Source organism: Arthrobacter sp. LAR12-1-1.1, from assembly GCF_040676555.1.
Lineage (GTDB): Bacteria > Actinomycetota > Actinomycetes > Actinomycetales > Micrococcaceae > Arthrobacter.
Genome location: NZ_JBEGIG010000001.1, coordinates 1 through 56,179, shown reverse-complemented (window position 1 = coordinate 56,179; position 56,179 = coordinate 1). Strand labels below are relative to the sequence as shown.

The following is a 56,179-nucleotide window of genomic DNA, read 5'->3' as shown; positions in this document are numbered from 1 at the left end:
TCGGCCTCCGGCAATGAAGGTAGCGTCTCACAGGCAAGAAAGTCCGCTCCGGCCTCCACCAGCGCTGCGATTCGAGGCCGGTGGAACTCCAAAAACTCGTTTCGGCCGAGGACATAGTCGCCCCGGTATTCCGATCCATCGGCAAGGTACGCGCCGTAGGGCCCGACTGATCCTGCAACCAGCAGGGGTCCCGCATCCGGGTTTTCGGCCAGGTACTCGCGGCGTGCCTCGTCAGCCAGGCGCACACTCAATGCCACCCGTTCCAAGGCCACTTCCTCGCCGATGCCGCGGCGCGCAAATCCCAGGGGTGTGGCTTGATAGCTCGCCGTGATGGCGACAGTGGCTCCGGCGCGGAAGTAATCGTGGTGTACGCGCTTGACCAGTTCCGGTTGTTCCAGAAGGACTTTAGCCGACCACAAAGGGTCTTCCAGATCGCAGCCGTGCGCTTCAAGCTCGGTGGCGAGTGCACCGTCCACGGTCAGGTTCGCTCCGGCGTCGAGCATGCGGGAAAGCATCGTGTTACTGGGCATCGTTCAGGGCTCCAAGCATTTCGGTTTGTTCTTTCCTGCGGGCAGTTGCGGCGCCTCGTGGCCCGGCAATGCAAGGTAGCACAACGTGCAGTGCCAAAAGCGCAGTGCAGCCCCGGGCTTGCAGATGACGGTCAGCAGCCGCTTGCAGCGACCGGTGTTCCGCGGCACAGTGACGCCCAAAGTCCGGCGGATGTGCCGAGTGAACGCGAATGCCTCCTCTAATTTTGTGCGTAATAAGCATTTCTTCATGCTTGTAATGCACATCACTCTATGCCACCATGGCATTCAGACACCATTTGCGAGCTGCCCAGGAAGAGGCTTCCCTTGAAAATTGCAATGAAATCAGTCCGCAAGCTGCGCGTGCATTGGCCCATAGCTTCGGAAACTTTCTCCCGGCTCGCCAGGGGCGACGCAGAAGCATTCAAAGATGAGGCCGGCATCGCGGCCCTGCTCCAGGCCTCGTCGGAGTCCCCTGACTTAGGGGATTTTGGCAACTACAGGCATGTATTCGAATCCGGCCTGGGTTTCGAGGGGTTCACATGCACTGAAGGCGCTAACCCTACGCTGGGGCAGGTGGGCCAGCGGACAATTTCACATACCTTGGTCTTCACGACGTATTTCGATGTGGCGACCCCTGACGCCGCCGTGGAACGCTTCCTGCAGCACATCGTGGATATCCATCCGTGGGAGGTACCGGTCATCGAACTGACAGGGCCAGTCAGCGTCTCCAGCACAGCCCTTCCGGCAGTCTTTGAGAGCGAGGCCGCATCATGATTGAAACCACCACGACCCGGCTTTGGGACGATCTGCAGCCGTTGCTGGCGGGCAGGTCATTCACCGACCTGACGCACGCCTTCCACCCTGGCCAGCCTCATTTCCCGGCATTCCCGGACGAAATCAGGGAGGCGGTGTTCGATCTGGAGAAAGGCGACGGTTTCACGGCTCACCGTTATTCGATCATCGGCCAATGGGGGACGCACGTTGACCCTCCCTCGCATTTCATCCGCGGGGGACGGACCTTGGACCAGATTCCTGTGGAGGATATGGTCCTTCCGCTGGCCATCCTCGACATCACCGCGCGGGTCACCGCAAATACGGACGCCACTCCCACGATGGAGGACGTCCAGGCATGGGAGAGCCGCAACGGTGCCATCGCCCCCGGGGCCTTTGTGGCGTTGCGGACAGGGTGGAGCCATCGCTGGCCCGACGCCGACGCCATGGCGAACAGGGACGATGAGGGTGTCAGCCACACGCCTGGCTGGTCGCAGGAAGTCCTCTCCTTCCTGGTTGAGGAGCGGTCGGTTACTGCCGTCGGCCATGAGCAGACAGACACCGACCCGGGACTGGCTACGTCCCGCCAGGATTTCAGCTTGGAGACCTATGTTTTGGCGCGGAACCGGTGGCAGATCGAGCTGATGGCGAACCTGGACGGGCTTCCAGAAGCCGGCGCCATCCTCATTGCAAGCTGGCCGAAGCCCCTGCACGGCAGCGGTTTTCCAGCCCGGGTCTTCGCCATCCACTAAGACACGTTCTCCAGTGACTAGAATCGGATCCATGTCTAAGACGTCCAGCATGGGCCGGGGAATCATAGCTGTCCTCGCGGTGGGCTCCCGCAACGCAGAAGGCCTGTCTGGCGGAACGGTCGCTGATGTAGCAGCCGATCTGGGCAGGGACCGCAGCCAGGTTTCGCGCAGCCTCCGGACCGCCGTGCAGGAGGGGTTTCTGGCACGCGGAGACCATCGGTCCTACACCCTGAACTGGTCGCTCCTGACAGACGCACAGCTGTTGACAGAGCAACGGCTGCAGACCGACGGCGTAACCGCCTTGGAAGGCTTGGCCGGTGAAACTGACGAAGGATGCTTCCTCGGAGTTATGAGCGGAAACAGTACTGTCACCATCGGTGAGCGTGTTCCGGCAAGTAGCAACATGGTCGGTTCGTGGCTGGGCCGGCCCTACCCGGCGTTTTGTAGTGATGCCGGCCAGGCCTTGCTGTGGGAAGCCTCGGACGCCGAGGTCCGAACCATTTTCTCCGGCGTTCCCTTCGTGCGCCATGGCCCCAATACACCGCTTGACGTCGAGGACTTCCTGTCACGACTGCGCGGGGCGCGGGCACGGGGGTACTCCATTGTCGATGAGGAAGCCGAACCAGGACTTTACTCCCTGGCCGTTCCGATTCGCGACTTTAAGGGCGATGTGGTGGCAGCGCTTCAGGTCGTAGGCGCCAAGACACGTTTGGAGCCGCGGCTGGGGCTATGCGCCACGGCTCTCGTGTCCTGGGGCAAGTGGCTTGAGTCAACGTTGGGTCACGCGTCGCCGCAGAACCGGCTCTAGCTGGCAAGGCCCTTCCGGCCCGCGTCGCCCCGGGGACGGCTCTCAAAGGACCCCAGCCGTTCGGCTGCTGCCGTAAGGGCCTTTGCAATGTCATTGGTGCTGGGTTTGATCTCGGCCCGGCTGCCGAGGACGCTGAGCGCGGCAAGAATTGATCCATCAGCGTTGCGGACGGGAACGGCCAGTTCGTAGATTCCGTGCTCGAATTCTTCCTCCGCGACAATGAAGCCCCGCGCCCTGTCCCGGTCCATCAGTTCGGCGACTTCTTGCGGCGAATGGGCCGCCCCCGGACCGCCTACGCCGATAAAGTTGACTTCCTGGAGAAGGACTTCAACGGCTGGATGCTGGTGGTCCCACAGCAAGGCCCGTCCGGAGCCGGTACACCACACGGGCGTCACCATGCCGGGTTTCACGAAGCTGCCGGGAACCGCATCGTTACTGGAGGCCCGCAGGAGAACGACCCGGAAGCCATCACGGACGGAAACTCTGGATCTAAGGCCGAAAGAAGCCACCAAAGCCTCAAGTTCGGCTCTTGATTCGCGGACCCAGCCGGTATTCAGCGCTGCGGCCAGGCTGAAAAAACTTGGACCGGTTCGGAAGGGACCGCGTTCGACTCGCTCCAGCAGTCCCAACTCACACAATTCCTGCGTCAGCCTTGAGACGCGGCTTTGTTCCATATCCAACTCGGACGCGAGCTGGGAAACGCCGAGAAGCCGCCTGCCCCGCTTCTCCCGGTCTGCGACCAGGCGAACAATTCGAAGTCCTTGGGCCATAGACGACGCTTCCGAGGAAGAATCCATGCTCCGTGCTCCTTCCGCCTGATGATTACGCCTATTCTCACATGTCTTCATTGTTGACCAGGACGCGATTTCCTTGCGCCCACACAGTGTAGAGGTCAGCGAGTATCGCTGAATTCGCTGCTTCCAGTTCTGCGGGAGCGATTTCTGCGCGTCCCTGCCGCCCGAACAACACGACTTCGTCTCCAGGGGAAACTCCCGCCACGTCGGTGACGTCGACAACCATGGAATTCATCGAAACGATGTCGACTATGGCAGCGCGACGGCCGCGGACAAGTACGCTGCCTTGGCTGGCCAGTGCCCTCCGGTAGCCATCTCCGTAACCTGCTGTCACTGACGCCAGCCTGGAGTCCCGGTCCAAGGTATGGGTGAGCCCGTAGCCGACCTTTGTGCCTGCTGCATAGCTATTAATGGACGCAATCCGGGCTTTGAAGGCCAAACACCGTTGGAAGTGCCCGGTTGCAGGTTCCGAATCGCCGTAGAGGACTGCCCGGCACGGACCATGTCCAGCCACGAGCCGCGTACGTGCAGCGCGGCGTAGGAGTTGGCACAGTGGAGCAGCACGTCTTCCCGGCGCGTTCCAGTCAGTTGGAGCAGCGTCAACGCCTGACTGCGGAAACGCAGTAGAGCCGTTTCGATATGGCCGGTATCGTCCTTGGGAAAATGCGTCATGATCCCGGCCAGTAGAAGCCCAGGGTGGCTAACGATCCCTACCGCGGATGCCCGCCCAAGCGTGGATGAGACGTCGAGGCTGTGCCTGCTGATCCCGGAAGCGTTGATATCGAGGTGGATGCGGATGGCCGTCCCGGCCTCGGCAGCGATCTTGTGCATCTCCCAGGCGCTCTGCGGGTCGGCAACAAGTTCTTCGATGTCGTGACGCATGCCAGCCTTGATCTCCTGCGGCGCCGCGGCACGGACACGCAGAATCCGGCCCGCAAAACCGCAGCGGCGTGCAATTGCTGCCTCCTCGTTGCTTCCTACGCCGACGAAGGGAACGCCTAGGCGAACAAGGGAAGGGAGCAAAAGGTCAGCTCCGTGTCCGTAGGCATGGGACTTGACCACTGCGCACAGGAGCGCCCGGTTATCGATCATGGACAGGAGGTTCCGGACGTTTGACTCGAAAGCTGCGGCGTCAATCTCCAGCCAGCTGCCGGCGTCGAGGGCCGAACTGCGCATGCGTTGCATCAGGTCTTGTGAATTCATGGATTATCCGTTGGACAGCTTCTCGGCCGGGGACGAAAGTCCCCGGCCGAGAACCTGGGTCGGGGATAGTTGATGACGGCGTTAGGACAGTTGGTTTGCGCGCGCCTTGCGTCCGTACTTGAAGTAGAAGAAGGCGTAGCAGGCGCCAACAAAACTAACTCCGAAATAGAGGGCTGCTACCTGGTTCGGGTCATAAGCGATGCCGATCAGCGAAATAAGGCAGAGCGAAAAGGCCAGGATCGGCACAAGCGGGAACAGCGGTGCCTTGTAGGGAAGGGCGGCGACATCGCCGCCGTTCCTGACGAAGGACCTCCTGTGGAAGAAGTGCGAGGCGGTGATGGACATCCAGACCCCGACGACGGCGAAACCTGCCACTGAAACAAGAGCCAGGTAGACCGTTTCGGGCGCAACGACGCTGCTGATGAGCGACGCAAGGCCTCCGAGCATGCTGACTGAAAGCGCGACTATGGGGATACCGCCTCGGGTCAGTTTCTTCAGCGCCCGGGGGGCGTGCCCCTCGTCGGCAAGGGAGTAGAGCATCCGTGCGCAGGAGAAGAGGCCGCTGTTTCCAGCGGAGAGGAGTGCGGTGATGATGACGAAGTTCATGATGTCGGCGGCAAAGGGAATGCCTATGGATGAGAAGACAGTCACGAACGGGCTTTCATCCAGGCCGACCTGATCGAACGGGATGGTAGCCGCGATGACAGCGATTGCCCCGACGAAGAAGATCAGCAGGCGGATGACTGTGCTGCGCATCGCCTTGGGGATGCTGGTGGCGGGGTCAGCTGTTTCGCCCGCTGCCACACCGATGAGTTCCGAGCCGGAGAAGGCGTAGAACACTGCAAGTGCAGTGACGAGAACGCCGCTGAAACCGTTGGGGAAGAGACCGCTGGAGGTGTTGAAGTTCTCAAACATGAACGGGTGGCTGCCCGCCTCGCTGAGCGGGTGGATGCCGAACAGCGCCGCGCCACCAAGAACGATGAGGACCACGATGGCACCGACTTTGACGATGGCAAACCAGAACTCGGACTCGCCGAAGAACTTCGAGGAAACTGCATTGAAGCCGAAGAGGACCGAGGCGAAGATGACGCACCAGACCCAGACGTCAACATCCGGGAACCAGCGCTGCATGAGGAGACCGGAGGCAGTGAACTCCGATCCGATGGCCACTGCCCAGCAGAGCCAGTAGAGCCAGGCCGTGGCGAACCCGGTGGCCGGCCCGATCGACCTCGCCGCGTAAATATGGAAGGCGCCTGAGACCGGATAAGCGATGGCAAGCTCGCCGAGGCAGGCCATCACCAGGTACACAACAAAGGCGCCGATCAGATAGGCGATGACCGCCCCGAGCGGTCCGGCTTGGGAAATGGTGTAGCCCGAGCTCAGGAACAGCCCTGAGCCGATCACCCCGCCCATGGCGATCATGACCAGATGGCGTGCCCCCATGGACCGCCGGAGCCCGGAGTCGGTCGACGGGGGAATCGTGGGCTGTGGGTCTAGCTGGACAGGTGATGAGGGTTCCATGGTTTCTCCCAGGTGAGTGGATAGGTCTGATGCGAAAGATGCGCACATCGCCCCGGCATGGGGGACAGGGCGCCTCGGGCTGTGCAGTGGCGGTAGTGATGAAAGTAACACGAAAACGGCGTTTGGGTCATTAAAAACATTTCAACATGCTTATGTTGCACCTAAGTTACCTCGAGGCGCTGCTGTCGAATCGGCAGACAGATGGTCAGTTCGCCCTGTTTTTCGGTCACAATGACATGCACTGACGGACATGGAATGCGGTGAGCATTGGAGGACCGATGTAACTGACTGAAGGAGCACCATGACCACCTATGACATTGCGCTGATCGGCTTCGGCGGCGTCAACAGGACGCTGGCCGAACTGGTCGCAACACGCGGTGACACACTTCGTTCCGAGCTGGGCTTCGGCCTGCGTGTCGTGGCCATCACCGACCTGCGCCTCGGCTCGCTGGTCCAGCCCGAGGGGATCGACCTGGGCATCGCACTCAACTTGGACGGTGGAAGCGAAACCTTCGCCGCCCATGGCGGGTCCGCGGACACCAATAACGAATCAGTTATCCGTGACTGCACCGCCGACATCATCTGCGAGGCCACTTTCACGAATCCCGACGACGGCGAGCCAGCAGTTTCGCACGTACGCTGGGCCCTCGAATCCGGCAAGAGCGTCTGCACGACGAACAAGGGCCCGGTTGCCCTCCGCGGCGCCGAACTGACTGCCCTGGCCGAACAGAACGGCGTGCACTTCGAGTTCGAGGGTGCCGTCATGAGCGGCACTCCCGTCATCCGCCTGGCCAAGAAAATGTTCGCGGGGCTGAAGCTGAACGGGTTCGAAGGCATCCTCAACGGCACCAGCAACTATGTGCTCGGGCGGATGGAATCCGGACTGGACTTCGAAGAGGCCATCAGCGAGGCACAGGAACGCGGCTACGCCGAAGCCAATCCCGCAGCAGACATCGAGGGATACGACGTTCAGCTCAAGGTACTTATCCTCGCCAACGAGCTGCTCGACGCAGGCATCGAACTAAAGGACGTTCAGCGGGAGGGGATTTCGACTGTGACGCCGGAGAATATCCAGAAGGCAACCCGCGAGGGACGCCGCTGGAAGCTCGTGGGTTCAGCGCGGCGGAACCCGGACGGGTCAGTGACCGCAGGCGTCTCCCCCGTAGCGCTCCCCCTCGGCCATGGGCTGGCCGGGGTTTCCGGCGCAACCAATGCCGTGTCCTTCGACACCGACCTTCTGGGCCCGGTAACCGTCTCCGGGCCGGGAGCCGGCCGTGTGGAGACCGCCTATGCCCTGCTCTCCGACATCATCGCAATGCACGCAGCCAGGACGGAAGTAGCCGCAAATGTCTGAATCCACGCTGTGCTCGACGGAAACGGCGCTGCCGCAGTTCCGCGACGTGTTGAGCCCCTACGACGGCAGAGTGGTCGGCGCGGTTTCGCTGACCGAGGCCACCGCCGGCAAAGCCGTGATCGAAACGGCCCGCGTCGGCGCCCGGAAGGCACGGGCACTGTCCCGCAACGCACGCGGGAAGATACTGGACGGCGCCGCAACGGAGATCGAGCAGCGCAACGAGGAGTTCGCGCAAACGATTGTGTCCGAGGCCGGGAAAACGATCCGCCAGGCACGGAAGGAAGTACTGCGCGCGGTCAACACGCTCCGCCTCTCGGCTGCCGAAGCACGCCGGAACGCCGGCGAAGTCATACCCTTTGACTCGTACGAGGGCTCAGAGGACCGCACCGGATGGTACTCCCGCGAACCACTGGGAATCATTGCCGCGATCACTCCTTTCAACGATCCCCTGAACCTGGTGGCACACAAGATCGGCCCGGCAATCGCCGGAGGAAACGCCGTGATTCTCAAACCCTCTGCACTGACTCCCCTATCAGCCCAGCTGCTCACGGACGCCCTCGTGAGCTCCGGGCTCCCGGAAGAGGCCCTCACGATTGTTCATGGCGACCGGGATGTGGCCGAAACTCTTATTCGGTCCCGGGACGTACGAATGGTGTCCTTCACCGGGGGGTTCTCCACTGGTGAGAGTATCGCCCGCACCGCGGGCCTGAAGAAGCTCTCCATGGATCTTGGCGGCAATGCAGCCGTGATAGTCCTGGACGACGCCCACATCGAGAACGCCGTGGAATCCTGCGTCTCCGGAGCGTTTTGGGCCGCAGGCCAGAATTGCGTGGGGGTGCAGCGGATCCTGGTAGCCGCCCCAGTGTACGGCGCTTTCCGACAGCGTTTCCTGGCGGCAACGGCACAGTTGGTTACCGGAGATCCATCGGATGAACGGACGGACGTCGGACCCATGATCAGCCCCACAGCATTACAGGAGCTCCAGACCAAGCTGGACGGGGCCCTCGACGACGGCGCTGTCCTGCTCTCAGGCAATATCACGGACGGCAATGTGCTTCAGCCGACCGTCCTGGAAGCCGTCCCGGCGGAAAGCAGCCTGTGGAGGGAGGAGGTCTTCGGCCCTGTGGTCATGCTTCGTAAATTCAACACCTTCGAAGAGGCCATCGACGTCGCCAATGCCATCGAGTTCAGCCTTCATGCAGGTATATTCACCGACTCCCTGGCCAAGGCCATGGACGCAGCCCGCCAGCTCGAGGCAGGCGGCGTCATGATCAATGATTCCTCTGACTACCGCTTCGACGGCATGCCGTTCGGCGGGGCCAAGTACGGGAGCATGGGCAGGGAAGGCGTCCATTTCGCGTATGAGGAGATGACCCAGCCCAAAGTCATCTGCATCAAGAACTGATCGAAATGGAGGGGCGCCGCCGGGTCCTGCGCCCCTCCAGCTCCCTCGGAGCGGCCCGCTGCTACGCCACACCCAAACTTCCACTCAGAGAACGGAAAACCATGACCACCCGCATCGAGACGGATTCGCTAGGGGACGTACCTGTACCGGCCACAGCCTACTGGGGAGCACACACCGCCCGGGCCTTGGAAAACTTCACCATCAGCGGGACACCTGTCTCCCGCCACCCGCATCTGGTGCGTTCCCTGGCCATGATCAAGAACGCTGCGGCGCAGGCCAACTGCGAACTGGGCATCCTCAACCCGCGGGAAGCCACGGCGATCAATCATGCCGGGAAAGGTCAACCCGGTCATTCCGGAGGCCATGAATCAGATTGCCTTCGCTGTCGCCGGAGCTGACACTACGGTGACGATGGCTGCAGACAGACCGGGACACAGCTCAGTTACTGCTTGAATCCGCAGTGCTGCCCGTCAGAAGTGCGGACATGTCCGGGGCCTGATCACATTTACTCCGTGGCGCGGGCCCCTCCGGTTCCCCGCCTGATGTAACTGGACAGCGTCATGGCCGTCACCGTGTCCGTGACTCCGGGAATGGCCGCGATCTGCTCCCAGATCTCCTGAACCCTCTCCAGCGACCGTGCCTCGACCCTCACCAGAAGATCAAAGTCACCGCTCACTACATCGCACAGAACCACTTCCGGAATCGACCGCAACACGGAGATGACGTCCGCCCCCCGCACCCGGTCCTTCCGGTAAACCATCAGGAAGGCGGACACCGGGCCCTGGCCTGGAGGGCCGGCAACAATTGTGTACCCCTGGATGTACCCCTGCCGCTCCATCCGTTCGATCCGCTGGCGCACAGCATTCCTCGACAGGAGGACTTTGGTCGCCAGCTCTGCATGGCTCATGCGAGCGTTCTTCGTGAGCTCCGCAAGAATCCTCTGATCTATCTGATCAAGACTCACCCGATCCATGCCTACCCTTCACAGCAATAATCCTCCGGACCCAACCGGAACGGAACCAACTTCAAGACCGAAAGCCCTTGAAAAAAATGACACTTCTGCACCAGGTCCGGCCCTCTCTCACTGGCATTAGCTGCATCTTGTTCGACATGGACGGGACGCTCCTGGATTCAGCACCCGGCGTTACAGCAAGTGCTGCCCAAGCCTTGGCAGCGGTGGGCGCGCCAGTGCCCGCGATGGAAAAACTGCGCCGATTCGTCGGCCCGCCGATGATCGAATCCTTCAGAACAGTCTCACGACTGGACGAAAAAACCGCCCAAAAGGCCCTCCAACACTACCGCAATGCATACGCCGATCACGGGGCTGAACAGTCCAGCCCATACGACGGGATTATGGACCTGCTCAAACACCTACACTTGGCCGGAATTCCAATGGCTGTCGCCACTTCCAAGGTGGAAGACCAGGCAAAAAGGCTCGCACGAAGGTTTGGAATGAAAGGCTACTTCATCAACGTATGCGGTGCGTCGGACTCCGAAGGAAGAGCGAGCAAGGCTGAGGTCATCGCCGAATTGTTGCACCGGCTCCAGTCCGAAGGCGTGGACATCTCCAACCCCGCAATGGTCGGAGACCGAAGCTACGACGTTGCGGGAGCAGCCGAACACGGAATCCCTACGATATTCGCACTCTGGGGCTACGGGGAGGTCGAAGAAGGGTCGCATGCGGCCGCCGTTGCCCCCTCCCCCGCGGCCCTGCTGCCGTTGATCCTGAACAACAGCCTTCGGTCAGCCGCCCAGCATGACAGTCCCCCCGTGCGATGAGTCCACGAATGCGACCAGCAGGCATTCACAACCCGCCCTTTGCTAGAGACTGCGGTCGGCCCCAGATCTAATCCATTGCCTGAGGTTTGCCGCTTAAGCCGGCCCCCACCGCGACACCGTCAGCCCGCTCCCGCGGCGCGAGATATTCCATACATGTGAATCGCAGCGAAAAATGGCGGCGTTTCAGTAAATGTCACCCGGCAGCCCTTGATCCTCCACCGGGCTGGGCGTGCTCATGTTCGACGGGACGTCGCGGCGGGAGGCTGTCGAGTATGCCACGCTGGGCCCCGAGCACGAGGACTACCTGCGAGTCAGATCGCGCACCGATGAGTTTCCCGCGCCGCGCCCGATCTATACCCTGGAGACCGACTGACGGAAGGCTGGCGCCATGCGGAAACTGATCTACGGCATGAACCTGACCCTGGACGGCTACATCGCCGCGGCCGGCGACGACATTGGCTGGGGCGGGCCGAGCGACGAATTGTTCCAGTGGTGGCTCGACCAGGAGCGGGCGAGCGGACTGTCGCTGTACGGGCGCAAGCTCTGGGAGACCATGAGCTCCCACTGGCCCACTGGCGACCAGCAGCCCAACGCCACCCCGGCGGAGATCGAGTTCGCGCGGAACTGGCGGGACACGCCGAAGGTGGTGTTCTCCTCGACGATCGACACGGTCGACTGGAACACCCGCCTGGTCAGCGGCGACGCGATCGCCGAGATCACCCGGCTCAAGGCCGAGGACGGCGGCCCGACGAGCGTCGGCGGCGCAACGCTCGCCGGGGCGGCCATGCGGGCCGGGCTGATCGACGAGTACGCGCTGGCCACCCATCCGGTCCTGGTGGGCGGCGGCACGCCGTTCTTCACCGCGCTGGACAGCCGGGTGAACCTGGACCTGGTGGAGACGCGGACGTTTCCCGGCGGCGTGGTCCTGACCAGGTACGAGACGAGGCGCTGAGCGCAATTCCTCCGGGCGGTGGGGGTAATAGATCCACCACCCGCGGCCCCACGTCGGTGGCCAGCAGATGACCACATTCGCCGAGAGCTACGATTCCGCCGGGAAAACCATCCATCCGGTCACGACCTACGCCATGAGCGGCCTGGGCAGCACTGAACAGGACTACGCACCTGCCGATCAGCGGTTATCGGTGAAGGACCCGCTGTCCGCGGAGAGGAAGTCAGAGACGCAATGCCAGCCGCCGAATCTTGGCTGCACCGGATAGGACTCCTCGAAAACTATGTCTCGTAAATCAAAAGCTTTTCAAGACACTGTTCCGGGCCCGGGAAGGTGTTAGGTGTGAATCGCAGAGCCAATTGGCAGTGAACTCGCAGCCCTTAGTGGCCGATGAGGAGGGTTTCCCTTACGGCGTCGATGATCTGGGGCGTGAGGTATCGAGGTGGTAGAGCGATTGGATGCAGCGGACGAGGGTGCCAAGCTGTCGCCGAGACGGAAGATTTCGCCGGTGATTCGGATGATGGTCGCCGCCCGCGGGCGACCGAACGCCCCGTGCGGGACGCCATCGGTGTCGGTTACCGGTCCGTCGACACCCCTCACTTCCGCGGCGGCCAAGGGTCCCCGGTACCGGAAATGGGAAAGCCCCTCAGGTGAGGGGCTTTCCAGGAATTTGACAGTAGGTTGGCGGTCTTGGTCAGCGGTGATGCGCGCCTCCTCCCGGGGCGTTGTGTGCCCCCGCCAGAATTCGATACTGCAAGACATTAATAGCTGATCAGCGGATCGTCCAGCCGCAGGCCGGGGTGTCTTAAGGGCCGGTCCTTCTGGCCGGGAGCATGCTTCGCCAATCGAACAGCGTATGGTGCGGGACTCCTCGAGGCCCGACCCTGTATTACCGGGCGGCCATCTGAGGGCTCGCGCGCTTGGGGTCGGATTTCGGCAGTGCACCAACCGTGTTGGTTGGCGCGATCGCCAGAACCGCGAGAGCCACGGCAATGATGCCAAGCCCTACCCAGCCAACAGTGCTGAGGCGTTCACCGACGATGGCCACGGCCAGGACCGCGGCAATGGCCGGCTCACTCAGGGTGATCGTGGTTGCGGTGCTGGCAGTGACGCGCTCCAGACCATATCCGAAGAGCAAGTAGCCCAGAAACATCGGGATTAGAGCCATGTAGGTTGCGACGGCGAACGCCTGCGAGCTCGCGATCAGCGGCGCGCCGGTCAGAAGCAGGACCGGCACAAGCAGAATGCCGCCGGCCCCGAACACTGCCCCCATCGAGGCGGCGCGACTAATGCCGCGGCTCATGAGGCGTTGGGCGCACCACGAATATGTTGCGTACGTGGCGCCAGCGACCAGACCGAGCCCGATGCCGGCAAGCGTCGAACCGACATCGCCGGGGTCGTGGGCCATCTTTGAAAGACACAGCAAGGTGCTGCCAGTTACGCCAAACCCCGCGGCCAGCATCCACCACCGGCTGAGCGGGGTGCGTTGGACGAACCATTCCAGCACACCGGAAGCCAGCGGTGCCGAGGCCAGGGACACGACGGTGCCGAGCGCCACCCCGGCCAGGTGCATCGAGCTGTAGAACGCCAATGGGTAGATCGCCACCGCCACCGCGCCCAGAGCGGTCAAGGGCAGGTTGGCGCGTAGTTGCCTGCGGCTGGCGCGTAGCGCAGGGATCGCGATGAGAGCCTGTAAGACGCCGCCGATCCCCAGGGCGGCGGCTCCGATCGCCAGCGGGCCGGCACCGGGCGCGAATGTTGCGGCGGTACCCGTGGTGCCCCACAGCATTGAGGTGATGGTGATCGCCGCGATGGCGATCAACCTCTCGCGCCTCACGGCGTATCCACCAGCGAGGCGGCGATCGCGCGGGCATGGACCAAGCGCTCCACAGAGCCCTCCAGGCCGGCGCGGGCTACTGCACCTTCGAGCACGAACGCCAACTGCTCGGCGAGTTCTACGGCCCGATCGGCGTCGACGATCCCGGCCAGACCAGCGGCAAGGATCGCCTCGACCTGTTCCTTGTGCTCGCGGACCGCCACCCGCCCGGGCGCGCCCGCAGGCAGCTCGGCGGCTGCGTTGAGCAGCCCGCACCCGCGAAACCCGTGGACGTAGGCGGCGCCGGCATGGTCGATATACGCATCGAACACCGCCAACACCCGATCGCGCGAAGTCTGTGCATTGACGACGCGCAGCTCGTACAGCCCCAGCCACTCCTGGTGGCGTTCCCGGATATAAGCGAGCACCAGATCGTCCTTGGACGCGAAGTTGTTGTACAGGCTCTTCCGCGCCACACCCGCCCTCTCGGTGATCGCATCAATCCCGGTAGCGGCCATCCCATGCGCATAGAACAACTCAGCGGCGGCCGTCATCAACCGATCACGCGCCGGCCGCTCCCGGCCCACACCATCACCCACAGCATCACGCCCTTAAGTAGGTAGCCCAGTCTACCTACTTAAGACGAAGAACACCATCCTGATCCGCCACGAAAGGGGAATGCCCGTTCTCGACAGATCGAAACTGGTGTGCGCCGCGCCGCCGGCGCACCCCGAACAATTCACCAGGACTCATTTGCGCGCTTCGCAAACGACCGGTCACAAGACAGTGTCGCGCCGGCATCCTGACTCGCCGCGCCGTTTCTCATGAGTCGTGTCAGCGAACTGTGTATAGGAATCGGCGTTTGCGCGGCTGGCCAAGTGTGACTTTTCGGTGGGAATGGCGGTTTTTTCACAGCCCGGTTTGGCGGTTTGGCTGAGGCCGAACGGTGTGCGGGAAACGACCCTTATCGGGCAGGCCGTGGAACGGGCAAACGGACTAAGCGGAGCGAAGGGAACTCTAAGCGGGCAGGAGGGCGGTCCGGGCGCTATCGATATACTCGCTGGATGCGGATCCGCCCAATAGATCTCGTCGACGTGCTGGTCTATCTCGTGGTGCTGGGAGCGTTCATCCAGCTGTTTCCCGACGTCATATCCGAAACATTCCTGTTGGCGCTCTTGACGGCGATCCTACTGAAGGTCGTCCTTGAAGTCGTGCTGTGGGCGAAGAAGAAAATCGTTGCGCGGATCCGGTCGGCTGATACTCGGCGGGTTCGTATCGTCAGCGCGATCACCCTGTTGCTGGTGCTGCCGGGGAGCAAGTTCATGGTGCTCGGACTGGTTGACCTGGTATTCGGCGACGCTGTCCGTCTCGGCGGCTTCTTTCAAGTGACTGCACTGATCATCGTTCTGATGCTCGCGCGAGGCGGCGTGCGGTGGGTGTTCAGGCGGCCGTTGGGCAATCCGTAAGGACGTCCTGTCCTCGACTTCTGCAACTGCACCGCCTGACCGCCCGCTGCACGATCGGCTAACGGGGCGGCCGGGGTGACATTTAGCGCTGTGAAAACGCCGCCACTTACCGCTGCGGTTCACAGTCGTTTTTCGGAGGCTTGCCATGGGCGGGTCAGAAACGGTCGTTATTGACTTGGGGGGGAAGAGCGAAGCCGGGTGCAGTTCTCACCCGGCTTCCCTCTTTCTGGTCTTGATCCCGCGTTCTAGCCCTCGGCTACCGCGGGGCCCCGCAATGCGTGGGGTAGCCCGCGCAGCATGGTTACTGGGTGCCGCCCCAAGGTTCGTCCTCGAGGTCCTTAGGTGCCGTGAGATCCATCTCGAGCAGCGGCACCACTTTGGACTTGGTGATGAAGCGGTGAGCCAGCCACAGGATGATGAAGACTGGCAACCCGATGTAGGAGGAAAGCACCTCCATGCCCCGCCCGGCAAGCACAGCCTCGTAGTTCTGTCCCGCGATTACCAGTATCAGCAGGGCGAAGGCCAGCAGTGGGCCAATGGGGAACAGGGACGCCTTGTACGGCAGGTCACTGACTTTGTTCCCCTGGGCCAGGAAGCCGCGCCTGAAGCGATAGTGGGAGACCGCGATTCCCGCCCAGACGATGAAGCCGCATAGGCCTGACATGTTCAGCAGCCAGGAGTAAGCTGCGCCCTGACCGACGATCGCGGAGAGGAACCCGAAGAGTCCCACGGCCGCGGTGGCCAGCAACGCCGGAATCGGCACGCCACGCGCATTGGTTCGGCCGAAGATCTTCGGTGCCATGCCGTCATGGGCCATGGCGTAAAGCATCCGGGTGGAGGCATATAGTCCCGAGTTGCCCGCAGACAGGATTGCGGTCAAGATCACGGCGTTCATCAAGGCCGCTGCGAAGGCAATTCCGGCGCGCGAGAAGACGAGGGTAAACGGCGATGTTGCAATATCGGACTCGCCGGAAGCCAGCAGGCTCGGATCGGTGAACGGGATCAGGCAGCCGATGATGAAGATGGCACCGATGTAGAAGAGCATGATGCGCCAGAAGACAGTGCGGATAGCCTTCGGCACTTCGCGGCTCGGGTTCTTGGCTTCGCCTGCGGCGACTCCCACGAGTTCGGTGCCCTGGAACGAGAACCCGGCAACCATGAAGACCGAGATGATCGAGACCCATCCCCCGTGGAACACGTCATCGCGGTTTTCCCAGTTGCTCAGTCCCGGAGAGTTATCCCCGAGGATGCCGAAAATCATCAGCACGCCTGCGATCAGGAAGAGCACCACTGCACTGACCTTGATCAGGGAGAGCCAAAACTCCGACTCTCCGAAGGACTTCGCCGAGAGGGCATTGAGCCCGGTCAGCACCAGCAGGAATAACCCAGCCCACATCCATCCTGGGACCCCCGGGAACCAGAAGTCCATGATGATTCCGGCCGCGACCAGCTCGGCGGCCACGGTGATGGCCCAGTTGAACCAATAGTTCCAGCCGATCGCGAACCCAAAGGACGGGGACACGAAACGGGTGGCAAAGGACTGGAAGGATCCGGCGACCGGAATTTTGGCCGCCATCTCGCCCAGTGACTGCATCAACAGGAATACCATCAGCCCGACCAGCGCGTAGGCGACCAGCGCACCGCCGGGACCCGCCTGGGAAATGGTGGCGCCCGAGGCCACGAACAGCCCGGTACCGATCGCACCGCCGATAGCGATCATCTGCAGATGGCGGCTGCTTAGCCCGCGTTTGAGTTCGTTGCCGGTTTCGCCCGAGGCGCGGACTGCCGCTGTCTCGGGGGATGAACCGCGTTGTGCCACTGCATCGGGTGTGATTTCTACGGATGTTTCACTGACTGGCGTCATGCAACACCACCAAGGTGCATCGCTGCGATCCGGCTTGAGTTCTTGGTGCCGGTGACGGCTCGACCGGTGCAGGCGTCTACGACTGCCGTGGCGAGCTGGTAGGAAAAAATGGTCCCGACAGGTCTCGCCTCGGCGGTGCTGTCTCCCGAGCTGAGGAAGAGTCCCGCACCGAAACACAGATCGGTTTCAGGGATGCGGGGAGCGATAGCCCGATCGTTTTTTTGCGTGTGGGAGCTAAGTCCCATGGTGCCTCCGAAAAGGTAGCTGCGGTGGATTTAAGCCTTCCGGAGCCCCCGGGCCGGGAAGGATGGTGATCAAGCTAACACACGTGAAGGAAGCGACCTTTGGCGTGGCGAATGTTGCACGTCCGACGGGTCAAGTACTTACGCATAGGCATGGGTTACCCGATTTGAGCGTAAGAGTTGCTGATTTGATTTCGCCGGGCGAGTAAGCAGCTCTGACGATCTGCTATGGCAGGCGGCCGGCGTTAGGCGAACGATGCCAGGGGTAAAGATGCACAAGAGATGTCGGAGCATCTCGTCAAGCGGGGCGTGCACCTCGATGAACTTACCGGTTCGACCAGCAAGCGCCTCACAAACTCGCCCCAGAGGATGCCCTTTCTGCTTTGCAACGACCTGCCGCGTCGATAGGCGGCGAGTAAGGCCATCACACCCAACTTGTCGAGTTGGATATCCAGGGGCGGCCGCACGGGCCCCGCTGATCAGCAAACACTCTGGCCGTGCCGGGCGCAGAAGGAGCCGTCATCACGTAAACCAGGAAGATCGCCAGGAACCCGGGGCTGCCGCACTTCGTCCGCGAGCCGCCCGAACAACGCCGGAGCCCCCGACAGATGAGCAACCGGTCAACGCCGTTGTCCCACTGGGAGTATCAGCGGGAATTTGAACCAGAGACAGACGCAGCAGCGCCGGTGCGGTCCTACTGCCAAGGCATCCACTGATCGACACGAGTGGCAGGAGCTGAACCTCGGATCATCCCGATAGTGCGGCTTCTTCAATCGTGATGCGCCGTTTATGGGATGTCCTAATGACACCCGACCTTAAGGTCAGGCGCAGGCATAGCAGTGAAGAGACGGCATCGAGCAAAAGAATTTCTTATGCATGATGGAATAACCCTTCACGTATGCTTACGCAGTGCTAGCTTCTTCAGGGATCCCCTCAACGGAAGGAACGAGCATGTCCGTAATCGCAAACCCGGAAGTGACAACCACCCGGGCAGAAGACCTCAAGTCGCTCCCGGCATGGCAGGCTCTGAAGGCAGCCGTCATCGGACTGCAGCAGGTTCAAGTGCAGGACGGTTCCGTTCCGGAACCCGCTGACCATGACCAGGCCCGCCAGAATGTCGGCATCATTACTGACTCAATCAACGACCTGCGCCCCCACCTCCCCCACGACACGGACTACCTTGAACTGCTCGTGCAGGACTTCCAGCGGTGGGCGTCCGAGGGCTTCGTCGTACCGGATTTCCTCGACTCATTGGTGGCCTTCCACCCCGAGCAGTGGCGCATCGATGGGTTGGCGCACTTGGTTGTGTTCCCTATGTACACGCAGAACGGCAGCACCAACCGCTACTTCGAGGCCGTCCTCATCGAGGTCATTTGGCCTTCTTTCGTCGCTGAACTGGAGGCAGCAAACTACTCCAACAAGCTGTTCGTCCCCATCAGCTTCGTCGATTTCACGCCCGGCTATGACACGAACTCCGCGGTTCTCTTCCCCGAGAGCGTAGCGGTCCGGAGCACCCCCTCCTTCACTTGGGGAGGCATTTTCGCGGACCGCGAAGCTGCCCGGTTCCGTCGCGTCCTAAAAGCTGCTGCCGACATCACTTCCCTGGACCTGCCGGCTGACGCCGCGGAATTCATCGAAGACCAGCACCTCACGGAGAAGACCTTCGTGATGTGGGATCTGATCCATGATCGGACCCACATGCGCGGTGACCTGCCCTTTGACCCGTTCATGATCAAGCAGCGGATGCCGTATTTCCTGTACTCCCTGGAGGAGCTCCGCTGCGACCTGACCGCCTTCCGCGAATCAGTCCTCATCGAGCGGGACGAAACGGCTTCCGAGGACGCCCGCAAGCACGCCAAGCTGGTCCAGTACGCCGTGATCTTCGACCGCATTTTCCGCTTCGCGATTACCGGGAACCGGGTCCGTAACTACGACGCCGTGGGCGGCCAATTGCTGTTCGCCTGGATGCACCAGCACCGGGTCCTGCACTGGACCGATGGAAAGTTGAGCATCGACTGGAAGGACGTCGCCGGCGTGGTTGTCGAGCTGGGTCTCCGCATCGAGGAACTCTACTGGCGTTCAATCGACCGGCCGAAGACCGCACACTGGCTGGCTGCCTACGAGCTCGTCTCGGAAACCCTCACCCCCCACCCGGCCTCCGTGTGGGCCAAGGGACCGGAGGCCCTTCCGCTCGACGGCCCTCCCCGGGGTCTGACGGACCAGATCCTTGATGACGAATTCCCCCTGTCGATGTTCTACGAGGCACTGGAGAAGAAGATGTCCTCGGTCATTGAATCAACTGCCGGGATCACCGGTAAGAGGCCTGTGAAGACTGAGGGCGAGGCGGGCGCATGAGCCAGGACCTCTCGGGGCGTACGGTCGTCGTCGCCGGTTCGACAAGCGCTGCCGGCGTCGCGGTAGTCCGCACCCTCTCGCAAGCAGGGGCACGCGTGGCCGCCGTGGACATTCTTGAGGACCGAGTGCAGGAGCTCTCGGTAGCGTACGACAACGTCACGGGCTATGTCTGCAACCTCGCGGACCTGCAAGCCGTTGAGGACTTGGCGACGTCTGTCCGGAACGATCTGGGCCCCGTGGACGGCCTTATCCATCTTGTAGGAGGGTGGCGAGGCGGTACCGGCATTAAAGGCCAGACGGATGAAGACTGGGACTTCCTGCACACCAGCGTCCTCACCACCCTGAGGAACACCAGCCGCGCGTTTTACCATGACTTGGCTACCTCCCCTGTGGGTCGCCTGGCCATCGTTTCCGCACAGTCCGCTTCCTCGCCGACAGCGGACGGCGCCGCCTATGCCGCCGTCAAGTCCGCCGCCGAGGCATGGACCCTGGCCGTGGCCGACGGATTCCGGCACCTGCAGGGAGGACCCGAAAGCCCCCTCTCCGCTCAGCACTCCGCCGCCCTGGTCTTCGTCGTCAAGGCTCTGGTCGATGACCGGATGCGCGCAGCCCAGCCGGAACGGAAATTTCCGGGCTTCACCGATGTCAGTGTCCTTGCCGACGCTGTACAGCGGATCTTCGACCTGGAGGCAGAACAGATCAACGGGCAGCGCTTGCCCCTCACGGCCGGCCACCTCGTGGGCGCACCGGCATAAGCGTCAGCGTTGATACCAGAGCAGGCGTCCCGCAGGTACTGGCGGGGCGCCTGCACGACCCGTCGCCACCATGCGCGCCTTCGTGCCCGGGATGGTCGAACGCCGGTGGGGACGCGTCGTGAATTTCGCGAGCATGGCCGGAAAAGACGGAAGCCCCAACCTGTCCATCTACTCCGCATCAAAAGCCGCCGTCATTGCCCTCACGAAATCGTCCGGCAAAGAACTCGCGACCACCGGCGTCCTAGTCAACGCCATCGCACCCGCCGTGATCGCGACGCCAATGAACGACAACACATCATCAGAAGTGCTCGCCCACATCACCAGCCTCATCCCCATGAAACGAGTGGGCAAAGCGGAGGAAGTCGCCGAACTGGTCGCCTGGCTCTCATCGGAAAAGGTCAGCTTCTCGACGGGAGCGGTCTACGACATCAGCGGCGGACGGGCCACATATTGATGGTGTAGAGCCCTGTTTAGCGCGGGCCTTGCCTGAGCTGGTCTTTTGCTAGCCCAGACGACAATTTCCTTATTTGTTCTGCCCGCTCAAGCACGGCAAAGGTCTGCCCAGTTCGGTAGTGCCCCCTGTTCCGCTGCGGGAGTTTGCCCTGGTGTAGGCATCACCGGTCCAGCGCAGGGTTTCCTGATAAGGCTGCGTAGGGCTGGCGCACCATAGGTCCCAGTCACGACTCGGCGAGGCACTCCCTAGCAGGGTGTGCCTCGCCCCTGGCAATAGCGGTACGTACGCCCGGCGGCCCGCCAACCGCCTTGCTAGCGACGCCGATGCGCCAGCATCAGTGGAGATTGCATGCGCCCTCAAGATCCATCGCGGGAACGTGGCCCCGGCGATGGACACCCGAAACTCCCTATCTCACGTCTTCGGGAACATTCAAATGAACGCGCGCATCTCACGGTCCGACTTGACAATGTTACTGAGTGCACTCAATATTGAGTAGTCTCATTTTTAGGCTACCGCACGTCATAGAGGAGCAGCACGCCATGAGGGCATTCGTCGTCACCAAGTACAAGGAGCCGCTGCGCGCAGCAGACGTCCCTGAGCCGACCGTCGGCGACCGCGATGTGCTGGTCCAGGTCCAGGCAGCTGGCCTCAACCAATTGGACGAAAAGATCCGCCTGGGTGAGTTCAAGCAGATCCTCCCGTACAAGCTCCAGCTGATCCTCGGCAACGATGTCGCCGGCACAGTCATCCGTGTCGGGGAGAGCGTGCGCGGCTTCAAGCCCGGTGACGAGGTCTACGCCCGCCCCGACAAGGACCGCATCGGCACGTTCGCCGAGCGCATCGCCGTCACCGAGGCCGACCTGGCACTGAAACCCGCATCGATCAGCATGGAGGAGGCCGGCTCGCTGCCGCTGGTTGCGCTTACGGCGTGGCAGGCCCTCGTTGAGCAAGGCCACCTACGGCCGGGGCAGAAAGTTCTCATTCACGCCGGGGCGGGCGGGGTCGGGTCGATCGCGATCCAACTCGCCAAGCACCTCGGCGCCACCGTCGCGACCACCGCCAGTGCCTCCAACGCCGACTTCGTGCGCGACCTCGGCGCGGACACTGTGATCGACTACCGTACGCAGGACTTCGAGCAGCTCCTCGCCGGGTACGATCTGGTGCTCGACAGCCTCGGCGGGGAGAACCTCGTGAAGTCTCTGCGCATCCTCAAGCCCGGCGGGAAGGCGATCGGAATCGCCGGTCCGCCGGACCCGGCGTTCGCGCGCAAAGCCGGTCTGAACCCTGTGCTGCGCCTGGCCATCGCGGGGCTCAGCAGCGGGATCCGGCGGCAGGCGAAGAAGCTCGGCGTCAGCTACGAGTTCCTCTTCATGCGTGCCAGCGGCGACCAGTTGCGCCAGATCACCGCCCTGGTTGAGGACGGCGTGCTGCGCCCGGTCGTTGGGGAGGTCTTCGACTTCGCCCAGACCCCACAGGCGCTCGAGTCGCTGGCCAAGGGCGGCCTCCGCGGCAAAGCCGTCGTCACCCTTCCCTCCTGAGCCGCCGGCAGCCATTCACCTCACAGACCACCCAGGAGGACTACCAGCATGAGCAGCACCGACACCCCGAACGGCTCTGTCGTCACCTCGTACGCGAAGGCGGCCACACGCTCGATCACTTCAGGTGGCGTCACCTACGCTTACCGGCAGCTGGGGCCCAAGGCCGGCATTCCCGTCGTATTCTTCGTGCACCTTGCCGCGACCCTGGACAACTGGGACCCCCGCATCATCGAGCCCATCGCGGAGAACCGCCACGTCATCACCTTCGACCAGCGCGGTGTCGGCGCCTCCACCGGGCAGGTTCCCGACAGCATCGAGGCGATGGCCGACGACGCCTACACCTTCATCAAGTCCCTCGGGTTCGACCAGGTCGACGTCTTCTCCTTCTCAATGGGCGGCATGATCGCCCAGGACCTGCTCCTCAAACATCCCGACCTTGTCCGCAAGCTCGTGCTGGCCGGTACCGGGCCGCGCGGCGGCAAGGACATGGACAAGGTCGTCAGCACGACCTACTGGGACATCCTCCGCGCGACCCTGACGCGCGCGGACCCGAAGGAGTTCCTGTTCTTTAACCGCAACGCGACCGGCAAGCCGGCCGCGAAGGCGTTCATCAAGCGCCTGCAGGAGCGCACTGTCGGCCGCGACAAGCCGATCAGCACCAAAGCCTTCCAGACGCAGCTGAAGGCAATCCGGAAGTTCGGCCGCTCCGCGCCGTCGGACCTGTCAAGGCTCACCCACCCCACCCTCATCGCCAACGGCGACAACGACCGCATGGTGCCGTCTGTCCTGTCCGGGGACTTGCACCGGCGCATCAAGGGATCCGAGCTGATCATCTACCCCGACTCGGGCCACGGGGGAATCTTCCAGTTCCACGACCGGTTCTCCCCCGTCGCCGTAGAATTCCTCGCCCACTGACCAGCACGTACCTGACAAGATCCCGCCAACAGAGCAGAGAGGTACTGTGGCTCTGCCCGCCCGTGAATACGGGCGGGCACAGCCATTGGCGTGGGGCCTCGTCGCGCTGGCCAGCTCGAAAAGGGCCCGCACAAACGCGTCAGCAGGGTGATCAAACGTATCGCCACCCCTGACGCGGCCCCTGGCTCGTGACTACCCCGGCGTGTCAGGCCACCCCCGGATCCACCGTTGTTCAGACACTCCCCACGGCAGGGGTGGTGCCACCGCGCTCACTTTTGGTGAACGCGGTGGCACCGGTTGTTCGCTTACGCGTTCGTCGCCGCCAACTGCGGGTAGACCGCTTCGAGGGGGGCGCTGAGTCCGGCCTTGAGCTGGACTGACGTGTCGTCGGCGAGGACTTCGTACTCCCCCGCCTCGGTGGCGTCGAACACGGTGCGCACCAGCACGGCCGGGTCGAGCTTCGGGTCGGTGGCGTGCGCGGCCATCGCGGTGTCGACGTATGCGACGTGGACGCCGACGACGTGCACGCCGGCGGGAGCGAGTTCGAGGCGGAGGGAGTTGGTCGCGGACCAGAGGGCGGCTTTGGTGGCGCTGTAGATGCCGGCGACGGCGTACCAGCTCAGGGCGGAGTGGATGTCGATGATCATCGCTTCGTCCTTCGCCGACAGGACCGGAGCGAACGCGCGGGCGACGAAGAGAGGCCCGAGGAAGTTCGTCTCGACGTTCCGGCGGATCTCCTCGTCCGTGTGGGTGAGGATCCCGGGGCTGGGAACCGACGCGCCGGCGTTGTTGATCAACACGGTCACATCCGGTGCCGCCTCGACCGCTGCCTGGATGGAGGCGGAGTCGGTGATGTCCAAGGCGAGCGGAACGATGCGTTCGTCGTTCCAGGTGCGGGGGGTGCGGGCGGAGGCATAAACCTTTGCAGCTCCCCGGGCGAGGGCTTCGTGCACGAACTGGGTGCCGATTCCGCCGTTGGCTCCGGTGATGAGGACGACTGCTCCGTTGAGTGAGGGCATGGCTGTTTCTTCTTTCTGAGGGGTGGGGGTTGTGTGAGGTCGGTGGCGTGCGACCTGCGGCAGACGATTAGGCGTGCGCCAGGGCGGGGTAGTCGGTGTACCCGGCCGCGCCGCCGCCGTACAGGGTTGCCGGGTCCAACTCGTTCAGCGGCGCGCCGGCGCGCAGGCGCTGAACAATGTCGGGGTTTGCCAGGGCGAATCGGCCCAGCGGCGCGATGTCCGCGAGCCCGGCGTCGATGTCGTCGGCGATCTGCTCGCGGTCGCGCCCGTACCGGACGACGAGGATGGCAGCAGGCCACGTGTCGCGGAAAGACCGAAGCAGATCGTCGTCACCGAGGTGGTGCACGTGCAGGTACGCAAGGTTCAGGGTGGCGAGTTCGCCGACCAGGTGGCGGTACTGTGTCCGGACATCCGCGGGGTCTCCTTCGTTGATTCCGCCCAGCGGGAACGCCGGTGAGATGCGGATGCCGGTCCGGTCTGCCCCGATCTCCTCGGCCACCGCGCGGGCGACCGCGACGACGAACCGGGACCGATTCTCCACGGATCCGCCGTATTCGTCCGTGCGGTGGTTCGAGTTTGGCGAGAGGAACTGGTGGAGCAGGTACCCGTTCGCGCTGTGGATCTCCACGCCGTCCGCTCCCGCTGCGATAGCGGAGGCTGCGGCGTGGCGGAACCCGGCGATGGTGGCCTGGATGTCTTCGGCAGTCAGTTCACGCGGCACCGGCGTCTTCTGCGGCCCCGCTGGAGTGAACATGTCCTGCTCGGCCGAGATCGCCGATGGGCCAACGGGCTGACGGTGGTGCGGGGTGTTATCCGGGTGCGACATCCGGCCGACGTGCATCAGTTGGATGAACAGGGCTCCGCCGCCTGAGTGCACCGTGTCGGCGATCTTTCGCCATCCCTCGATGTGTTCGGGAGTGTAGATGCCGGGGGTGTTCAGGTAGCCCTGGCCATCCTCGGACGGCTGTGTGCCCTCGGTGATGATCAGCCCGAGCGAGGCGCGTTGGCAGTAGTACTCCGCGGCCAGTTCCCCGGGGGTGCCGTCAGGGTTTGCGCGGCTCCGGGTCAGCGGTGCCAGCGCGAGCCGGTGCGGCAGCTCCACATTGCCGAGGGTGAAGGGTTGCCAGAGGGAGGAAGTCATGTGTGCGGTCCTTTGCGTCGTGGGGTAATAGCGCCACCACTGTGCCGGGCGGAACACTGGGGTTCGGCCCTTGCGTGGGAGAATGAACGAAGGAACATTCGAGCCCACACAGTAGTGACTACACTCATAACTGAGTGCAGTCAGAATATATTCCGGAGGATCCATCATCATGTCTCTCGCCTCCCAGCCGGTCGGACGGCGCGAGCGGAACAAGCAGCAGAAGATGGACCGCATCACGGCCGCGGCCAGCGAACTGTTGGCCGAACACGGCATCGAGGACGTCACGACCCAGCAGATCGCCGACAAGGCGGACATCGGCACCGGGACCCTTTTCCTTTACGCGAAGACCAAAGGCGAACTCCTCCTCCTCGTGCAGAACGCCCACTACGCCGAAGCGCTTCAGCAAGGTCGGGCTGATGCCGAAACCACCCCGGATATCCTCGATGCGGTGCTGGCAATCGTACGGCCGATCGTGGAATGCAACCGCGTCCAGGTCGACAACGGACGCACGTACCTGCGGGAAATGGTCTTCGGTGATCCCGCGGAGCCCCGTCACGCTGAGGCCCTCTCCATCGTCGCGCAGACCGAGGAGGCCATCGCTGCCGTCCTGGGCAGGCACGAGCTGGTCAGCGCTGGTGATGCCGCTACGACGGCACACATCGTCACCGCCATCATGTTCCTCAGCATGGCAGCGACCGTGAACGCCGCATTGAGCATCGACGAGATTGTTCAGGACATCCGGACCCAGGTCGGTGTACTGCTGCCTCACTGACCTGGGCCCAGATTTGAGGCGGCCGCCGGCATTCGTGGATCGGCAGGCGCAAATCGTCAACGACCTTGTCGCCGGACCATTATCCGACCAGTGCTATCCCCTATGCCGTTGCCCCCGGCCCGACGGTGACTAACATCGAGGCCCGGTTCGGTTCCGAACTCGGCGCGCAGCGCGTGCGGACCGCGATGGCGGTGATGCCGGAGGCTGCGGAAGCCGACGCGCTGGCCGCATCCATCACGTTCCTACTCAGCGACGACGGCGTGAACCTAAACGTGGTTCTGGTGGTCTGCTTGCTAGTGATGGGCCGCTCACAGAGTGCGCCAAGGCAGCGAGCGTGTGGGAAATTTCGTTGTTCGACAACGCCGGTTGGCGAGCGGATACTGAAGAACCATGAAGCCCACCCAAAGCGGGTTGCGCATCCAGCTTCTCGGCTCGTTCATCGTGTACGTCAACGGGAACGCCGTCGAGAACAGCCACTGGCGGCTGCAGAAGGCAAAGTCCGTGGTGGCGATGCTGGCGTTGGCGCGTGGTCAGCGTAACCGTCGCGAGCAGGTACTGGACCGCCTGTGGCCCGACATGGAGCCGGTGGCCGCCGCACGGAATCTGCATCAGACCCTGTACGTCGCTCGCCGTACGCTCGCTAGCGCTGGAGCCGGCAGCGACGGGCTGCTCGTCATCCGCGGTGAAGTGGTCGTGCTGGATGACACTGGCCCGGTCGATGTCGATGTCCTGCAGTTCGAGCGTTCGGCCGTGGCAGCGTTGGCTGCAGGTGTCGAGGCAAGCCTGCGCGATGCGGCCGACTTGTACAGGGGTGATCTTATGCCGGAGCTGCCGGATGCGGATTGGCTGACGACACGCCGCGATGAGCTCCGGGAAATCCATCGCGAGGTACTGGTGAAACTGGCGTCCACGGTGGCGCAGCGTGCACCGGAGGAAGCGTTGGTCATCCTCACCCATGCGCTCGAATCCGATCCCATCCACGAGGGGGCCGTGCGCGCGCAGATGGTGGTGCTGGCTGGGATGGGCCGGCGGTCGGAAGCATTGGCACGATATGAGCGGCTGGTCGACGAACTCCTCGACGCGTTCGGGACCGACCCGGACACCCGGACGATGGGACTGTTTCGCGAGTTGTTGACCGGTTCGCCGCCCGAGGAGCGCCTCCACCAGCCCGCCGGCGTGACCGGCAAAGACGATGCCATCGGTTATCTGCCATCCCCGTTGACAAGCTTCATCGGGCGCGAGCGTGAGCTCGTGGACGTCGAGCGGCTGATGGGCCATGCTCGCCTGCTCACCCTCACCGGGGCTGGCGGCAGCGGCAAAACCAGACTGGCATTGGAGGCCGCGAAGACAGTTCGTCCTGAGTACGTGGACGGAGTCTGGTTCGTCGACCTCGCGGCCGTTGGGGAGTCGCTGCTGGTGGCCGATGCCGTAGCCGAGGTCCTCGGGTTGGATTCCGGCGCGGCATCAAGCCGCGTGCAAGCGCTGGTCGACCAACTGCGGCGACGCTCGCTGCTCCTCGTGCTGGACAACTGCGAACACCTGCTCGCGGCCTGTGCGCAACTCGTCGTCGCGTTACTCGACGGATCCCCTGGGGTTAAAGTGCTGGCCACCAGCCGGGAGCCACTCCATGCCGACGGCGAGTACACCTACCGGGTGCCGTCATTGCCCCTGCCCTCGCCCCTGCGGACCGACGCTCTCGACCTGGCCGTGCTGGGCCGTCTGCCCTCTGTCCGGCTTTTCGTTGAGCGGGCAGCGCAGGTCCGGCCGGGTTTCGCGCTCGACGCCGACAACGCGCAGGGGGTCACAGAGTTGTGCCGGCGGCTCGACGGGATGCCGCTGGCCCTGGAATTGGCCGCGGCCAGAACCGCCGTACTCGAACCCGCCGAGATCGTCCAGAGATTGGGCGATGCTTTGTCCATGCTCGGCGGGGGAACCAGCGGCGTCACACGGCACCAGACGCTGCGTGGCACCTTGGAATGGAGCCACGCACTGCTCACCAAACCGGAGCAGGTTCTGCTGCGCCGGCTGTCTGTGTTCGCTGGTGGTTTCACGCTCGACGCTGTGGTGGCAGTCTGCGCTGACGCGCCCCTCCAGCAGATCGAGCTGCTCGACCTGTTGGCCAAGCTGGTGGACAAGTCTTTGGTGGTCACCGAAAGGAGAGGCGCCGGGACCCGATACCGGCAATTGGAGACGGTCCGCCAGTTTGGCCACGAGAATCTCGATCATGCAGGTGAGGCGGCTCAACTGGCGGCTGCGCATTGCGCCTACTTCCTTGCCGTCGCCGAATCCCACAATCCCGAACGCGCCACCGGGGTGGTCATCGAACAGCCGAAGGTGCTCGACCGCGAGCACGACAACCTGCGCGCTGCGCTGCGCTGGTCGTGCGCCCACGAGCCCGAGACCGCGCTCCGGCTCGCCGCCAGCCTGTGGCGGTTCTGGTTCGTCCGCGGTCACGCGGTCGAGGGAGCACGTTGGGTCGAGCGTGCATTGGCGGTGGCTCCCGACTCGACCCGGCCTCGCGCGGCCGCTCTGATCGGCCTGACCGGGCTGGACAGCCGGCAGGGCCGCGGCGATCGGCATCGGGCGCTCGGCGCGGAGGCCCTGGCAATTATGCGGGAGATCGGCAACCCCGACGAGGTGGCGATGGCCCGGCTCATTGAGACCTCGCTCGCATGGAGCACTTTCGACTTGGACGAGGCCGAACAGCTGGCAGCCGACGTGCACACCGAGGCAGTCGAGGGTGGCAGACCCGAACATTGCGCTGCCAGCAGTTGGCTGCTCGGCCAGTGCGCGTTGTCGCGGGAGGACGGACCACTCGCCGCCCGTCACCTAAACATCTGCCTGAGCGAACTCGCACAGTCTGAGACCAGCACTCCACCCTTCCTGCCGGTGATCACGCCCAGCCTGCAACTGGTCCCGATCGCCGGACGGTTGGTCCCCTGCGTCGAGGAGACCCTGCTGTTGGGCCGGCGGGTTGGCGTCGTCCAAGCCAAAGGCTACGTGCTGTCCGCAATCGGCTACGCGGCCAGGCTTTCGAGAGACACGCAGTCTGCGATATCCGTCATCACGGATGCAGCCGAACATTTCGCCGAGTTAGGAGATGACCTGGCTAGGGCGCAAACACTTCACCAACTTGGCTGCATTCTGCGCGACTGTGGCGACCACAGCGCGGCCGATGAGGCCCTGTCCTTGGCGCGGGAGCTTCGGCTCGGCCTGGGCGACCGACGCGGCGAGCTGCTGACCGAGATTAATATCGCCCTGCTCCGCGCCATGGGTGGTGATATCGACCGCGGCCTGACAGACGCTCGGCGTTGCCTTTCAGGGTTCGAGTCCGCGGGAGATCAGGTGGGGATGGGCGCTACGCTGACCATCCTCGGTGCCGCCGAACTGATCTCCGGGGAGGTCCGGGCAGCGCGGGAAATGTACAGGCAGGCAGCGGAAAAGGTCGCCCCATGGCGGCGACACACTGGCTGGCAACGGTTGATGGTGGCAGAGCTTTCCAACGAGCTCGGCGACCCGCATCGGGCGGCCCGCGAAATTGACAGGGCTGGGGCGATTTTCGACCGAACGAGATGCCTCATCGCCGGTCAGCGGCTGGCCGCACTGCGTAGGCGGGACTCGGATGATGATGTTGAGACGGCGTTGAGTGCTCGTTGAGTACGGTTCACTAGCGTGATTCCTGGATCTGACAAATGGATCTGACAAACAAACAGCAATCAGGAGGAACGCATCGTGACAACGACGCAGACTAGGCCGACCCGCATCGGCGAGGCCACCATCGCCGAGTTCGCCGCCGGCCTGCGCGGCAAGGTCGTCCGGCCAGGGGACGCGGACTACGACCACGAACGCAGCATCTGGAACGGGGCCCACGACCGGCGCCCGACGCTCATCGCACGCTGTGCGGGTGTGGCAGATGTGATACGCACGGTCGATCTCGCGCGTAGCGAGGGGTTGCCGTTGTCGGTTCGCGGCGGTGGCCATTCGATCCCCGGGTTTTCCACCGTCGACGACGGTATCGTGCTGGACCTTTCGCTGATGAAGGGGGTCCAGGTGGACCCTGCCCGCCGCCGCGTCGCGGCACAGGCAGGGTGTACCTGGAAGGACGTGGATGCAGAGACCCAGCAATTCGGGCTTGCGGTGACCGGTGGCCTGGTGTCCTCGACCGGCATCGCCGGCTTCACCACCGGCGGCGGCATCGGCTGGCTCGTGCGCAAGCACGGGCTGGCCAGCGACAACCTGGTCGGCGCCGACGTCGTCACCGCCGACGGGCAGTTTATTCACGCCAGTGCCGACGAGCACCCCGATTTGTTCTGGGGACTGCGCGGCGGCGGCGGCAATTTCGGTGTGGTGACGTCCTTCGATTATCAATTGCACGAAGTGGGGCCCATCGTCCTTTCCGGCCTGGTTTTCTACCCCGCAGAAGAGGCGGAGCAGGTGTTGCGCGGCTATCGGGCGGCCTGCGCGGCGGCCCCCGATGAGCTGACCACGCTGGTCAACATGACCATGGCGCCACCGGTCCCGTTCCTGCCAGAATCAGTGCACGGCAAGCCAGTCATCGCTGTGGGAGGGTGCTGGTCCGGCGATCTCGATGACGGCGAGGCCGCCACCGCGCCCTTCCGGTCATTGGGCACGGTCATCGCCGATGTGTTCGCGGCCAACCCGTACGCGGGGTGGCAGCAGGCGCTCGATCCGCTGTACCCGAGGGGCGTGCACAACTATTTCCGCTCGGCATTTCTGCGCGCCGCCGACGACGCGTCCGTGCGCGTGCTGCTGGACTCGTTTGCGGCATTGCCCAACGCCATGACGCAGATTCACCTGCACCACCTTGGCGGCGCGGTCGGCCGGGTTCCGGCCGAAGCAACGGCCTTCGCACTCCGCGACCAGGAATTCATCGTCAATGTTGTGGCGCGCACGCCGACGGCGGAAGGCTTCGCGGATGTCGTCGAATGGGCCCGGCGCGTGACGTCCGCGCTCGGTCCGGATGTGGCATCCTACGTGAATTTCACAGGTGAAGCGAATACGACGCTCGTCCGGGCGTCGTACCCGGCGGATACATACCGGCGGCTCGTGGAACTGAAGAACGAATACGACCCCACCAATCTATTCCGGTTGAACCAGAACATCGCCCCCACGGTGTGACAGCACTGCCTGCGTGAGAAGTGGATGATCGACCGAGGATCCGGAAGCAACCTGACAGCCCGCGCCAGATGCACCTCGATTCCCAGCAAACCCCTAACCTGAAGTTCCGTGAGTTGAGGCAGGAAGATCCCCGGGTTTCCGGGGATCTTCCTGCCCGTCTCGTGGGAAGCAGGCAAGGAGCGAGCCACAAAGCAGCAACGGCAGGAAACTCACTCCGGTGTGGACAACGTGCACACCCCTCTTGGCCGGACAAACGGGAACCAGCCCTCCCCCAAGCCACCGGTAAACCCGGATTCCGGAGAAAAACATCTTAAGGAAATCCCCGCAGGTCATGTCGTCAACAGGACCCCACAGCATGAATAGGTACAAGGCCAACCACGTCCACCAGAACAACCCAGAAAAGGAGACCCGAATGACCCCCACATCCCAGCACGCGGAGGGCCCACCAGCCAGGGCCCTGAACCCGCCACCCACACAACTTCACCGGCCGCCGCGGCGGCCAGGCCACAGACCGCGACAAGCGTTCGACAAGCGTCAGAGGGACCCGACCAGGGTCAATGTACACACCTTAAAGCAAAACCCCCTCTGGCGAGGGGGAATGCTGTGCCCGAGGTGGGACTCGAACTGCATTCCCTCCCCCGCAAACACTGGGCAACCGCGGAAACATGCGGATTCCGGCCCGATCCGACCCACATACGACCCAGTCCGAAGCCCAAAGTGTACTTTGTACACACTTCCTTTTTTGCCACATTCCAGGCAGCCCGAAGCGCTGCGTGGGAACCAGCGAAACGGCCAGCCAACTATGCTGAACTAAGTTCGCTCCTCCATGAACCAACCGGCTGGTGTAGGCGCCGAAGCCTCCCACGAGAGGATCACTGTCCCGCCTCAAATATGTAGGCGCCCAATTTTCATCGCTTCCGGAGCCCACGAACTACCGCATCCCGATTGCGGGGATGCCGGTCCAGGCGAGTTCTGACAAGCTCGAAAACGCTCCGGTCGATACTGTAGCCCGGCCTGAGCGCAACATGATCGACTCGCAACCCGCCTGTTGGTAGACAACTGGGTGCACCATGGTCGTGGGTGCGGTCAGCGAGGACCTTTAACAACCGTGACCGTCCGGGGTGCCTGGAATGAAAGGAACCGGATCCATTCGGGCTCGGGATCATGCAGTTGTATCCCAGGAAGCGCGGCGGCAGTTTCCTGGACGATGACAGCCGCCTCGAGTTCGGCGAGCTTGGCGCCGAGGCAGCGGTGAATGCCTGACCCAAACACCAGGCCCGGGGACGCAGACGCCTCCCGCAGGTCCGCCTGCCCAACAATGTGCGCGCGTTCTTGCCCGGACGGTGAGGTGATCTGGTTGCCGGTAAGTTCGAGGAGGATCTCGCTGCCGGCAGGGATTACAGTGTCACCGAGGTTTGTGTCGTGGGCTGCCACACGGCGCCAGGTGGGGACGGATGATTCGGTGGCCAGTACGTGCCGGACCATAGTTTTGGAGCCGGCGTCGGACGCTGCGTCGTTCCAGCCCACAGGGGCCGACCCTTTAAGGAGCCGGAACAGGGTGGTGCTGATCAGCTGGGTGGTTGTTTCCTGTCCGGCGATCAGCAGGAAGTAGCCGAGCGAGCAGATTTCAGGGGTGGATAGGCCGTGTTCGGCTAGGGATTTGAACAGATTGCGTCCTGGGGCGGTCCTGGATTCTGCTACGAGTTTACGAAGCCAGACGTAGAAGTCTGCGGCGCTGTGGGCAAGTTCGAGTTGCCGGGCCTCGTCGGGCCAGCCCCAGAACAGCTCCATGGAGTCAAGGCCCCACCCCTTGAGATCCGTAAGGTCCCGGACGGGCAGTCCGAGGAGTTCAAGCATTACCACCGCCGGAGGAAACGCCGCGACCGTCTGCACCAGGTCCACGTGACCCGAGGATCCAAGCTGGTCCGCGGCGTTCTTTGCCGCTTCCTGGGCCAGTCCACGGATCCGTGGTTCCATGGCGGCGACGGTGGCGGGGGTGAAGAATCCCGCGACGACCTTGCGGATCCCGGCATGCGTGTCGGTGTCGTTGCTGGCCAGCACCGGCGGCAACGCAAAGCTCACGCGCTGCAGCACACGAAGGGCAGGCCCTTCCAGAGGAGTTACAGCGACCAGGGAATTCGCAGGACTGAAGTCGGCAGGCCGGTGCAGGACGTCCCGCACCGCGTCCGGGTCACGCACTACCGTGTACGGGCAGCGCGCCTGGCCGGAGCCAACCAGTTGAGGCGCGATGGATCCAGCCAAGGACACCAGCGGGTTCATGCGGGTAGTCCGTTCAGCCAGGCCGCCGCTTCGGCCCGGAACGCTGCCGGGGGCAGTTCCGAGGCCCGCTCGGGAATGGCACCGAGCAAGGGCACCTGCATCGATCCGAGAACCTCCCGGTTGCCGCGGTGGACAAACTCAGGGGCGGACGGCCAGCTCCCGAGCACCAGGCCAAGGACCCGAAGATCCCGCGCGGCCAGCGCTTCGAGGGTCAGAGCGGTGTGGTTCAGGGTGCCGAGGGCCGGCCGGGCGACGAGCACAAACGCCGCCGCCAGGAGCGAGCCCAGGTCGGCGAGCGTGCTGCCGTCGGAATCCAGTTCCACCAGGAGTCCGCCTGCGCCCTCAACCAGAACGTGGTCATGGGAGCCGGCGAGCTCGCGGACCCTCCCGGCGTGGACTGCCAGCCGCGGGAGCGGCGCACCGTCGACGGCGGCAGCGGCGACGGGCGCCAGCGGCTCCTTCAGGACAACGCCGGATTCCGCCGTCACGGCGCCGGCGAGCCGGACAATTTCGGCCACGTCGGAATCGCCGGCAGCGGCTCCCGACTGGCACGGTTTGTACACCGCGACGCTGCGCCCCGCTACCATCAGGGCGGCGGCGAGGGCAGCGGTCGTGATGGTCTTGCCGACGCCGGTGTCCGTTCCGGTGACCAGGATAATGCCGGGCAGGTTCATGGAAGTTCCTCCAAAATGCGGCGCAGCACTGCGCAGCTGTCGTCGATGTGCTCGGGTGTCAGTGTGGCTCGGGCGGTGAGCCGCAGCCGCGAAGTCCCGTCCGGAACGGACGGCGGACGGAAGCAGCCGATCCGGACGCCGGCGGCTCGCGCGGCATCCGCCGCTGTCAGGGCGGATTCGGCGGACGGCATGGCGACCGACTGGACGGCCCCCGCTGTCCGGTCGAGGGCTGCGCCGCGGGCGGACAGGGCACGGGCGAGCCCGGCGGCAAGCGCCGCAGCGTTGGTTCGGACGCATCCGGCCCGCCAGGGCTCATCGCGGATGATCCGAACTGCGGCGAGGGCCGCTGCGGCGGAGGCGGGCGCCAGACCGGTGTCGAAGATGAAGCTCCTTGCCCGGTTGACGAGGTGTTCCCGCAGCAACGCGGATCCCAGGACCGCTCCGCCCTGGCTGCCCACGGCCTTGGACAGTGTCGCCGTCACGATCACGTTCGGATGCCCCGCGAGAGCTGTCCCGGCCACCGAACCGCGGCCCTGGAAGGTGCCGGTGCCGGTGACTCCGAGGCTGTGTGCCTCGTCGATGAGCAGCACGGCGTCGTATTCCTCGGCCAGGGTCAGCAGGTCAACGAGCGGTGCTTCGTCGCCGAGGACGCTGTAGACGGATTCGACGGCGATGAGTGCGCGCGGCTCCGACCGGCCGGCCAGCAGGCGGCCGGCTTCCTCCACGCTGTTGTGCGTAAACGATTCGGTGCGGGAGCGGCTGAGCCGGAAACCGTCGATCATCGAGGCATGGCAGTGCTCATCCGCGACGATCAGGGTCCCGGGGCCGCCCAGCGCAGTGATCACACCGATGTTGGCCAGATACCCGGAGGAGAACACCAGCGCCGATTCCATCCCGGCGAGCATGGCCAGTTCCCGCTCGAGGTCCAGGTGCAGCCGCGTGGTTCCGGCGACCAGCCTCGAGGAGGTTGCACCCGCACCCCACTGCCGGACGGCCGCCGCCGCTGCCTCGATGACCCGCGGGTCGGCGGCGAGCCCCAGGTAGTCGTTGCTGGCCAGGTCGATGAACTGTTCGTCGGCGGCACGGGGGCGCGGTCGGCGGACCAGGCCCCGGCGGTTCCGGACTTCAGCCTGCCGGTCCAGCCACTTGATCATCGAGACGCTCATCCCAGCCCCCTGGACTGTGCCGGGAGGCATTCGTGGACTTCGGCGACGGCGGCCGTCATGCCCGTGGTGATCTGCTCAACGTCCGCCGCGGTGCTGATGTATGGCGGCATGGTGTAGACGAGGTTCCGGAACGGCCGGACCCAGACGCCGTGCCGGATGGCTGCGGCGCTGACCGCGGTGACGTCCACGCCGTCCTGCAGTTCGATGACCCCCACCGCTCCGATGGTGCGGACGTCCCGGACGCAGTCCAGTTCCAAAGCCGGGGCCAGCCCGGACGCCAGGCCAGCGTTGATCCGGCCAACGTCGGCTCGCCAGCCGCCGTTGGCGATGATGCCAAGGCTGGCATTGGCAACAGCGCAGGCCAGCGGGTTGCCCATGAACGTGGGGCCATGCAGCAGCGCCCCGGCCTGGCCGCCGGAAACTGTCGCGGCCACGTCGTCGGTGCAGAGCATGGCGGCGAGGGTCAGGTATCCGCCGGTCAGGGCTTTGCCCACACACATGATGTCCGGCACGACGCCGGCATGATCGGCCGCGAACAGTTCGCCGGTCCGCCCAAAACCGGTGGCGATCTCATCGAAGATGAGCAGCAGCCCATGCCGGTCCGCCACCTGCCGGAGCACCGTCAGGCATTCGGCCGGGTAGGCATGCATGCCGCCGGCACCCTGGAGGACCGGTTCGACGATGATCGCGGCCAGCTCCCCGGAATTTGCGGCCGCGATCTCTTCGAACTCCGAGACCCATGCCCGTATGCTTTCCGGCGTGGCGAAAGCCGCAGCTGGCGGACGCGGCGCAAAGACGTTGCCGCCGAGCAAACCCGGGAATGCGGAGTGCATGCCTTCTACGGGGTCACAGACTCCCATCGCCGCGAAGGTGTCCCCGTGATAACCGCCGCGGATGCTCAGGAACCGCTGCCTCTGAGACTGCCCTAGAGCGGTCTGGAACTGGACCGCCAGCTTCAGCGCCACCTCCACGGACACCGAACCCGAGTCAGCGAGGAACACCCGCTCTAATCCCGGCCTCCCGGGTGCCGCCGGCGCCAGGTCCACCAGCCGCTCGGCGAGTTCCACGGCCGGGGCGTGTGTGAGCCCGCCGAACATCACGTGGCTGAAACTCTCCAGTTGCCGCCGTGCGGCGGCGTCGAGCACCGGGTGGCGGTAGCCGTGGATTGCGGACCACCAGGAGGACATTGCGTCAACAACCTCATGGCGTGTGCCGTCCTCGCCCCGAAGCTGCAGCCGCACGCCGTCGGCCGCTTCGACCTCCCACAATGGAAGTTTCGGGGAGGCTGGTGCGTAGGGGTGCCACAACCGTGCGCGGTCCCGCTGGATCAGGCCCGTCTGCGCGGAATCCTGCGTCATTGAACCGGGCGTCATGGTGCGAGCACCCCGTGGCGGGAGCATTCTGCTGACCAGCCCAGCGGTGTGACCTGTACTTTCATGCGGCGCCGGCAGGCGGCGCAGTAGCGCGGCGGTTCCAGCTGCAGCAGTTCCTCGCACTGTCGGTGAGCGTACGACGGCGGCAGCGCACCACCGGCGTACATCCCGCCGCAGTGCCCGCAAAACTCAGCGGTGGCCGAGCTGGTGGTTGAGTCTGCCGAAACCGCGAAATTAGAGCCGATGGTTGGGCTCGTTGATACCCGGTTCACAGTGTCTTCTGGAGTTCCTTGATGGGCATGTTCAGTTCCACCAGGAGGTTAAGGTCGGCGGTGGCGGGGCGGCCCAGGGTGGTGAGGTAGTTGCCGACGATGACGGCGTTGATGCCGCCCATCAGGCCCTCGCGGGTGCCGAGGTCACCGAGGGTCAGTTCCCGGCCGCCGGCGTAGCGGAGCACGGTGCGGGGCATGGCGAGTCGGAAGGCGGCAATGGCGCGGAGGGCGTCCTTGCCGTCCATGAGGCCCTGGTTTTCCAGCGGTGTCCCGGGCCGGGGGTTCAGAAAGTTCAGCGGGACCTCGTGGGGTTCCAGGGCTGCGAGCTGCGCGGCGAGTTCGGCCCGCTGTTCGAGGGTTTCTCCCATGCCGATCAACGCCCCGCAGCAGAGTTCCATGCCGGCGGCCTTGACCATGGCGCAGGTTTCGAGGCGTTCTTCGTAGGTGTGCGTGGTGACGACTTCGGGGAAGTAGCTGCGGGCGGTTTCGAGGTTGTGGTTGTAGCGGTGCACGCCCCATTCGGCGAGCTGCTCCACCTGGCGCTGGGTCAGCATGCCCAGGGAGCAGGCGATGTTGATCTCCACTTCTTCGTTGATGCGGTCGATCGCGAATTTGATCTGGTTCATCAGCTTGATGTCCGGGCCGCGGACGGCGGCGACGATGCAGAACTCGGTGGCACCGGTAGCCGCGGTCTCCTTCGCGGCTTTGACCAGCTCCGGGATGTCCAGCCAGACGCCGCGGACGGGCGAGTCGAACAGGCCGGACTGGCTGCAGAAGTGACAGTCCTCGGGGCAGCCTCCGGTCTTGATGGAGATGATGCCTTCCACCTCGACGTCCTCGCCGCAGTGCTTCAGCCGTACGTCGTGGGCCAGTTGCAGCGCGGCGGGCAGGGCTTCGTCCGGCAGTCGGAGGATTTCGACAAGTTGAGCCTCGGAGAGGCCGATGCCGTCGTCGAAGACCTGCCGGCGGGCAGTATCGAGAATTGCATAGCTCGTGGCCGTGGGAGGTGCCTGAATCGTCATTGATTGTCCTTTTCGCTGGGTTTCGTGGATATGCCTCACCGGCGACAGTAGTTTCCGGCTGATTGCAGGATTTTGTGCGTTCCCCACAAGAAGGGGGGCGACAGTTTGTTTCGCCCGGAGAGGCCGCCGGCCGGGGCGCCTAGGGCCAATAGGGCATGCCTGATCGATTAGGGTGGCCCTGCATGTCCGTGGCCTAGGCGAGCGTCAACCGCAGGGGCACAGAGTCCCAGCCACGAAGGGTGTTGTTGTAGTGGCGTTCGATCGCCGAGGCCAGTTCGATGCTCCTGATCCGGGGCACCGGCTGTTCCAGCAATGACGCCGCCTGGAGGCGGGCTGCGTGCTGGCCCACGCACTGGTGGATGCCCATGCCGAAGGACAGATGTCCGGACGGGTCGCGGGAGAGGTCGAACTCGTCGGGGTTTCCCAGCGGCGCGGATCGCGGTTTGCCGCCGCGAAGCACAGCATGACCCTGCTGGCTTCGGGGATTGTGCTGCCGCCGATGGTGACATCGCTGAACTTCAAGGCGTCGCGCTGGCACTTGGCGGTGGCCCACTCGGTGTATTCGGCGGCCTTGCACCTGCCCTGCTCCACCAGCTCGTTGTCAGGACCCAACGCGTTGAAGGTGTGGTCGGCATAGGGCACCAGGTTTTCGCGGCCCTCCTTGGAGATGCCGGAAGCCTCGGGGAAGAAGTTCACCGGAAGCTTCGAGCCGATGTCGCGGTGCCCGTCGACCTCGACCGCCCCGCCGGGGGTGGAACCGGCCAGCAGTCCGTCGATGATGCCGCCGGCCATTGCCCACAGGTTGTCCAGGTGTTGGTCGCGGCGTCGCGACCAGACCGAGTGGAGGGACCAGGGCGCCCAACATGCCGGAGTCCCATCCCGTTGTCGCCATCGAGTGGCACACTGGACTTCATGCGTGAGTTCGTCGTCCTCGGCACCGCCTCGCAGGTCCCGACCCGCACCCGAAACCAAAACGGGTACATGCTGCGGTGGGATGGCGAGGACTTCCTCTTCGACCCCGGAGAGGGTACGCAGCGGCAGATGATCCACGCCGGAGTTACCGTCTCCCAGATCACGCGCATCTGCCTCACGCACGTGCACGGCGACCACTGCTACGGTCTGCCCGGCGTCCTTTCCCGCATGGCCCTTGACAAAGTCAACCACCCCGTCCACCTGCACTATCCTGCCACCGGGGAGGACACCGTCCGAGCTCTCGTGTCCGTCGCGTCCTCGGGCATAGATCTTCGGCTGCATCCACATGGGGGCTACGGGGGCGGCGAACACGAGGGCCGCCGCCAAAGGACTTCAGAGCCGATCGCCCCGGGCCTGGAGGTCCGGGCGCTGAATCACCGCATCGAGGCCTATGGCTATCGGTTTGTGGAACCCGACGCGCGCACACTCCTTCCTGACCGGCTCGCGGCAGTCGGGATTGCGGGATCCGACGTCGGCCGCCTAATGCGCCAAGGAAACCTGGGCGGCGTGAGTCTGGAGGAGGTAAGCGAGCCGCGTCCCGGTCAACGCTTCGCCTTCGTCATGGATACCGCGCCCTGCCAGGGCGCGGAGGAACTGGCGGAGGGCGCTGACCTGCTCGTCACGGAGTGCACATTCAGCGACGACGACGCCGAGTTCGCCTCGCAGTTCCGCCATCTCACAGCGGGGCAGGCGGGCGAGCTGGCCGCATCGGCGGGCGCGGGGACTCTCGTCCTCACCCACTTTTCTTCGCGCTACGGGGACGTTGCCCCTCTCGCCGAGCAGGCCCGGGGTCGCGCCGGTCAAGCCAAGGTGGTTGCCGCGAACGACCTTGACCGCATTGCCTTTCCGCAACGTCGTTCGTCCTAACGACGTCTGCGGGAATTACACCTAAGGATCGTGCAGAGCCCAGTCCCGGGGACAACCTATTGGTGGGCGGGCGGGAAGCGCCTCCAGAGCGACCCGGAGCAACCGGGGTGGGAAGCAGATCCAGGCCGGGCGCGGGAAGACTTCGCTGACAAGGTGCCTACCGGGAACAACAAGGCTCCGGCGGTCATGATACCGAGTGCGCCGCCGAGCTCAGCGCGGGGATTCCAGCCGGCCGGCAGGACTCACGCTCGGCATGGCAGGGCTAAGGACGGAGATGTGCAGGTTCTTTGGTAATTTTCTCGATGTCGGCCGCGGTGACTTCGATCAGCTGATGCGCCAACTCCGCCAGGGCGCGTGCGGTCGCCAACTCGTCCCCGATCTCCGGGACATCAGAGTCCACCGGATTCAGCCTGGCCCACCCGACACCCTCCAGTTCCGCCCGGTTCCCGGCCCTCAATCGCGCCGTGGCCCACGTTTGGTTTTCATGTTCGTCGATAACGATGTTCACCGACCAGCTTTTCTCTTGCATGGTGCCCGCCTCCTCGATCCGACTTCCACCATCCCAAGCTCGAGGCAAGCCGTCAAGGTCCGCAAATTTCCCCGCAAACCGTGCGCCAAAGGCCCTGAGTTGCCCCGCACGACGAGGCAACTCACGCGGGACCGCAGACCTCATGCAGACCGAGGACGCCAGAGTCGGGCGCCGTCCATCAGCACTGGCTTCCTGGTCCGGGGGGTTGGACCCCGGTGGCGATCCGCCGCGGCAGCATCAGACCTCATACAGTCTGGCGAGGTCGAACGGAGTGGCTCCGCGATCGTGCCACCGGAATGCCAGCCAGGGACATCGTCCGTGCCCAGGCGAGGGCGCTTGCCGTGTCCAGGCCGGCAACGATGCGGCGCATGCAGGAGATCCCGCATGCGGACGTGAACTGCTAATACGCCTCGGCCGAGCGTCCCTTCAACCCCGCGCTGCAGGGCGGGCCGTTGATCGTGCTGTCGTGCGATTACAGCTGCGCCGTCACCGCTCCCCCGAGGCCAAGGCTCTGGGCATCGGCCTGGGCGATCCGTGGTTCAAGGTCGAACCCCGCGCCAGAGAAAGGGCCTCGTCGCCGTGTCCAGCAACTACGAACCCTACAGGGACATCAGGCAGGCAGCGGCCTGATCGGAGTGCAGATCCGAGGAGCAGCAGATGTAGCGTGCCGCCGCTTTCCTTCCATACGTGCAGGTGCCAGGGCTCCTTTGGTGCCGTGGAAATCCAGGGTGTAGTAGTTCGCGGCGGGAATGTTGTTTGATCTGTTTGTCCCCGACCCAGCTTGCCCGTCGCGATCGGCGCTACGGTGGGAGGCCGTGGTCGCCACGTTCCCCGCACCGGTCCCCCGGCATACCGTTGCTGATCCTGGACACGGTCACAGGGCTACGTGTTGAGGTCCCAGTGGACACGGATTGCCCCGGCAATCGGTCCGGCAGCGACATCGAAACGGAGAGCAAAGAGCGCGGTCCCTGTCTCTTCGATGACCGCGGGAGTGCCTTCGTCGTGTGAACTGGGATGCCTCGTGAGTTGGCCTAAGGCCGCCCCCATTTCGTCATTTTCGGGACTTCCTTGACGGGCAGTGTGACAAGTGCCATAGTCTTCGTATGAACCTGTTGGACAGCTGGACAGCTGCGCAAGATCGAGTCGTACGCGTTGGCGCGGCTGAAGCGGTCTTTGCATCCCTCCGCAGTGCTATCGAGGGCGGCAAGATCCCTGTCGGCACCCGCCTCGACTCGGAGGCATCGCTGGCCAAACAGTACGGTGTGAGCCGCACGATGGTCAGGGAGGCGCTGCGTTCCTGCACCGCATTGGGACTTACGGCCACCCACACGGGTAAGGGCACGTTCGTGATCGCTGACAAGGTGGCCCAGGACCTCAAACTCGGCAAATATTCGGCCAGCGCCCTCGTTGAAGCCCGCCCCCACGTGGAAGTGCCGGCCGCGGGCCTCGCCGCCCAACGCCGCAGCAGCGAAGACCTGGAGGCTCTTCGGGAAATCCTTCGGGAAATGTCCGAGGAAGACGATCTCCAGCAGTGGGTCCTTTTGAACACTGAATTCCACGTGACCATCGCCCGGTGCAGCGGCAATGGCGTGTTCGAATCATTCCTGTCAGACATCTGCGACGCCATGGCTAACCAATCAAACACCCTTAACCTCGTGGCTGACCGGCGCAAGGAATCGGGTCAGGAACACGCCCGCATTTTCGCTGCCATCGAGAGTGGATCAGCCGAGGAGGCATCCCAGGCCATGAGAATGCATTTGCACGGAGTTGAATGCGCCCTGGGCACCATCGTCCCCGGAAGCGGAAACTCCAGGGCCGGCCATACGCGCTAGATCCTAAACCCCGGATTTCACTCACCATCCCCTGCCGCTGCAATCGCCGCAACCCCCGCGCGATCTCCTTGCCGGGAACAACCATGCCCACCGTGCCGGCTGCGGCGTCACTCAGTCCTGCCCCGGCCCCAGATTTTTACCGTCCAAACCCGTCAACGAAGCCCTGTGAGGACCCCATGACTATCGCCCATACCGCCCCGGACACCCGCTCCGAACACGACCTCCTGGGCGACCGGGATGTTCCCGCCGACGCCTACTGGGGCGTCCACACCCTCCGGGCCGTGGAGAACTTCCCCATTACCGGCCAGCCGCTGTCCTCCAACATGCACCTGGTCCGCGGGCTGGCCGCCGTGAAACTCGCCGCCGCACGCACCAACCAGGAACTCGGGCTCCTCGACGCCGAGCGCGCCGCGGCCATCGCGGAAGCCTGCGCCGACGTCATGAACGGCAAGCTCAGCGAACAGTTCGTGGTGGACGTCATCCAGGGCGGGGCCGGGACGTCGTCGAACATGAACGCCAACGAGGTGATCGCCAACCGGGCCCTGGAAATCCTCGGACACCCGAAGGGCGACTACGCCCGGCTGCACCCCAACGACCACGTCAACCTCAGCCAGTCCACCAACGACGTCTACCCCACCGCGGTCAAGCTCGGCACGATCTTCGCGGCCCGGGAACTGCTGGAAGCCCTCACCGAACTCGAGGACGCCTTCGCCGCCAAGGCCCTCGAGTTCCGCACGGTGGTCAAGATGGGCCGCACCCAGCTCCAGGACGCCGTCCCCATGACGCTCGGCCAGGAATTCGGCACCTACGCCGTCACGATCGGCGAGGACCGGCTCCGCCTGGCCGAAGCCGACCTGCTGATCCACGAAATCAACCTCGGCGCCACGGCGATCGGCACCGGCCTGAACGCACCGGCCGGGTACGCCGAGGCCGCCTGCCGGCACCTGGCCGAGATCACGGGGCTGCCGCTGGTCACGGCGGTGGACCTGATCGAGGCCACCCAGGACGTCGGCGCCTTCGTGCACCTCTCCGGGGTGCTCAAGCGGGTCGCCGTGAAACTCTCCAAGATCTGCAACGACCTCCGGCTTCTCTCCTCCGGCCCGCGCGCCGGATTCGGCGAAATCAACCTCCCCGCCGTGCAGTCCGGCTCCTCGATCATGCCCGGCAAAATCAACCCGGTCATCCCGGAAGTGGTCAGCCAGGTGGCCTACGAGGTGATCGGCAACGACGTCACCATCACCATGGCCGCAGAAGCCGGCCAGCTCCAGCTCAACGCCTTCGAACCGATCATCGTCCACAGCCTCCACAAGAGCATCTCCCACCTGGAAGCCGCCTGCCGCACCCTCACGGCCCGCTGCGTCCGGGGCATCACCGCCAACACCGAACACCTCCGCCTCACGGTGGAACAGTCAATCGGCCTCGTCACCGCCCTGAACCCGCACCTGGGCTACGCCACGGCCACGGCCATCGCGCAGGAAGCCCTCGCCACCGGCAAGGGCGTCGCGGAGCTCGTACTCGAACACGGGCTGCTCACCGCCGAGCAGCTCACCGAGCTCCTCAGCCCACAACGCCTGGCCAACCTGAGAAAATAACCGCCGCACACCCACGACCCCGCCCGACCAGGGAGCAAGGGGCACACCGTCGTGCCCAAAATCCCGACCGACCACAGAGAAACGGAACTCGATGACGAGGGCCGTTCCAGCACCGGGCCACCAACCCGGCCTCTACCCAAGGACTGAATATGAAAAACAAATCAACGATGTGGATCCTGGCAGCGCTCCTGTTCGGAATCGTCAGCGGTCTGCTCTTCCACTGGCTGCTCCCGGTGGACGCGCGCGAATCTGTCGTGGCTGTCCTCGACACCGTGACGCACATGTTCCTGAACCTCATCAAGATGATCATTGCCCCGCTGATCTTTGCCACCCTCGTCTCCGGCATCGCAGGAGCGGCCAAATCCGCCGGCGTGGGCAAGCTCTTTGGCCGCTCGATGATATGGTTCCTGTCCGCCTCCGTCCTGGTGGGCGCCTTCGGCTTCATCACGGCCCATGTACTCAACGTCGGTGACGGGCTCCACCTGATGCCGGGAGGTGGCGCGGGGATGGAAACGAAGCCCCTCGACTACCAGGCGTTTGTTACCCACATCATCCCCACGAGCGTCTTCGCCGCCCTGACAGAAAACAACCCCCTTCAGATCCTTGTCTTCGGCGCTCTCTTCGGCATCGCCCTGCTGAACCTCCGGAAGATGGGCCGCTCCTCCATAGCGGATGCCATCGACGAACTGATGGGCGTCATGCTGAAGGTCACCGGATATGTGATGAAGGCGGCACCCGTCGGCGTTTTCGCCGGCATCGCGGCAGCCTTCACCTCCAAGGGTCTCGACGCGTTTGCCACTTACGCGTCGTTCATCGGCGGATTCTACATCTCCCTCTCCGCACTCTGGGCGATCATGATCGCCGTCGCGGTCGCCTTCCTCGGACGGGCCGCCTTCCGACTGGTCCGGATAGTGCGCGAACCCATGGTCATCGCGTTCGCCACCTCCAGCAGTGAAGCCGCCCTGCCCAAGCTCATCGAAGGCCTGACCAAGTTCGGCATCGACAAGCGCACCACCGGCTTCGTGCTGCCCCTGGGTTACTCGTTCAACGTGGACGGATCCATGATGTACATGACCTTCGCGTCGGTCTTCCTGATCAACGCCTACGGCATCGACATGGACCTTGGCCAGCAGATCGCGATGACCGCAATGCTCCTGCTCAGCAGCAAGGGCATGGCCGGCGTGCCCCGCGGGTCACTCGTCGTCGTAGCCGCCGTGGTCCCTGCCTTCGGCATCCCCGCCGCCGGAATTGGAGTCCTGCTGGTGATCGACCAGCTCCTGGACATGGGGCGAACCGCCACCAACATCCTGGGAAATGCCATCGCCACCGCGGTCATCGGCAGGAACCACGACAAGTCCACGTCCCTCCTCGAGGCGTCACGCGCCGGCACCTCCGACGACGGCCAAGACACTGAGGACAGCCGGCAACCCGAGCTCGTTTCGAGGCACTGACCGGCACCCGGCCGGCCAACCAATTATCAACCTGCAAACCGACCCCCACACCGGATGAAAGGCCATCGCCAATGACCGCTGACTTTGAAGTCCAGAGCCCGATGGACGTGCACCGCATTGAGCGGACGGAAAGAGCGAGAAGCGCACCCATCAAGTCACAAATCATCGACTACCTGCGAAGCCATGGTGCAAGCAAAGTAGCTGACATCAGCGACGGCATCGCGTCCTCGCGGGGCGCAGTCAGATACCACCTGGCAGGGCTGGAGAAGGCCTCGATCGTCCGTTCCAACATTTCCCCCGGAGCGAGAGGTCGGTTCACGCCCTTCTACGGCATCGCTCCTGAAAAAGCGGAGTCGGACTCCTAGCCGGGCGGCGCTGGCTACCATGTTTGCGGACGACGGCGGGACCTCCCGCCGTCGTCCTCTGTGCTCTTGCGGCCGGAATCTCATGCCGCCCCCCCCAACAAACCGGGCGTTGACTCTAGGACCGAAAGATGCCGCCGTATTGAGTCGGGCATCCAGATCCCCGGTAAAAGCACTGGATTGCATTATGGACGGTGGGGCGTAGGACGAGGCTTCGGGCACGTCGTCAAAACCGGCGAGGCTGATGTCTTCGGGACCCTATTTTCCCCTTTCCCGGAAGGCCCGGAGCATGCCCAATGCCATGTGGTCTTTGGCGGCGAAGACAGCCTGCAGTCTGGCTCGTGGGCGGGTTGTAGGCCGGCGGTATAGCCGGAGTCGGCACCAAGCTCTCCCCCAGGCCGCCGGTAAACAAGAAATCCGGAGAAAAATCTCCAAGAAATCCCCGCAGGTCATGTCGCCGACAGGACTCCACGACATGAATAGGTACAAGACCAACAACGGCCAACACAAGAAAGCCAGAAAGGAGGCCGAATGACCGCACATCCCAGCAGGCGGAGTGCCCACCAGCCAGCGCCCTGAACCCGCCGTCCACACAACTTCATAGGCCACCGCGGCGGCCAGGCACCAGGCCGCGATAAGCGTCAGAAGGACCCAACCCGGGTTAATGCCCACATGCTAAGGCAAGGACCCCCTCGAACTGCATTCCAGCCCCGCGAACAATGGGAACTCCCGGAAACATGCGGAATACGGCCCAGTCCGATCCACATACGGCCCAATCCGGAGCCCGCAGCGTGGACTATGTACACACCTCGATTGGCCGTCCCAACTCCCCTCCACCGGACCACCGCACCCAAACCGTAGGGCGCTGCTCGCCTTTTAGTACTGACGAAATTCGGCTGCCTGGAAGTCGGCATGATCGCCCTGCGTGTCGGCAGACGCCAGCACGGTTGCGCCCCACTCACGGATGGTGTTGTTATCCAGGTCACATTGCGTCTATCGTTGTCGGGGGCCACAGCGTGGTGGCCCCGATTTAGAGCGGAGAACTTTGTGAACGAGAAGCTGCGGGTGCTGGTCCGCGTGGACCTCGACGGCGCCAAGGCCCACGTCAGGGTCCAGGGCCACGTGACGGCTCAGAGCGTCCATGGCTGCCTGTATGACGTGGTCAAGCGCGCCAGCGCACTCGCCTCCGGACTGGCGCTGGAACTGGATGTGACCCGTGCACACGTTGACCCCGACGCGATGGGAGAGCTTCAGAGGTGCGCAAAGTCGCACCACCTGCCGGTGCACGCCGACCCGCTCCAGCGCGACTATCGGATCAGCATCCTGACGCCGGGCCACGCGACGTCCGCGGCCCCATCACTAGTCCTGGCAGCCTGACAAGCCCGCACCAGCTGCCGCGGCAAGCCCCGCGTTAGCTCACAATCCAGTTCCGCGCGCCTGAATCCTCCGCCCATGCAGCGCGCCTATTGTTAGCATGCGACGTGAGCAACGGGACGATACGCCTACCGATCCTCGCCGCCGCGCAAGAGAAACAAAAGCCTTAGGTCAATGCGTCTCCCGATAAATATGTGGGATACGCACGAACGCTTGGCTGACGTCTTGAGGTGAGTCCTTGCGGAGCCAGACTCGACTGGCCATGCCCGGGTCAGTCCAAGATGAGGAGGGGCGGGGCTGTCAGCGGGCCCAGTCCTGGCGGGTTCTTTCAGCTGCGTCCTGAAGCAGGGGCAGGTACACGCCCAACAGCGTGTCCATGCTGGTGGCAACAACAGGCTAAGCAAGCCTGTGCGCGGCCGTTTCGTCAGCATTGAACTCCACTGCGGGCAATTTTTTGCCGTCCCCGGCCGACGCTGAAGCAGCAACTCCGTGTTTACCCGGGGGATTCGTTAGGCTGCGAGGCGTCAAAGAAGCGATAGTCCGAAGGAGTCCGTCTGGCCGCAGCTTCGCGTGCTTTGGCCTGGATGAAGTCCCTGTCCTCGCCGGTCAGCACGGTTTCGCCGTGTGCGTCGGCGTCGGCGTTTTCGCCGGTTTCCTTGTTGATAATGGCCGTCAGGGTGCGTGGCAGGACCACGCATCCCGGGTTATCCATCAGCCACTGCTGGGTGGCGGGATCGAGCCGGTTCCATTCTTCCTTGATGTGCATCTCAGTCACTGCTGCCTTTCAGGCATCCGTTCGACGAAAGAACCCCTCAGGCGTTTGCTGTCAGGGGCCCTGGCAGGTGCGAACACGTGGTGCGGCCGCGCAGCCTTGGGGTCGCGTCCAGTTGTCCAGTTATTGTCCGGCTGCGGTCTCGTCCTTCGGTTTGCTCCGGGCTTCGCGCTGGTGGTGCTCCAGCTTGTCTTCCGCATCGCGGCGGCGCTGGCCAACGGTGCGCATCTGGTTCGTGGGCGGCCTTCGGTGATCGACTGGAGGGGCCGTCTGCTCGTGTTCTTCCTCGAAGTCAGGAGCGGATCGGTCCGGACGGCGCCCCTTGTTCTCGCCCATACATGCATCGTCCCATCTTGACCGGGTGCTTACCAGAGCAGCGGCCACACCCTGTCGCTGCGAGCCTACGAGCAGCCCTAGTAAGGAAGGAACTGCGGCGCATAAGCCGAGTCATACAATTTTGATGATCTGGGCTGTGATGTTCGATCGGGGATTGTTAAGGGCAGATGGGCCAGTGGCGGTGAATTCCAGAGGGTGGTCCGGACGAACCACACCGCCGCATTGGCCACAAGGCAGCAGCGCAGCGGCTAGATCCTAAAGAGTCCGGCAAGCCTTAGCCGCAGGACAATGCGGTGAGCCACCGGATATCAGCCCACCCCGGCGGTGGCCAGCGGCGGTATTCCGATCAGCCTGCGGCGGGCAGTGCGTCCGGGATGCGCGGCTTGGCGTTGCCGGCGAAGGTGAACTTCGCGTCGTCGCCTTCGCCCTCCACATCCACCACCACGATGTCGCCGGAGTGCAGCTCGCCGAAGAGGATCTTCTCGGAGAGCTGGTCCTCGATCTCGCGCTGGATGGTGCGGCGCAGCGGCCGGGCACCCATGGCGGGGTCGTAGCCGCGGGTCGCCAGGAGCACCTTGGCCGCGGACGTGAGCTCGATGCCCATGTCCTTGTCCTTCAGGCGCTTCTCGAGCCGGCCAACGAACATGTCCACGATCTCGATGATCTCGTCCTGGGTCAGCTGCGGGAAGACCACAACATCGTCAACACGGTTCAGGAACTCGGGGCGGAAGTGCTGCTTGAGCTCCTCCGTGACCCGGGCGCGCATCCGGTTGTAGCCGGTCTGGGAGTCCGTGCCGGACTGGAAGCCCGTGGCGACGCTCTTGGAAATGTCCCGGGTACCGAGGTTGGTGGTCATGATGATCACGGTGTTCTTGAAGTCGACCACGCGGCCCTGGGAGTCGGTCAGGCGGCCGTCTTCCAGGATCTGCAGCAGCGAGTTGAAGAGATCGGCGTGCGCCTTCTCCACCTCGTCGAACAGCACCACGGAGATGTCAGGGTCCGTGCCAACGCTGTACAGCGGATCTTCGACCTGGAGGCAGAACAGATCAACGGGCAGCGCTTGCCCCTCACGGCCGGCCACCTCGTGGGCGCACCGGCATGAGCGTCAGCGTTGATACCAAAGCAGGCGTCCCGCACGTACTGGCGGGGCGCCTGCAGGTCCCGGCATACCGGGGCTTCGCCACGGATAACTACACCGGGCTCACCCCGAAATCATCGAAGCAGTTCAGGCAGCCAACGAAGGCCACGTCACCGCATACGGCGAAGATGTCTACTCAGCAGCGCTTCAGGAGGTCATCCAGTCCCACTTCGGGACAACTGCTACCGCATATCCGGTCTTCAATGGAACAGGGGCCAACGTCCTTGCCCGCAAGCCCTGCTCCCGCGCTGGGGCGCTGTCATCTGCGCAGCAACAGCGCATATCAATACCGACGAAAACGGCGCCCCGGAACGGGTTGGCGGAATAAAGCTCCTCCCGATCCCCACACCGGATGGCAAACTCACCCCGGAATTGATCGACGCCGAAGCTTGGGGGTGGGGAGACGAGCACCGGGCGCAACCGCTGGCCGTATCGATCACCCAAACCACCGAACTCGGCACCTGCTATACGCCGGAAGAAATCCAACAGATCGCTGAACACGTCCATGCGAAGGGAATGAAACTGCACCTGGGACGGAGCAAGGCTGGCCAACGCTGCAGCACATCTCGGGCTTCCTTTGCAGGCATTCACCACCGACGCCGGTGTCGACGTCCTGTCTTTTGGCGGCACCAAAAACGGGCTGCTGTTCGGCGAAGCCGTTATCTGGCTCAACCCACAGTCCGACCCAGGCATGAGCTACCTGCGCAAGATGAACATGCAGCTTGCCTCAAAGATCCGTTTCGTCTCTGCGCAGCTGGTAGCCCTGCTAACGGATGGGTTGTGGCTGCGGTCCGCCAGTCACGCCAACGAGATGGCTCAACGTCTCAGCGAAGGAATCTCGGCCATTAACGGCGTCTCACTGACGCAAGCAACACAGTCCAATGGCGTCTTTGCCGTCCTCCCACCCGGGGCAGCCGCGAAAGTCCGGGAATCCTTCCGCTTCTATGACTGGGACCAAGCACGCGGCGAAGTCCGGTGGATGTGCTCCTGAGTATGTCAGCCCGATTCAGGACCACTGAGACGGCTTGAATCAGGACCACTCAGGCCCCTAGTCCCTGGCCCTGACACCCTGCCCATCTCCTTCTAAATCGCACTTCGAGTCGCGGTCTTGCGAGCAGGCCCCCGGGGACGACTTAGCGATACTGGTCAGTTGCCGTTGTTGCGAGAGTGGTTCAGTCGTTCAGATGGCACTCTTCAGCTACGGGGCGTGGATCCTGCTCGATTTCGTCGTGCCGGGTAGTTTCAGCTTCAATGGCTACATGCCTCCCGTCTGGTCATTGCGCCAAAGCCTTCCCTCTGACGCTTCATGGATTGCCGAGCTCCGCGCCCAGGTCATGCGTCCCGATCTCGAGCGCCTCGGACGCTGGGATCCGGTGCGCGTCAGACAGCGCTTCCTCACGGGCTTTCACCCGGCGCATACGTTTGTTATCGACGTCGGAGCCTCCGCGGCCGGTGTGATTGCGGTCCGCCCCGAATCGGATGAGCAATGGATTGAACACTTCTATCTGGCCCCCAAGTATCAAGGGCAGGGTCTGGGGACCGCGGTGCTGCGCCACGTATTGGAGGCGCAGCGCGATCACCGGCCTTTCCGGCTCACCGTCCTCCAAGGCAGCCCGGCGAGACGCCTCTACGAACGCACCGGATTCGTCCACGAGCACGAGGATTCCATCGATGTGTTCCTCGTCGCCGAAACGGACCAGAAGGTCGTGCCCAGGAGAACCCGCTCCCGCTGAACGACCCGCTTATTGGACAGGCCAATGGTCAAGCAAACTCTCAACAGTCCCCCGCAATTAGTGCCTCCGCCGCCTGCCGCGGGGATGCCGGCCGCCGGTCAGTGGCCGGTGCGCATCCGGTCACGTGCGCACCTCACAACGGCGGACAAGTCCAGCCCGTAGGTCGGCCCGTCGCCGGAACCGTACTCCTCGAGTCGGCCCGCACCGCGCTCGAGGAGCCGGATCGCACCAATGCTGTTCCCCCGGGCGGCGTGGGTGAGCCCGACGCAGATCTGGGCGAGACCTTGCCAAAGGTTGCGTTCTTCGGCCGGCCCGGCTTTCCAGCGGGCCTCGAGTACCTCATGAGCGGCGAAGGGCCGGCCTGCCTCCACCAGACTCCGGGCCGAAACCAACGTCTGCGCCGGCGGCAGCGGCTCCTCCGAGACCGGCTCGACGCCAACGCTCCCGTACGCCAGCGGCCGGCCAAGAGCGTCACGCGGCCGGGCCTGCCGCGGGCGCCTTGCAGCATCCCGATCCCTATCACCCGTCATTGCCGTCTCCGCCCTGAGCGTGCCCGGAGCCTACCGACCTTCATACGCCCAATCCTAAGACCCGGCGCTTCGAACATCCGTTCCGCCGCAAATGGATGCCACGGGACGGCGGCCGCGAGAGAAGAAATGATCACCGCTGGTCGCGGCGCAGGGGATGATCATTTGGAACCTCGACGAGCACGATGCGCACTCCATCGGGGTCCGCGATCCACATCTCCACCAGCCCCCACGGCTCCTGCTGCGGCCTGCGGATCACCGGTACCCCGGCCGCCAGCAGCCGCTCGTGCTCAAGCTGCACGTCGCGAACCTGAATCCAGATCGACAAGGCACTCCCCGGTGGATCAGCCGACCGTCCACTGACCTCGAGAAAACCGTTTCCCAGGAAGAACACCAGACCCGGCGCATCACGACTCCCGAACTCCCGGTAGATCGCCAAACCCAACGTGTCCCGATAAAACCGGTGGCTCCGCTCAGGTTCGGACGGATGAAGCAGGATGCGGCTCCCAAGGACTTCCATGTTCTCCATCCGGCCCCCCACTCACGCACTTCGCCCGCCCCGCGTCGGTGAATTCCTGGTGTGGCGTTCAAGGACCCCTTTTGGGCGGCGAGCTGCCCCACACCGACCGGGGCGCCACGGCCCACGCCGAATCTGCTGCACCGACCGTTCCGCAAACAGAACTGCGAAACCGCCAACTCAGCTGCGATTTAGGGGCCAAACGAAGTTGACGGCCACACTCCTGTGTGACTGTTAAACAGGAATTGCGATAAATCGCAGCTGAATTGGCGGTCTGCGGTCCAGTTTTGGGAACCCCTGCCGGGCATATCTAAGGGCGACGTCCCGAACGAAGGCTGCCTGACGGCCAGCTCGGACTCAACAAGGGTTCATGACGCCGAGTTCATCTCGTGGCACGGCTCATGCGCCGACTCCCGAGGCTCCCTGGGGCGCGGGCATACCTGCGACCATTCCGGCCCACAACAGGTCGGTAGTCGCTAGGGTCAGGTAGTCCACGGATGTTCCATCCAGGAGGTTGCCCGCCGCCAGCATTGCGGCTCCGTGCAGGCTCACGAAGCAAACGAGAGCGAGCCTCTCGGAGTCGGCTGGCGCCAGCTCCCCGGCGGCCTGGGCTTCAGCGATGAGCGCTCTGGCGACCCATATACCGTCTTCGCCGATGCTGCGCAATTCATCGCTGGCATCAGGATGGTGCTTGGTGGAGTGCATCACGGCCAACAGGACCGGGTGAGAGACCGCGAAGTCCACATAGGACCTAGCGATCCGGACAAAGCGTGACCGATGGTCTCCGGCCGCTTCAGACGCTCCCATTATCCCGGCATTCATGCTGCGGAAGCCGTCAAAGGCCAGGGCATCGAGAAGCGCCTGCTTGTCACGAAAATGCCTGCCGGGTGCCGCGTGGCTCACACCCAGATCACGCGCGAGCTGCCGCAGCGAAAGTCCCTCGACTCCTGCTTCCTCGACGGTTTCCGTGGCACGTGCCAGCAACGCCTCCCGGAGCCTGCCGTGGTGATAGGGCTGATCGATCATCCGACCAGTATATCCGCAATGTAGTCATTGACAACAATGGTGTCCCTGCCTACTATGTTGGCATTGGCTACATGAGTAGCCGCGACACGGATCGGATTCGACATGACCATGAGCTACACCGGAACCACGGCACTGATCACTGGGGCGAGCTCCGGGCTCGGTGCCGAGTTTGCCGCACGATTTGCGGCGCGCGGGGCCAACCTTGTGCTGGTCGCACGGCGGACCGACAGGCTTGAGGATCTCGCCCGAAAGCTGCGCGACGCGCATGGCATTTCAGTGACGACGCTCTCGAAGGACTTGAGCCGTCCGGGAGCCGGGGCTGAAGTCCGCGGAGAGCTCGCCGGCCGGGGCATCCGCATCGACACCCTGATCAACAACGCGGGCTTCGCCACGAGCGGCCCTTTGGTCAAGGAAGACCCCGCGGTCATCGCCTCGGAGATCTCCCTGAACGTGGCCTCTCTCGTCGAGACCACGCGGGCATTCCTCCCCGAGATGCTCGCCGCCGGGAGGGGCGCGCTGATCAACGTGGCCAGCACTGCAGCTTTTCAGCCGGTGCCTGGGATGGCGGTTTACGGGGCAACCAAGGCATTTGTCCTGAGCTTCACCGAGGCCCTGGCACACGAGACGAAGGAATCCGGCCTTCGTGTGCTCGCGCTCTGCCCGGGGGCTACCCGCACCGAGTTTTTCGATGTCCTCGGGAGCCAGGCCGCTGCCGTCGGCCGGCTGCAGAGCGCCAGCGAGGTCATCGACACCGCCCTGCGCGCCCTCGATCGCCGCACTACACCGGTAAGCGTCGTCTCAGGCTTGGGAAATCGCATGCTTGCCGGAATCGCCCAGCGCCTCCCCCGAAACATCTCCCTCGCCATGGCGGGCAGAGCCGTACAGGACTAGTGCTGCAGTCGCTTTTCGCTTCACCCTGTTGGTCTTCGCCACGCCCGTATTTTCACAACCCACCGAGGATGTAGCAATGAATCAGACTCCCGATGTACTTCGCTATGCCGCCTTTGCCACGAGCCCTGGCGGAGGCAATCCGGCGGGCGTGGTCTTGGACGCAACCCGTCTCGACGCCGCGCAGATGCAGGTCATCGCGGCCGATGTCGGATATGCGGAGACGGTCTTTATCACCGGGGCGGCGATTGACGGAGACTCACGTCGAAACCGCGTGCGGTACTTCTCCCCGATCGCCGAGGTGCCCTTTTGGGGCCATGCCACAATTGCCCTGGCTGTCGCGCTGTCGAGGCTGCACGGTGCGGGGACCTTTACGTTCGATACTTCGGTGGGGCTGGTCTCGATCGAATCTGCCGGACAGGGCGCTACCCTGACGGCATCCTTCACGAGCGTGGAGCCTCGCGTCGCCGAGTTTCCGGCAGGTGTTCTGGACACTCTGCTCGGGTTGCTGGGCGTGGGTCGGGACGAATTGCACCCCGCCTACCCTCCGCTGCTCGCCTTTGCAGGAAACTGGCATCCAATACTGGTCTTCGCTGACCGAAGGACCTTTGACTCATTCGGGTTCGACCCGGATCCCATGCGTACGCTGATGGACGCCCAAAACTGGGCCGGTACCGTAACGACACTCTGCGAGATCGGAGCGGGCGAGTTTGACTCGCGAAATCTCTTCCCGGCGGGCGCCATCACTGAAGATCCGGCGACGGGTTCGGCTGCCGCTGCTTTCGGCGGATACCTCCGCCTGCTATCGCTTGTGGAACCACCCAGCCGGGTGGTGGTGCTCCAAGGGAGCCACGTCGGCCGCCCGAGCAGACTCACCATTAATATTCCACCGCTCGGCGGGATCGCAGTGCGCGGAGAAGCCGTCGAAATCGCTTGAGCCGTTTCGTCGGCGGAAAGCAGCTGATTTTGGTCCCGCTGAACCGGGCATCCGCGCTTTCTCATGATCCCGTCCGTTTTACAACCGCTTCACGACGCGTGCCCTGCAGGCAGAGCTGACCACCTATGACTTCGAAGGCAAACCCCAGCGTCCGAGTAAGGAACAGCTGAAGGAAGCTCCTCCTGAGGTAAAGCAGTTCAACTCCTAGCGGACCATCCGCAACATCGGCAAAGAACGTCGAGTAGGACCAGCACGAAATCGATCGGCGGTTTCAGCCTCTTGATGGGGGTCGTTTCCACGGCGAAAAGTGGTCCCCGTTCAAACTGCGATTGCTGCCGCTAAAGTGGGCTCGAATCGGATTTCAGTCGGCTGGGGCACAGCCTGGGCTTTTGGCCACACGAGAGCCTGGTCTGAGTCACGCTGGAAAAAAACCGCATGGGCGCCAACACCGGCTGAACCTGCCTTCCAGCTCGGAACATGCAAAGTACTACGCCGGCGCGTCGCCGGGCACCTCGGAGGCGACGCCGAGGCGACAGCATCAGCATTCGCCAACTACGCGGACGCCACGACGGCCGGGGACCTTCGCTTCCGGCCAGCCTCTGCCGCTCACTCTCGCGGCTAATACTGCCTTCTGTCGACGCGCCAGAGGAATCGAGACGACCACGTTAGAAGAGCACGCTCAGGTAGTCATGTCGAAACCGTGCATCCGGTTATGGACGGGTATGACTGACTACCCAGCAGGAACGGCGACGGAAGAAGACTACTGTCACGCACACCTCCCTGCCGCGGACGCTTCTGGAACAGTCCACGTAGCACGGACCGGACGTCCCGCCAGAGTGCCCGGAAAGTCATGTCACACAGACCTCGTGGTTGCATGAACTCGTGTCAGGAGAATTAGGCACGGAGGGAGCCGCCCACCAGCAACGGCATCCCGCGTACACGGTGTGGACAATGTGCACGCCACCTCTGCCAGACAAAAGGGCGCCAAGCTCTCCCCCGGCTCACAGGGAAGGAGCGAATCGGGGGGAAAGAATCTCCAAGAAAGTTTCCCAGGTCATGTTGGGCCGCCTCGGAGTTCTCGGACAGTGGACCCCCTTAAAATCGGGGGACTACTGAAATGAGGAATGTGCAGAATGCCTGCATCACGTCGCCGGTTCAGCCAGGAGTTCAAGGACCAGCTGTGCGAGGAAGTCGTCT

At 63.9% G+C, this 56,179-nt stretch carries 49 protein-coding genes and 4 pseudogenes (1 of these 53 cut by a window edge); 29 read left to right on the top strand and 24 right to left on the bottom strand.

Annotated features, from left to right (window positions below):
• Positions 1–530, bottom strand: partial view of a homocysteine S-methyltransferase gene (gene mmuM, locus MRBLAR12_RS00270; RefSeq protein WP_229992279.1) — the 5' portion only. It extends 448 nt beyond the left edge of the window; the window shows 530 of its 978 coding nt (coding positions 1–530); it begins with the start codon at positions 528–530; its stop codon lies beyond the left edge, outside the window.
• A 336-nt stretch (positions 531–866) separates the two neighbouring features.
• Here mmuM and MRBLAR12_RS00265 point away from each other — a divergent pair, with 336 nt between their 5' ends.
• The 3 genes from MRBLAR12_RS00265 to MRBLAR12_RS00255 are packed head-to-tail and all read left to right on the top strand — an operon-like array spanning position 867 to position 2,861.
• A complete protein-coding gene (locus tag MRBLAR12_RS00265; protein WP_364742496.1) occupies positions 867–1,304 on the top strand; it encodes a hypothetical protein in 438 nt (145 codons plus the stop codon).
• Complete coding sequence (locus tag MRBLAR12_RS00260) at positions 1,301–2,053, top strand: cyclase family protein (RefSeq protein ID WP_364742493.1); 753 nt, start codon at positions 1,301–1,303, stop codon at positions 2,051–2,053. Before MRBLAR12_RS00265 ends, MRBLAR12_RS00260 begins: the two co-directional genes overlap by 4 nt.
• A gap of 31 nt (positions 2,054–2,084) precedes the next feature.
• Positions 2,085–2,861: an IclR family transcriptional regulator gene (locus MRBLAR12_RS00255; protein WP_364742490.1), complete on the top strand. Its 777-nt coding sequence runs from the start codon at positions 2,085–2,087 to the stop codon at positions 2,859–2,861.
• Here MRBLAR12_RS00255 and MRBLAR12_RS00250 read toward each other — a convergent pair.
• From MRBLAR12_RS00250 to MRBLAR12_RS00235, 4 genes are all read right to left on the bottom strand, one after another.
• Positions 2,858–3,658: an IclR family transcriptional regulator gene (locus MRBLAR12_RS00250; protein ID WP_364743703.1), complete on the bottom strand. Its 801-nt coding sequence runs from the start codon at positions 3,656–3,658 to the stop codon at positions 2,858–2,860. The genes MRBLAR12_RS00255 and MRBLAR12_RS00250 overlap by 4 nt on opposite strands.
• Before the next feature lie 37 nt (positions 3,659–3,695).
• On the bottom strand, positions 3,696–4,094 hold the full coding sequence (locus MRBLAR12_RS00245) for an alanine racemase C-terminal domain-containing protein (RefSeq protein ID WP_364742487.1): 399 nt from the start codon (positions 4,092–4,094) through the stop codon (positions 3,696–3,698).
• On the bottom strand, positions 3,986–4,858 hold the full coding sequence (locus MRBLAR12_RS00240) for an alanine racemase (protein ID WP_364742484.1): 873 nt from the start codon (positions 4,856–4,858) through the stop codon (positions 3,986–3,988). The genes MRBLAR12_RS00245 and MRBLAR12_RS00240 overlap by 109 nt, the downstream gene beginning before the upstream one ends.
• Before the next feature lie 81 nt (positions 4,859–4,939).
• On the bottom strand, positions 4,940–6,379 hold the full coding sequence (locus MRBLAR12_RS00235) for an amino acid permease (RefSeq protein ID WP_364742482.1): 1,440 nt from the start codon (positions 6,377–6,379) through the stop codon (positions 4,940–4,942).
• Between the two features lie 301 nt (positions 6,380–6,680).
• Between MRBLAR12_RS00235 and MRBLAR12_RS00230 the strand changes: the two genes are divergently transcribed.
• From MRBLAR12_RS00230 to MRBLAR12_RS00215, 3 genes and pseudogenes are all read left to right on the top strand, one after another.
• Complete coding sequence (locus MRBLAR12_RS00230) at positions 6,681–7,733, top strand: homoserine dehydrogenase (RefSeq protein ID WP_229992272.1); 1,053 nt, start codon at positions 6,681–6,683, stop codon at positions 7,731–7,733.
• A complete protein-coding gene (locus MRBLAR12_RS00225; RefSeq protein ID WP_229992271.1) occupies positions 7,726–9,138 on the top strand; it encodes an aldehyde dehydrogenase family protein in 1,413 nt (470 codons plus the stop codon). Before MRBLAR12_RS00230 ends, MRBLAR12_RS00225 begins: the two co-directional genes overlap by 8 nt.
• A 321-nt stretch (positions 9,139–9,459) precedes the next feature.
• A pseudogene (locus MRBLAR12_RS00215) lies at positions 9,460–9,561 on the top strand (lyase family protein); the annotation flags it as partial.
• A gap of 82 nt (positions 9,562–9,643) precedes the next feature.
• Here MRBLAR12_RS00215 and MRBLAR12_RS00210 read toward each other — a convergent pair.
• Positions 9,644–10,111, bottom strand: a complete 468-nt coding sequence (locus MRBLAR12_RS00210; RefSeq protein WP_229992269.1) for an Lrp/AsnC family transcriptional regulator — start codon at positions 10,109–10,111, stop codon at positions 9,644–9,646.
• 77 nt (positions 10,112–10,188) lie between these two features.
• Here MRBLAR12_RS00210 and MRBLAR12_RS00205 point away from each other — a divergent pair, with 77 nt between their 5' ends.
• From MRBLAR12_RS00205 to MRBLAR12_RS00195, 3 genes are all read left to right on the top strand, one after another.
• Complete coding sequence (locus tag MRBLAR12_RS00205) at positions 10,189–10,917, top strand: HAD hydrolase-like protein (protein WP_364743698.1); 729 nt, start codon at positions 10,189–10,191, stop codon at positions 10,915–10,917.
• 388 nt (positions 10,918–11,305) lie between these two features.
• The gene (locus tag MRBLAR12_RS00200; RefSeq protein WP_364742478.1) at positions 11,306–11,869 is read left to right on the top strand and encodes a dihydrofolate reductase family protein; all 564 of its coding nucleotides are present in this window, start codon (positions 11,306–11,308) and stop codon (positions 11,867–11,869) included.
• A 67-nt stretch (positions 11,870–11,936) separates the two neighbouring features.
• A complete protein-coding gene (locus MRBLAR12_RS00195; protein WP_364742475.1) occupies positions 11,937–12,134 on the top strand; it encodes a hypothetical protein in 198 nt (65 codons plus the stop codon).
• Between the two features lie 621 nt (positions 12,135–12,755).
• Here the strand turns inward: MRBLAR12_RS00195 and MRBLAR12_RS00190 are convergent.
• Entirely contained in the window at positions 12,756–13,703 is a 948-nt protein-coding gene (locus MRBLAR12_RS00190) for a DMT family transporter (RefSeq protein ID WP_414645439.1), read from the bottom strand.
• Entirely contained in the window at positions 13,700–14,236 is a 537-nt protein-coding gene (locus tag MRBLAR12_RS00185) for a TetR/AcrR family transcriptional regulator (RefSeq protein ID WP_364743693.1), read from the bottom strand. Before MRBLAR12_RS00185 ends, MRBLAR12_RS00190 begins: the two co-directional genes overlap by 4 nt.
• A 510-nt stretch (positions 14,237–14,746) precedes the next feature.
• On the opposite strand from MRBLAR12_RS00185, the gene MRBLAR12_RS00180 reads away from it, so the two are divergent.
• A complete protein-coding gene (locus tag MRBLAR12_RS00180; protein ID WP_229992267.1) occupies positions 14,747–15,148 on the top strand; it encodes a hypothetical protein in 402 nt (133 codons plus the stop codon).
• A 301-nt stretch (positions 15,149–15,449) separates the two neighbouring features.
• Here MRBLAR12_RS00180 and MRBLAR12_RS00175 read toward each other — a convergent pair whose 3' ends face one another.
• On the bottom strand, positions 15,450–17,012 hold the full coding sequence (locus MRBLAR12_RS00175) for an amino acid permease (RefSeq protein ID WP_364742471.1): 1,563 nt from the start codon (positions 17,010–17,012) through the stop codon (positions 15,450–15,452).
• Positions 17,013–18,205: 1,193 nt separating this feature from the next.
• Here MRBLAR12_RS00175 and MRBLAR12_RS00170 point away from each other — a divergent pair.
• The 5 genes from MRBLAR12_RS00170 (at position 18,206) to MRBLAR12_RS00150 (ending at position 23,271) form a co-directional block, all read left to right on the top strand.
• Positions 18,206–19,609 (top strand): DUF6421 family protein, encoded by a 1,404-nt coding sequence (locus tag MRBLAR12_RS00170; RefSeq protein WP_364742468.1) that lies wholly within the window; start codon positions 18,206–18,208, stop codon positions 19,607–19,609.
• Positions 19,606–20,364, top strand: a complete 759-nt coding sequence (locus MRBLAR12_RS00165; RefSeq protein ID WP_364742465.1) for an SDR family NAD(P)-dependent oxidoreductase — start codon at positions 19,606–19,608, stop codon at positions 20,362–20,364. The genes MRBLAR12_RS00170 and MRBLAR12_RS00165 overlap by 4 nt, the downstream gene beginning before the upstream one ends.
• Positions 20,365–20,434: 70 nt before the next feature.
• Entirely contained in the window at positions 20,435–20,818 is a 384-nt protein-coding gene (locus MRBLAR12_RS00160) for an SDR family NAD(P)-dependent oxidoreductase (RefSeq protein WP_364742462.1), read from the top strand.
• A gap of 539 nt (positions 20,819–21,357) precedes the next feature.
• Positions 21,358–22,356 carry an NADP-dependent oxidoreductase gene (locus MRBLAR12_RS00155; protein ID WP_364742459.1) on the top strand — a complete coding sequence of 333 codons (999 nt, stop codon included), beginning with the start codon at positions 21,358–21,360 and terminating at the stop codon, positions 22,354–22,356.
• A 48-nt stretch (positions 22,357–22,404) separates the two neighbouring features.
• Positions 22,405–23,271 carry an alpha/beta fold hydrolase gene (locus tag MRBLAR12_RS00150; RefSeq protein ID WP_364742456.1) on the top strand — a complete coding sequence of 289 codons (867 nt, stop codon included), beginning with the start codon at positions 22,405–22,407 and terminating at the stop codon, positions 23,269–23,271.
• 305 nt (positions 23,272–23,576) lie between these two features.
• Here the strand turns inward: MRBLAR12_RS00150 and MRBLAR12_RS00145 are convergent, their stop codons facing one another.
• Positions 23,577–24,290, bottom strand: a complete 714-nt coding sequence (locus tag MRBLAR12_RS00145) for an SDR family oxidoreductase (RefSeq protein WP_364742453.1) — start codon at positions 24,288–24,290, stop codon at positions 23,577–23,579.
• 67 nt (positions 24,291–24,357) lie between these two features.
• Positions 24,358–25,431: an alkene reductase gene (locus MRBLAR12_RS00140; RefSeq protein ID WP_364742450.1), complete on the bottom strand. Its 1,074-nt coding sequence runs from the start codon at positions 25,429–25,431 to the stop codon at positions 24,358–24,360.
• A gap of 169 nt (positions 25,432–25,600) precedes the next feature.
• On the opposite strand from MRBLAR12_RS00140, the gene MRBLAR12_RS00135 reads away from it, so the two are divergent.
• The 3 genes from MRBLAR12_RS00135 (at position 25,601) to MRBLAR12_RS00125 (ending at position 31,342) form a co-directional block, all read left to right on the top strand.
• On the top strand, positions 25,601–26,203 hold the full coding sequence (locus tag MRBLAR12_RS00135; RefSeq protein WP_229992258.1) for a TetR/AcrR family transcriptional regulator: 603 nt from the start codon (positions 25,601–25,603) through the stop codon (positions 26,201–26,203).
• 390 nt (positions 26,204–26,593) lie between these two features.
• Positions 26,594–29,860, top strand: a complete 3,267-nt coding sequence (locus MRBLAR12_RS00130) for an ATP-binding protein (protein ID WP_229992257.1) — start codon at positions 26,594–26,596, stop codon at positions 29,858–29,860.
• 75 nt (positions 29,861–29,935) lie between these two features.
• A complete protein-coding gene (locus MRBLAR12_RS00125; RefSeq protein ID WP_229992256.1) occupies positions 29,936–31,342 on the top strand; it encodes an FAD-binding oxidoreductase in 1,407 nt (468 codons plus the stop codon).
• A gap of 1,086 nt (positions 31,343–32,428) precedes the next feature.
• Here MRBLAR12_RS00125 and MRBLAR12_RS00120 read toward each other — a convergent pair.
• From MRBLAR12_RS00120 to MRBLAR12_RS00095, 6 genes are all read right to left on the bottom strand, one after another.
• Positions 32,429–33,622, bottom strand: coding sequence for a cytochrome P450 (locus tag MRBLAR12_RS00120; protein WP_364742445.1), 1,194 nt, complete (start codon positions 33,620–33,622; stop codon positions 32,429–32,431).
• Positions 33,619–34,296 carry a dethiobiotin synthase gene (gene bioD / locus MRBLAR12_RS00115; RefSeq protein ID WP_229995944.1) on the bottom strand — a complete coding sequence of 226 codons (678 nt, stop codon included), beginning with the start codon at positions 34,294–34,296 and terminating at the stop codon, positions 33,619–33,621. Before bioD ends, MRBLAR12_RS00120 begins: the two co-directional genes overlap by 4 nt.
• Positions 34,293–35,450: an 8-amino-7-oxononanoate synthase gene (locus MRBLAR12_RS00110; protein ID WP_414645452.1), complete on the bottom strand. Its 1,158-nt coding sequence runs from the start codon at positions 35,448–35,450 to the stop codon at positions 34,293–34,295. The genes bioD and MRBLAR12_RS00110 overlap by 4 nt, the downstream gene beginning before the upstream one ends.
• Positions 35,451–35,458: 8 nt before the next feature.
• Positions 35,459–36,820 carry an adenosylmethionine--8-amino-7-oxononanoate transaminase gene (locus MRBLAR12_RS00105; RefSeq protein WP_364742439.1) on the bottom strand — a complete coding sequence of 454 codons (1,362 nt, stop codon included), beginning with the start codon at positions 36,818–36,820 and terminating at the stop codon, positions 35,459–35,461.
• A 283-nt stretch (positions 36,821–37,103) separates the two neighbouring features.
• A complete protein-coding gene (bioB, locus tag MRBLAR12_RS00100; RefSeq protein ID WP_364742436.1) occupies positions 37,104–38,129 on the bottom strand; it encodes a biotin synthase BioB in 1,026 nt (341 codons plus the stop codon).
• A gap of 204 nt (positions 38,130–38,333) precedes the next feature.
• Positions 38,334–38,921: a hypothetical protein gene (locus MRBLAR12_RS00095; RefSeq protein WP_364742433.1), complete on the bottom strand. Its 588-nt coding sequence runs from the start codon at positions 38,919–38,921 to the stop codon at positions 38,334–38,336.
• 120 nt (positions 38,922–39,041) lie between these two features.
• On the opposite strand from MRBLAR12_RS00095, the gene MRBLAR12_RS00090 reads away from it, so the two are divergent.
• Positions 39,042–39,968, top strand: a complete 927-nt coding sequence (locus MRBLAR12_RS00090; RefSeq protein ID WP_364742430.1) for a ribonuclease Z — start codon at positions 39,042–39,044, stop codon at positions 39,966–39,968.
• A gap of 262 nt (positions 39,969–40,230) precedes the next feature.
• Here the strand turns inward: MRBLAR12_RS00090 and MRBLAR12_RS00085 are convergent, their stop codons facing one another.
• Positions 40,231–40,497, bottom strand: coding sequence for a DUF1876 domain-containing protein (locus MRBLAR12_RS00085; protein ID WP_364742427.1), 267 nt, complete (start codon positions 40,495–40,497; stop codon positions 40,231–40,233).
• Positions 40,498–40,856: 359 nt separating this feature from the next.
• Here MRBLAR12_RS00085 and MRBLAR12_RS00080 point away from each other — a divergent pair.
• The 6 genes and pseudogenes from MRBLAR12_RS00080 to MRBLAR12_RS00055 form a co-directional block, all read left to right on the top strand.
• Positions 40,857–41,109: pseudogene (locus MRBLAR12_RS00080) on the top strand (DNA polymerase V subunit UmuC); the annotation flags it as partial.
• A gap of 491 nt (positions 41,110–41,600) precedes the next feature.
• Positions 41,601–42,329, top strand: coding sequence for a FadR/GntR family transcriptional regulator (locus tag MRBLAR12_RS00075; protein ID WP_229995625.1), 729 nt, complete (start codon positions 41,601–41,603; stop codon positions 42,327–42,329).
• Positions 42,330–42,505: 176 nt separating this feature from the next.
• Positions 42,506–43,921 carry an aspartate ammonia-lyase gene (locus MRBLAR12_RS00070; RefSeq protein ID WP_364742423.1) on the top strand — a complete coding sequence of 472 codons (1,416 nt, stop codon included), beginning with the start codon at positions 42,506–42,508 and terminating at the stop codon, positions 43,919–43,921.
• Between the two features lie 149 nt (positions 43,922–44,070).
• On the top strand, positions 44,071–45,372 hold the full coding sequence (locus MRBLAR12_RS00065; RefSeq protein WP_364742420.1) for a dicarboxylate/amino acid:cation symporter: 1,302 nt from the start codon (positions 44,071–44,073) through the stop codon (positions 45,370–45,372).
• A gap of 71 nt (positions 45,373–45,443) precedes the next feature.
• On the top strand, positions 45,444–45,737 hold the full coding sequence (locus tag MRBLAR12_RS00060; RefSeq protein WP_364742417.1) for a winged helix-turn-helix domain-containing protein: 294 nt from the start codon (positions 45,444–45,446) through the stop codon (positions 45,735–45,737).
• A 1,044-nt stretch (positions 45,738–46,781) separates the two neighbouring features.
• Positions 46,782–47,111 (top strand): hypothetical protein, encoded by a 330-nt coding sequence (locus MRBLAR12_RS00055; RefSeq protein ID WP_229995621.1) that lies wholly within the window; start codon positions 46,782–46,784, stop codon positions 47,109–47,111.
• Positions 47,112–47,601: 490 nt separating this feature from the next.
• On the opposite strand, the gene MRBLAR12_RS00050 is transcribed toward MRBLAR12_RS00055, so the two are convergent.
• The 3 genes and pseudogenes from MRBLAR12_RS00050 to MRBLAR12_RS00040 form a co-directional block, all read right to left on the bottom strand.
• Entirely contained in the window at positions 47,602–47,874 is a 273-nt protein-coding gene (locus tag MRBLAR12_RS00050; RefSeq protein ID WP_229995628.1) for a hypothetical protein, read from the bottom strand.
• A 129-nt stretch (positions 47,875–48,003) separates the two neighbouring features.
• The gene (locus MRBLAR12_RS00045) at positions 48,004–48,216 is read right to left on the bottom strand and encodes a hypothetical protein (RefSeq protein WP_229995620.1); all 213 of its coding nucleotides are present in this window, start codon (positions 48,214–48,216) and stop codon (positions 48,004–48,006) included.
• Between the two features lie 346 nt (positions 48,217–48,562).
• Positions 48,563–49,204: pseudogene (locus tag MRBLAR12_RS00040) on the bottom strand (AAA family ATPase); the annotation flags it as partial.
• A gap of 110 nt (positions 49,205–49,314) precedes the next feature.
• On the opposite strand from MRBLAR12_RS00040, the pseudogene MRBLAR12_RS00035 reads away from it, so the two are divergent.
• Together MRBLAR12_RS00035 and MRBLAR12_RS00030 are read left to right on the top strand one after the other, a co-directional pair.
• Positions 49,315–50,345: pseudogene (locus MRBLAR12_RS00035) on the top strand (threonine aldolase family protein).
• Between the two features lie 193 nt (positions 50,346–50,538).
• Positions 50,539–51,087 carry a GNAT family N-acetyltransferase gene (locus tag MRBLAR12_RS00030; RefSeq protein WP_364742413.1) on the top strand — a complete coding sequence of 183 codons (549 nt, stop codon included), beginning with the start codon at positions 50,539–50,541 and terminating at the stop codon, positions 51,085–51,087.
• A 98-nt stretch (positions 51,088–51,185) separates the two neighbouring features.
• Here MRBLAR12_RS00030 and MRBLAR12_RS00025 read toward each other — a convergent pair whose 3' ends face one another.
• The 3 genes from MRBLAR12_RS00025 to MRBLAR12_RS00015 all read right to left on the bottom strand — a co-directional run bounded on the left by MRBLAR12_RS00025 (position 51,186) and on the right by MRBLAR12_RS00015 (position 53,157).
• Complete coding sequence (locus MRBLAR12_RS00025) at positions 51,186–51,617, bottom strand: DUF309 domain-containing protein (protein ID WP_364742410.1); 432 nt, start codon at positions 51,615–51,617, stop codon at positions 51,186–51,188.
• Between the two features lie 130 nt (positions 51,618–51,747).
• Complete coding sequence (locus MRBLAR12_RS00020; RefSeq protein ID WP_229995618.1) at positions 51,748–52,143, bottom strand: VOC family protein; 396 nt, start codon at positions 52,141–52,143, stop codon at positions 51,748–51,750.
• Between the two features lie 387 nt (positions 52,144–52,530).
• Positions 52,531–53,157 carry a TetR/AcrR family transcriptional regulator gene (locus MRBLAR12_RS00015; protein ID WP_364742406.1) on the bottom strand — a complete coding sequence of 209 codons (627 nt, stop codon included), beginning with the start codon at positions 53,155–53,157 and terminating at the stop codon, positions 52,531–52,533.
• A gap of 102 nt (positions 53,158–53,259) precedes the next feature.
• Between MRBLAR12_RS00015 and MRBLAR12_RS00010 the strand changes: the two genes are divergently transcribed.
• The gene (locus MRBLAR12_RS00010; protein ID WP_364742403.1) at positions 53,260–54,048 is read left to right on the top strand and encodes an SDR family NAD(P)-dependent oxidoreductase; all 789 of its coding nucleotides are present in this window, start codon (positions 53,260–53,262) and stop codon (positions 54,046–54,048) included.
• A gap of 76 nt (positions 54,049–54,124) precedes the next feature.
• Complete coding sequence (locus MRBLAR12_RS00005) at positions 54,125–54,982, top strand: PhzF family phenazine biosynthesis protein (RefSeq protein ID WP_229995615.1); 858 nt, start codon at positions 54,125–54,127, stop codon at positions 54,980–54,982.
• The last annotated feature ends 1,197 nt before the right edge of the window (positions 54,983–56,179 follow it).

What these genes read in the sequence shown, in the direction of transcription:
- MRBLAR12_RS00185 (WP_364743693.1), bottom strand. Translation starts at nt 14,236, where the DNA reads ATGACGGCCGCCGCTGAGTTGTTCTATGCGCATGGGATGGCCGCTACC.
- MRBLAR12_RS00130 (WP_229992257.1), top strand. Translation starts at nt 26,594, where the DNA reads ATGAAGCCCACCCAAAGCGGGTTGCGCATCCAGCTTCTCGGCTCGTTC.
- MRBLAR12_RS00195 (WP_364742475.1), top strand. Translation starts at nt 11,937, where the DNA reads ATGACCACATTCGCCGAGAGCTACGATTCCGCCGGGAAAACCATCCAT.
- MRBLAR12_RS00020 (WP_229995618.1), bottom strand. Translation starts at nt 52,143, where the DNA reads ATGGAGAACATGGAAGTCCTTGGGAGCCGCATCCTGCTTCATCCGTCC.
- MRBLAR12_RS00095 (WP_364742433.1), bottom strand. Translation starts at nt 38,921, where the DNA reads ATGGCCGGCGGCATCATCGACGGACTGCTGGCCGGTTCCACCCCCGGC.
- MRBLAR12_RS00110 (WP_414645452.1), bottom strand. Translation starts at nt 35,450, where the DNA reads ATGATCAAGTGGCTGGACCGGCAGGCTGAAGTCCGGAACCGCCGGGGC.
- MRBLAR12_RS00025 (WP_364742410.1), bottom strand. Translation starts at nt 51,617, where the DNA reads ATGACGGGTGATAGGGATCGGGATGCTGCAAGGCGCCCGCGGCAGGCC.
- MRBLAR12_RS00060 (WP_364742417.1), top strand. Translation starts at nt 45,444, where the DNA reads ATGACCGCTGACTTTGAAGTCCAGAGCCCGATGGACGTGCACCGCATT.
- MRBLAR12_RS00255 (WP_364742490.1), top strand. Translation starts at nt 2,085, where the DNA reads ATGTCTAAGACGTCCAGCATGGGCCGGGGAATCATAGCTGTCCTCGCG.
- MRBLAR12_RS00265 (WP_364742496.1), top strand. Translation starts at nt 867, where the DNA reads ATGAAATCAGTCCGCAAGCTGCGCGTGCATTGGCCCATAGCTTCGGAA.
- MRBLAR12_RS00075 (WP_229995625.1), top strand. Translation starts at nt 41,601, where the DNA reads ATGAACCTGTTGGACAGCTGGACAGCTGCGCAAGATCGAGTCGTACGC.
- MRBLAR12_RS00050 (WP_229995628.1), bottom strand. Translation starts at nt 47,874, where the DNA reads ATGCACATCAAGGAAGAATGGAACCGGCTCGATCCCGCCACCCAGCAG.
- MRBLAR12_RS00085 (WP_364742427.1), bottom strand. Translation starts at nt 40,497, where the DNA reads ATGCAAGAGAAAAGCTGGTCGGTGAACATCGTTATCGACGAACATGAA.
- MRBLAR12_RS00205 (WP_364743698.1), top strand. Translation starts at nt 10,189, where the DNA reads ATGACACTTCTGCACCAGGTCCGGCCCTCTCTCACTGGCATTAGCTGC.
- MRBLAR12_RS00005 (WP_229995615.1), top strand. Translation starts at nt 54,125, where the DNA reads ATGAATCAGACTCCCGATGTACTTCGCTATGCCGCCTTTGCCACGAGC.
- MRBLAR12_RS00175 (WP_364742471.1), bottom strand. Translation starts at nt 17,012, where the DNA reads ATGACGCCAGTCAGTGAAACATCCGTAGAAATCACACCCGATGCAGTG.
- bioD (WP_229995944.1), bottom strand. Translation starts at nt 34,296, where the DNA reads ATGAACCTGCCCGGCATTATCCTGGTCACCGGAACGGACACCGGCGTC.
- MRBLAR12_RS00200 (WP_364742478.1), top strand. Translation starts at nt 11,306, where the DNA reads ATGCGGAAACTGATCTACGGCATGAACCTGACCCTGGACGGCTACATC.
- MRBLAR12_RS00135 (WP_229992258.1), top strand. Translation starts at nt 25,601, where the DNA reads ATGTCTCTCGCCTCCCAGCCGGTCGGACGGCGCGAGCGGAACAAGCAG.
- MRBLAR12_RS00160 (WP_364742462.1), top strand. Translation starts at nt 20,435, where the DNA reads ATGCGCGCCTTCGTGCCCGGGATGGTCGAACGCCGGTGGGGACGCGTC.
- MRBLAR12_RS00140 (WP_364742450.1), bottom strand. Translation starts at nt 25,431, where the DNA reads ATGACTTCCTCCCTCTGGCAACCCTTCACCCTCGGCAATGTGGAGCTG.
- MRBLAR12_RS00010 (WP_364742403.1), top strand. Translation starts at nt 53,260, where the DNA reads ATGACCATGAGCTACACCGGAACCACGGCACTGATCACTGGGGCGAGC.
- MRBLAR12_RS00230 (WP_229992272.1), top strand. Translation starts at nt 6,681, where the DNA reads ATGACCACCTATGACATTGCGCTGATCGGCTTCGGCGGCGTCAACAGG.
- MRBLAR12_RS00120 (WP_364742445.1), bottom strand. Translation starts at nt 33,622, where the DNA reads ATGAACCCGCTGGTGTCCTTGGCTGGATCCATCGCGCCTCAACTGGTT.
- MRBLAR12_RS00235 (WP_364742482.1), bottom strand. Translation starts at nt 6,379, where the DNA reads ATGGAACCCTCATCACCTGTCCAGCTAGACCCACAGCCCACGATTCCC.
- MRBLAR12_RS00225 (WP_229992271.1), top strand. Translation starts at nt 7,726, where the DNA reads ATGTCTGAATCCACGCTGTGCTCGACGGAAACGGCGCTGCCGCAGTTC.
- MRBLAR12_RS00180 (WP_229992267.1), top strand. Translation starts at nt 14,747, where the DNA reads ATGCGGATCCGCCCAATAGATCTCGTCGACGTGCTGGTCTATCTCGTG.
- MRBLAR12_RS00105 (WP_364742439.1), bottom strand. Translation starts at nt 36,820, where the DNA reads ATGACGCAGGATTCCGCGCAGACGGGCCTGATCCAGCGGGACCGCGCA.
- MRBLAR12_RS00165 (WP_364742465.1), top strand. Translation starts at nt 19,606, where the DNA reads ATGAGCCAGGACCTCTCGGGGCGTACGGTCGTCGTCGCCGGTTCGACA.
- MRBLAR12_RS00065 (WP_364742420.1), top strand. Translation starts at nt 44,071, where the DNA reads ATGAAAAACAAATCAACGATGTGGATCCTGGCAGCGCTCCTGTTCGGA.
- MRBLAR12_RS00240 (WP_364742484.1), bottom strand. Translation starts at nt 4,858, where the DNA reads ATGAATTCACAAGACCTGATGCAACGCATGCGCAGTTCGGCCCTCGAC.
- MRBLAR12_RS00260 (WP_364742493.1), top strand. Translation starts at nt 1,301, where the DNA reads ATGATTGAAACCACCACGACCCGGCTTTGGGACGATCTGCAGCCGTTG.
- MRBLAR12_RS00170 (WP_364742468.1), top strand. Translation starts at nt 18,206, where the DNA reads ATGTCCGTAATCGCAAACCCGGAAGTGACAACCACCCGGGCAGAAGAC.
- MRBLAR12_RS00155 (WP_364742459.1), top strand. Translation starts at nt 21,358, where the DNA reads ATGAGGGCATTCGTCGTCACCAAGTACAAGGAGCCGCTGCGCGCAGCA.
- MRBLAR12_RS00250 (WP_364743703.1), bottom strand. Translation starts at nt 3,658, where the DNA reads ATGGATTCTTCCTCGGAAGCGTCGTCTATGGCCCAAGGACTTCGAATT.
- MRBLAR12_RS00210 (WP_229992269.1), bottom strand. Translation starts at nt 10,111, where the DNA reads ATGGATCGGGTGAGTCTTGATCAGATAGATCAGAGGATTCTTGCGGAG.
- MRBLAR12_RS00090 (WP_364742430.1), top strand. Translation starts at nt 39,042, where the DNA reads ATGCGTGAGTTCGTCGTCCTCGGCACCGCCTCGCAGGTCCCGACCCGC.
- MRBLAR12_RS00015 (WP_364742406.1), bottom strand. Translation starts at nt 53,157, where the DNA reads ATGATCGATCAGCCCTATCACCACGGCAGGCTCCGGGAGGCGTTGCTG.
- MRBLAR12_RS00070 (WP_364742423.1), top strand. Translation starts at nt 42,506, where the DNA reads ATGACTATCGCCCATACCGCCCCGGACACCCGCTCCGAACACGACCTC.
- MRBLAR12_RS00045 (WP_229995620.1), bottom strand. Translation starts at nt 48,216, where the DNA reads ATGGGCGAGAACAAGGGGCGCCGTCCGGACCGATCCGCTCCTGACTTC.
- MRBLAR12_RS00150 (WP_364742456.1), top strand. Translation starts at nt 22,405, where the DNA reads ATGAGCAGCACCGACACCCCGAACGGCTCTGTCGTCACCTCGTACGCG.
- bioB (WP_364742436.1), bottom strand. Translation starts at nt 38,129, where the DNA reads ATGACGATTCAGGCACCTCCCACGGCCACGAGCTATGCAATTCTCGAT.
- MRBLAR12_RS00145 (WP_364742453.1), bottom strand. Translation starts at nt 24,290, where the DNA reads ATGCCCTCACTCAACGGAGCAGTCGTCCTCATCACCGGAGCCAACGGC.
- MRBLAR12_RS00030 (WP_364742413.1), top strand. Translation starts at nt 50,539, where the DNA reads ATGGCACTCTTCAGCTACGGGGCGTGGATCCTGCTCGATTTCGTCGTG.